The following is a 56366-nucleotide window of genomic DNA, read 5'->3' as shown; positions in this document are numbered from 1 at the left end:
TTGACTTTCTCCTTCATTTACAGGTAAACTGATGAAAAATCAACGAACAAGGATCAACGTAGATCTGGAATAGTAGCTTGAATCGATCTTTAACAGAGAGGGAACGGTGCTGAGAAGTTCCTACTGACATCTTCAAGTGAACCTGCCGATTTAGTTCTGTTTCATACAGCGGTTCATACCGTTATCATGAATTGAGTGTAAAGCTGTGCTTTAAATTAGGGTGGTACCACCAGGAATGGTCCCTAACTTAAAGTACAGCTTTTTTGTTTTTTAAAAAGGAGGAACCTGCAATGTCAAAGAAACAATTTGTTGAGAAAATTACAAGCATGGAAGACGACTTTGCCCAATGGTATACAGATGTTGTCACAAAGGCGCGGCTCGTCGATTATTCAAGCGTGAGAGGCAGTATGATCATTCAGCGTACGGCTTTAAAATCTGGGAGAATATTCGCGACGAACTTGACCGCCAGATTAAAGAAACGGGTCATGAGAATGTCTATATGCCGCTCTTTATCCCAGAGAGCCTGCTGCAGCAGGAAAAAGATCATATCGAAGGCTTTGCTCCTGAAGTGGCGTGGGTCACACATGGCGGTGAATCCGAATTACAAGAAAGGCTCTGCGTCAGACCAACCTCTGAAGTGCTGTTCGCTGAGCATTATAAAAACATTATTCATTCCTACCGCGATTTACCCAAGCTATATAACCAATGGGCCAATGTCGTCCGCTGGGAAAAGACAACACGTCCCTTCCTTAGAACCCTTGAATTCCTATGGCAGGAAGGACACACGTGCCATGAGACTGAGCAAGAAGCGATTGAAGAAACAGAAAGAATGCTTCACACTTACGCTTCTCTTTGCGAAGATCTCCTTGCCATTCCTGTCATTAAAGGGAGAAAAACAGAGAAGGAAAAATTCGCCGGCGCTCGCTTCACCTATACAGTCGAAAGCTTGATGCATGATGGAAAAGCGCTCCAAACTGCCACTTCTCATTTCTTCGGGAACGGATTTGCAAAGGCGTTTGGCATTGAATTTTTAAACCGTGAAGGAAAACTAGAGCATGTCCAGCAGACTTCATGGGGCTTCACAACAAGAATTATCGGCGCTATGATCATGGTGCATGGCGACGACAGAGGGCTTGTCCTCCCGCCAAATATTGCGCCAACCCAAGTGCGTATCGTGCCAATCGCTTCTCATAAAGAAGGTGTCCTCGATCATGCCTATGAATTAAAGGATCGACTCGCCCGCATCTCACGCGCTGACATCGATGTAAGTGATAAACAGCCAGGTTGGAAATTCAACGAGTGTGAAATGCAGGGTATTCCGCTTCGTGTAGAAGTAGGACCAAAGGACATCGAAAAAGGACAGGTGATGCTCGCAAGACGAGACACTGGTGAAAAGCAAGCTGTCACATTAGATGCCCTTGAACAAACCATCGCAGCAATGCTTGAAGACATTCAGCGGACCATGTACGAAAAGGCGAAGGAACGATTACATGAAAAAACATCACAAGCCCTCACAATCGAAGACATCGAGCAAATTCTTGCAGAAGAAAACCGATTGATTAAAGCCATGTGGTGCGGTGACGAAGCCTGTGAAAACGATATTAAAGAAAGAACAGGTGCGACCTCACGCTGTATCCCATTTGAACAGGAAACCATTTCTGACACATGTGTCTGCTGCGGAAAGCCTGCATCTGATATGGTGTTCTGGGCGAAAGCCTATTAAGAATATGAACGATAAAGAAGCATCTCAGGATGCTTCTTTTTTTGTTAAAAGACCCAAACACCCATTGACCTCACCTGCATGATCCCCTATAATTCATATTAATATAATCGGTTTTTAAGACTTTAACTGGAGTGGTGATATATGAAACGCTGGCCCTCATTCTTTGCCGAACGCTGTCCTAAATGTAGAACAGCATTAGAAGTCTCAAAGTCCAATGCCCTGCAAGGCAAAGTCGTGAAAACATGTCCCAACCTTCATTATCAAAAAGAGTACCACCCCGCACTAGAAACGTATATCGAGCACGATGACGTCAAATAAAAAAGACCAACACGTTTGCTCTGTTGGTCTTTCTTTTATAAAATATCCAGCCAAATTTTGACCGCTGTCGCTGTAATCATTACAGCAAGTGCCCATTGCAAATAGACGGCATTGATTTTCTGACCGACCTTAGCACCAAGCGGAGCGGCTGCCAAACTTGCGGCCATCAGCACAATCGCAGGAAGAAGCATGACTTGACCCGTCAATACCTTTCCAGTCGATGCGCCTATAGCAGAAAGAAACGTAATCGCAAGTGATGACGCAATTGTCATTCGAACAGGAATTTTTAAAATAGACAGCATGACAGGTACTAAAATAAATGCACCGCCTGCGCCTAATACCCCGGAAACACTGCCAATTACAAAGGCAATACCTGATGCCAGTCCTTTATGAAAAGTGACTTCACCCTCTGCGTCTGCACGCTGTCCTTTTTTCGGAATCAGCATGAGAATAACCGCCACAATGGCAAGTAATCCATAGACGAGGTTCATCCCTTTCTCTGGCATAAAATGTGATACATAACTGCCTAATAAGCTGCCCGCCAATATACTGCTTCCCATATATAAAATCAGCGAGCGATGTAAATATCCGCTTTTCCGATACGCCAGTACACCACCCAGCGTCGAAAAAAGCACTTGAATGGCGCCAATCCCTGAAACCTCGTGTGCTGATAATGCCATCACACCGAGAAGAGGAGGGATATAAAGCAGCATGGGATAGTTGATCACAGATCCGCCGATCCCCACCATTCCTGATAAGAAGGAACCAATACATCCGATGATAAAAAGTGTAATCAAAAATGCAAAATCCACGCTGGTCTCCTCCTTTGCAAAAGGAAAAGGGGATCTTCAGCAGATACCCCTACATCCTTTAGGACCCTTTTCTCATCCAGAACTTCAGCACGTGACCTTCTTCTGTCTGCGTGATCAATTCATGTCCGCTTGACTTCGCCCATGCAGCTAAGTCAGCTTTAGCCCCTTTATCTGTTGCATGTATTTCTAAAACTTGACCTTCCGCCAAGTCGTTCATTTTTTTCTTCGTTCGAATAATCGGCATTGGGCATGCAAGCCCTGTTACGTCTAATAGTTGATCAGATGTCATTTGATCGTTCCTCTTTTCTTATTTTATTGGACATTACCGAATCGCACAACGGTTTGGACCAATTTCCATTACCCGCTGTTCTTCATCGTCTGGAGTCAATTTCCCCATATTGGTATACCGGATGTCTTGATAGGCATTTGGCTGTGCAGGAAGATTCTTCGTGACCATTTGTCTAAATGCATCTTCGTCTTCAATGTTCAGTCCATGATTTTCTTCAAATAAAACGCCAAGTTCCTTCCAAACGCTTCCGTCTTCATTCACTTCTTCCATGATCATGAAATGCGCAGGTAAAACAATTAATTCTTTCGAAAGCGCCATATATCGGTCATAAAGTGTTTCTCTCAAATCACCTACCCAGTCCTCCGCCAGTCCAGCGAGATCAGGTCTTCCGATAGAATCAACGAACAGAATATCACCCGAAATAAGAAATTGATTGTCTACGATAAAAGATGTTGAGCCGATCGTATGTCCCGGGGAATAAAGAGGGTGAATGTCAATGGAAGACGTCCCAATTGTTATCCGCTGTCCTTCTTCAAGATGTTTGTACTCAAAGGTTACCTCTTCTGCATCTTTTGGTGGCAGCCAGTAAGCAGCTCCTGTCTGATCAGCTAGTTTTTTCCCACCAGAAATATGATCCGCATGAAGGTGAGTATCCAGCACATGCGCCACCGAAACATCATGCTTTTTCGCAAAATCGATATAGACCTCCGTCATTCGAGCAGCATCCACAACCGCAGCTTCTCCATTGGACATGATCATATAGGACAGACACCCTTTGCCCATCCGTACAAATTGATACAGCTCTCCACCGCCGCTTAAATCACCAATCTTCACTGGCTCGACATGCTCACTCCATGCCTTCATACCACCTTGTAAATAACTGACCGTTCTGCCCGCCTCTGACAGCATCTCCGCCACCATAATAGAGGAGCCCTCTTTGGCACACACAACTAGCACTTCTCGGTCTGTTGGTACTTTCTCGACCATATCCTCTACGCCATCGAGAAGCTCAAAGTAAGGTACATTGACATAATCAACGGCTTTTCCTTCAATCTTCCAGTCCTGTACATCTGATTCGTTTCGTACATCTAACAAAAAGATGGGCTCTTTGTTGATAATCTTTTTTGTTAACTGTTCTGCTGTCATTTCTTTTACAGACATCGTTTTATTCAGCTCCTATTTTTCAATCTCTCCTGCCCAGCTGTTCATGCCTGGCACTATATTCACTAATTGTTGAAATCCTTTTTCTTTTAACTTTTGCGCGGCTAATTCACTTCTTCTGCCTGAATGACAGATGAGGTAAATAAGCGTATCCTGGCTCAATTCTTCTGCACGGTGTTCGACTTCTCCAAGAGGGATGTGAACAGCTCCTGGAATATGCCCCGCCTCGTATTCATCCAGTTCTCGTACATCTAAAATAAACAAAGATTGATCTTCTTTTACCTTCTGTTGGAACGTATTCAAAGGCATTTCCGAAATCATTGACTCCCCTTCTTTCTCTTGCACTCCACCTTTACGTATCAAATGATGAAGCACCTGTCCTTCTACTTTTGTTCCTAAAAATTCGTGGCCGGCACTCTTTGACCATGCCGCTAGATCCGCTGCTGATCCTTTATCGGTAGCTTGCACCTCAAGCACGTCTCCTGGTAATAGCTCATTCATTTGTTTTTTTGTTTTCACAATCGGCATCGGACATGCCAATCCTTTTGCATCTAAAATGACAGTTGGTTGCTGCACGTGATGTCCTCCTTCATATAGGGGTGGGGGTATATTTTATACATACTTAATGCCAAGCATTCATGCCACCCTTGATATTCATAATTTGTGTAAATCCTTGCTTCTTCAATATTTTAGCTGCCTGCATACTTCTCATCCCGCTTTGGCATATCACATAGACCTCTTTGTCTTTCGCAAGCTGATTTGCTCGTTCTTTTAGCTGAGGTAATGGGATGTTGCGAAATCCTTTAATATGGTCTGTTTGAAATTCTACAGGAGACCGAACGTCAATCAGTTGTTGATGCTGTCTACGCAATTGAGGTTTCATATCGGCTGCATCAATTTGTTTTACACCCTTTACAGGAAGAAAACGGCTCACCAGCAAACCAATGACGATGATGATCAAAAGTGTTTGAATCATGTGTTAACACCTCACTAGATAAATAAATTCACATTCCCAATTTCAGCCTCAGCTAAATACGCCGCCACACCAGCATATTGAATATCATCTAATAATTCTTTCTCCTGCAATCCTAAAAGGTCCATCGTCATTGTACATGCCACGAGGTTAATCTCCTGTTCCTTCGCCATATCAATAAGCTGCGGCAAAGTCATGGCATTGTGCTTTTTGATCACGTGCTTAATCATCTTTGGGCCCATTCCAGCAAAATTCATCTTTGAAATGCCCATTCGATCAGCCCCGCGCGGCATCATCTTGCCAAACATTTTTTCTAAAAAACCTTTTTTCATTGGCACCATCTCATCCTTGCGCAAGGCATTCAGCCCCCAAAACGTATGAAAAATCGTCACCTCATGATCATAGGCCGCTGCACCATTGGCGATAATATAAGCCGCCATCGCTTTATCATAGTCTCCACTAAATAGCACAATCGTCGTGCGTTTTTTCTGTTCTTCCATTCTGCTCCTCCTTTTTCAATTACCCTTGGGGGTATATATAAAATAAAAAATATATACATATACCGGTAAGGGTATATTATAACAAGTAAAAAAATCCGTCAACCTCCAAAGGCTGATGAATTTCTTACCGGCTTTTCACCAATAGCTCAACCGCTTCTTTCACAAGACCCTCCGTATCCTTGCCTTGTTCAAGACTTTCACGGACACATTGTTCAAGATTTGTACTCACAATCACACCCATTGCACGATCAATGGCATTGCGTGATGCAGACAGCTGCGTCACCACCTCGCGGCAATCCTTTCCCTGCTCCATCATCGCAAGAACCCCTTTAATCTGCCCCTCAATCCGGCGAAGACGATTCTTCATCTGCTGATTATATTCCATTCGCAAGTACCCCTTTCTATTGAATTCCTATGAACAGATAGTATACCCTAAGAGGTATTTAGTCAAACGACTTGTCCTTCTCTTTTGTAGAGAACGTATGTGAAAATAATTGCACATTCCACCATTTATTGATAAAAAGAAAATAATCAACGAACGAGAAATCATTGAAAGAAAAGAGGGAAACTTATGACTTTACAGCATTATATTGGATCAAACAAAGAACTGCCGCTTGGGACCATTGGTCAAAATCCTACCTATAAACCACTCTCTGAACTCAATATCAAATTGTTTGATCAAAAACAAAAAAAGCACAAAACCTATCAAAAAGAAGATCCTTTGATAGAAGTATTCGAAACAGAAGAGGATTTCGAAGGCATTCACATTGATAATTTAGATCCTTTCTATGAAACGGTAAGAAACAAATTCACGCATCCTTTTGTTTATGAATTAGACATCATTCATTCTCTTCGTGCACTTTTTAAATTCATTGAAAAAGAGCTTTCAAAAGGAGAAACCATCGAAATCTATTCTTGTCTAAATGAACTCGAAACGAAAGAAAAGGATGATCAATTGGATGTAGAAATTGACCTAAGCAAAAAACGGTTTGGAAAACATATCTATTTTAAAGACATCAATGAACTGATTGATATGTTTGAGTTAGAAAACTTACAATATGTGTTGGTGAAGAAATAGACCTCCTGCGGTAAAAGTATAGAGAAAAGGAGACACTATCATGAACTTGACATGTGAATCTAAAAATTTTGATGATTATTTATGTGAACTAGCTGAAGTTGATTATTCTCATCCTCTTATTCGAGCAAAATCAAATGAACTTTTCAACCCTTTGCAGACAGAAATAGAAAAAGCAAAAGCAGCCTCTGAGTTTGTTCGAGATGAAATTCCCCATACATGGGATATCCAATCCAAACGAGTGACTTGTCATGCATCTGAGGTATTAACTTATAAAGAGGGAATTTGCTATGCAAAGTCCAACCTATTAGCTGCTCTATTGCGCTCACAAGGAATACCCACAGGTTTCTGTTACCAGCGGTTAATGTTGTTCGATACGCCAGATAAAGGATATTGTATTCACGCATTAAATGCTGTATTTTTTCATTCACTTAATAAATGGATTCGATTAGACTCTCGCGGCAACAAAACAGGAATTGATGCTCAATTCTCACTTGATCATGAAAGATTAGCTTTTCATACTCAACAAGAATTAGATGAAGTCGACTATCCTTTGATATATGTTAAACCACATCCAAAAACAATGAGCGTTTTAAAAGAACATACAGATGCTATTGAGATGTATAAACACCATTTACCAGAAACGTTATAGGCTTGGGGGGCAAATAGACTTCGACAAAGCCAAACGTGAAAATAAACCAGTGCTTATCAGCATCGGTTATGCCCACTTGTCGCTGACGGCATAGGATCTATTTTATATTTAATGGCCATAATAACTTCATCCAAATGAAACCTAGCCTTCAATTAAACGTTTCAACTTAAGCTCCGTATCAGTATCCTCAACTGGAGTATAGACACTGCATCTTAAATCAGTATCCCCATACACTTGTAATGAAGTGAGGTTAAACAACATTTTACCTGCCTTAGCATGACGAAATTCAATTAATACTTCAGGCGCATAGCTGATCTCATTTTCATTCCAAATTTTACGAAACTCAGGATATGCCTGCTCCATTTCTTCTATAAATTGCTCATACCAGTCATCAGCTACATACTGTCCATAATACGTTCTAAATATGGCAATATATCCTCTAACAAAATGCTCCCAATTCACGGCTAGACTTTTAAATTCCTTTCTTGCGAATAGTAAGCGTATGATATTCCTTTCTGACGGGATGATTTGTTCAAAGTCCAAAAATACATTAGCTGCTGCTTGATTCCACCCAACAATTTGACTTCTTCTATCAGATATAATCGTTGGGCAATAACGAAGCTCCTGCAACATTTTCACTAAAGCCGGACTGATTTCCTTCTCATTCTCAATGATAAAGGATTGTTTCACTCCTTCCTCTAACGCTAAAGCGTACAAATATCTCCTTTCATCGTTATTTAATTGTAATGCTCGAGAAATCGCATCTAATACCGAAGTAGATACTTTTATATCTCTGCCTTGCTCTAACCATGTATACCAAGTAAGACTCACACCGGCTAGTTGAGCCACTTCTTCTCTTCTTAGTCCTGGTGTTCTTCTGCGGGTTCCTACAGGTAAACCAACCATTTGAGGAGTGATTTTCGAACGTTGATTCTTTAGAAATTCTGATAAAGCTTGAAGTCTAGTTTCAGGTTTCATGAAGATCTCCCTTTAAAATATTATTAATTATACTAGGATAAACAACAACTTGTAATAGGATAACACAATGGCTAAAGTTAATAAAAACAAGGAGGGAATGATCATGAAAAGAGTTGTCATTACTGGAATGGGAATTATTTCTCCACTTGGAAATGATGTAAATAGCTTTTGGAATCAACTAATCAAAGGACAATCGGGAATATCTCTCATTGATTCTTTTGATACAACTGATTATAAAACAAAAATAGCCGGAATCGTTCGTGATTTCGATGCAGATGAAATATTGGGAAGAAAAGAAGCAAAACGTTTAGATCGCTTTAGTCAGTTTGCCTTAGCAGCAGCCGAACAAGCATTAGAAAATTCACAATTACAGTTAGATCAAGTTGATCTTGAACGTTTAGGCGTATATGTTGGTTCAGGAATCGGGGGTATCCAATCGCTTGTTGATCAAGTGAATGTATTAGATAAACGAGGTCCCTCAAGAGTAAGCCCCAGCCTTGTCCCCATGATGATTTCAAATGCGGCTGCGGCCCAAATCAGCATAAGATTAGGGGCACAAGGGCCATCATTGTCACCAGTCACAGCTTGTTCTATTGGGAACACCTCTATTGGTGAAGCTTTCAATGCGATCCGAAATGATGATGCAGATATTATATTTGCCGGTGGAGCAGAAGCTGCCATCTCACAAATATCTTTGGCCAGTTTTGGAAATGCACATGCACTATCTACTAGAAACCAAGAGCCAAGCCTAGCCAGCCGTCCATTTGATACAGATAGAGATGGTTTTGTGATGAGTGAAGGCGCAGGTATCTTAGTATTAGAATCATTAGAAAACGCAATTCTTAGGGATGCACCGATATTATGTGAAGTAGTGGGATACGGAGCTAGTTCAGATGCTCATCATATGGTAGCATCACACCCAGAAGGTAAAGGTGCCTACTTAGCCATGAAAAAAGCATTGAGAAGTGCAAACATATCAACAGATGAAATTGATGTTATTAGTGCTCATGCAACAAGTACACAAGTAGGTGATCGTTCAGAAGTTCTAGCAATTAAGAAATTATTTGGTGATCGTTCAGGTGAAATTCCAACAACGGCAAACAAGTCAATGACTGGGCACATGTTTGGTGCTGCCGGCGGAGTAGAAGCCATTGCTTTAGTGGAAAGTTTGAGACGAGGAATGATTCCGCCAACTATTAATGTAGAGAATCAAGATCCAGACTGCAATTTAGATGTTGTATTAGAAGCGAGGGAGCTTCCATTGAAATATGGGCTATCCAATTCTTTTGGTTTTGGAGGACATAATTCAGCCATCTTGTTCAAACATTACGATTGATCAAGGGTGTATAGCCCTTGATTTTTTTCATTTTGGGAATACCTCACAGACAAATGATGACGGGCAACAGCAATCTGATATATTAAATAGAGAAAAGAGAATACTAAAAAACATATAGAAAGGAAGGTGATCCCCTGCCAAACAACCAAACACCCAACCCGCTCATCCATGAAAAATCACCGTATCTCCTTCAGCACGCTCACAACCCAGTACACTGGTACCCGTGGGGGCAAGAAGCATTCGATAAAGCCAAACGTGAAAATAAACCAGTGCTTGTCAGTATTGGTTACGCTACTTGTCACTGGTGCCTTAACAGACACACCACTAGATTTAATTTAAAACGCATCTAACACATCTTTTTCCTCGTCAAACTTTCAAAATCTTGATTCTCCATTTACATACCAAATATTAAAATAAGTATTTGAACAGAATGATACATAATTGGTTAATTTTACAGATAGTGCAAAAGACCCTATAATAGAAGTGTCAAAGAGAAAAGGGGGAGAGTAATGAATACACAACATCCAGATGATATTATTGAGAAAGCAAAAGATTTTTTTAGAAACGAAATAGCAAAAAGTCATCTTGCGAACACTTTAAAGTTGAAAGAATTGAAACATTTATCACTGAATCCATTTTTAGATAAGTACAGAGCTAACTTTTTAGCAGGGAATGATGATCCGAAAAACATTGCAAGAGCATTAGTTTATCCAAGAGTATTAGGCACATCTTTAAACACAACATTTGGAAACAAGTTGCAGAAATTCTGTAGTGAAGTCTTGGATGGTTTCGCCTCAACTACATCTGGAATTGATATTGAATTCATTGATAAGTTAGACGGCAATAGAAAGTACTGTCAAATAAAGGCTGGCCCCAACACAATTAATGCTGACGATGTTCCAACTATTAAAAATCACTTTTTAGGGATTAAAAATCTTGCTCGAACAAATAATTTAAGTATTGGATTTAATGACCTTGTTGTAGGTGTTTTTTATGGTTCCGATGATAAATTAAGTGGTCACTACAAAAAAATCAAAGAAGAATATCCAGTAATTGTAGGTGCCGAATTTTGGTATAGACTTACAGGTGAAGAAAACTTCTATAAGCGATTAACTGATGCAATAGGAGAAATTGCATCAGAGTTTGATGGATCAAAACATATAGAAGAAGTAATTGATAGTCTAGCCAAACAAATAGAAGAGGAATTAAAAGAACAAGAGTCTTTGGAAGAATAGTAATGAAAACAGGGATGTAAAGTTTTCATCCCTGTTAATTTCCACAGAAAAAGCAGAATGATCATGTTAGCTGATTTAGTGTGCTAATTATAGATAAACCAATAGCTTGAGCCATATTTACTGGAACGGCATTCCCAATTTGCTTATAAGCATTGTTTGTTGAACAATCAAAATTCCATGAGTCAGGGAAACTTTGTATTCTAGCATATTCTCTTACTGTAAATGGTCTGGTTTCATCTGGATGACATCTTTCTGTTTGTTTTTGTGCGGGAGAGCAAGTTAATGTTAGAGAAGGCTCATCCCAAGATAATCTTCTAGCCATCCCCGTTCTTCCACCACCTGAGTAATAACTTTTTCCCATGTATTCTTTCGCTATTTCGTCAGGGAGATCTCTCCAGTAGCCACCAGGAGGGACGAGATCTAAAACTCTTTTTTTCGATTCTGGATATTTTGCTCCCTCAGATTCTGGAACATTTTTTAGAACATCCTTTAATGTAAGCTCATATCCATAAGGTTGAGGGAAGAAATAATTCGCCTCGTATTTCTCTACTAAATCATTTCTAATACCAACTAATACTATTCTTTCCCTCTTCTGTGCTACATCATAATCTAATGCTCTTAAAACTTTCCATTTTACTGTGTAACCAATATCAGAGAATACTTTTAACATAAGAGCTAAAGTTCGACCATTATCATGATTAACTAACCCTCTTACATTTTCAGCTAAGAACATTTTCGGAAGTAACTGTTTTAAAACTTGGGCATAGTAATAAAACATTGTACCTCTCGCATCGGATAACCCCATTTTCTTTCCTGCATAACTAAATGCTTGACAAGGATAACCTCCTGATAGTAAGTCTAATTCTCCAATTGGAACATTTACAAAGTTTTTCATCCCTTCTTCAGCAACATCAATGATATCCTTCTCAATAACATTCCAATGAGGTCTATTTTTTCTCAAAGTTTGACAAGCATATTTATCAAACTCAACAAGACCTCTAGATTTAAATCCAGCTTGTTCTAGTCCTAATGCTAACCCACCAGCTCCAGCAAAAAGTTCTACTACTGAATAATCTTTATTAGCTTTAATATCTCTTATATCTAAAAACTCATTTCCTTCAAAACTTGAAACATTTACTTCCTCATCTATATTAGAATCTATTAAATTATCCGTTCCATCTAGTGATAACTCCATTTGTTCAGAATCAATAATTTCTTCAAAATTCACATCTAATATTTCACATAATTTTAAAGCATTTGACTTTATAGGATTGAAATTAGGTGACAACAGCATAGAAAGCTGATTTTTACTAATTCCTAGCTGCTCTGCTAATTGTTTTTGAGTTGAAATTCCATGTTTTTTCATATGTAATCTAACTTTATTTTTACTTATAGTATACAATTGAATAACCCTCCAATAGAGTTAAAAAAATATTTAACTTTTATAGGGTTATTATGATCGATTTTTAACTTTAAGTCAATAAAACAAATTTAAAACTATTACGGTTTTTATTTGGTGTATAGCATCTTGTTGTATGGGAAAAAAACCTGAATATCATATACATCACTGTGTTACTTTAGAATATGATAAATTTAACAAAGTATTGAAAGAAGGTGATCCCATGCCCACTAACAATAAACCCAATAGATTAATCGCTGAGAAGTCTCCTTATTTACTTCAGCACGCTCACAACCCAGTACACTGGTACCCGTGGGGGCAAGAAGCCTTTGACAAAGCCAAGCGTGAAAATAAACCTGTGCTTGTCAGCATCGGTTACGCCACTTGCCACTGGTGCCACGTCATGGCACACGAAAGCTTTGAAGATCAACAAGTCGCTGACATCTTAAATGAGCATTTTATTTCAATCAAAGTCGATCGTGAAGAGCGTCCAGATATCGACTCTATGTATATGTCTGTTTGTCAGATGATGACGGGGCAAGGCGGCTGGCCGTTGAATGTGTTTGTCACGCCGGATCAAAAGCCTTTTTATGCGGGAACGTACTTTCCAAAGAGAAGTGCATACGGGCGGCCTGGCTTCATCGAGGCACTGACACAATTGCTGGATGCGTACCATAACGACCGAGATCATATTGAATCATTGGCAGAGAAGGCAACAAATAACCTGCGGATCAAAGCAGCCGGGCAGACAGAAAATACGCTGTCTCAAGAGGCAATTCACAAAGCCTATTATCAGCTCATGAGCAGCTTTGATACGCTGTATGGCGGCTTCGGCTCCGCGCCGAAATTTCCTGCACCTCATATGCTGTCATTTCTGATGCGCTATTACGAATGGACGGGGCAGGAGAATGCGCTGTATGCAGTCACGAAAACGTTAGATGGGATGGCAAATGGCGGTATATATGACCATATTGGTTCCGGTTTTTCTCGTTATTCGACGGATGAAAAATGGCTTGTGCCGCATTTTGAAAAAATGCTGTATGATAACGCGCTGCTGATGGAAGCTTACACAGAAGCGTATCAGCTCACTTCAAAACCTGAGTATGAAAAGCTTGTCCAACGTCTGATTCAATTTATTAAACAAGATATGATGAATCCAGGCGGCTCATTTTATTCAGCGATAGATGCAGATTCTGAAGGGAAAGAAGGACAATATTACGTCTGGTCAAAGGATGAAATTATCACTCATTTAGGGGAGGAGCTTGGCGCTTTATTTTGCGAAGTCTATCACATCACAGAAGAGGGGAACTTTGAAGGGGAAAACATCCCTCATACCATTTCCACCTCTTTTGAGGACATCAAGGCCTCTTTTTCGATCGACGATAAAACCCTTCAGTCAAAGCTGCAAGAAGCCCGGCATATTTTACAATCAGTCAGACAGCAGCGACCTGCACCGCTTGTCGATGACAAGGTGCTCACATCTTGGAATGCGCTGATGATCGCAGCTCTCGCCAAAGCAGGAAAGGTCTTTGATGCAGAGGAAGCGATCCATATGGCGAAGCAGGCGATGTCTTTTCTAGAAACACATCTTATTCAACATGAGCGGCTCATGGTCCGCTACAGAGAAGGTGACGTGAAGCATCTTGGCTTTATCGAGGATTATGCACATATGCTAAAAGCCTATATGTCTTTATACGAAACGACCTTTGAATCAGATTGGCTGGAAAAAGCCACAGCCATTGCCGAGAACATGTTTGAGCTGTTTTGGGACAAGGAAAAAGGGGGCTTTTTCTTCTCAGGATCAGATGCGGAAGCGCTCCTCGTTCGAGAAAAAGAAGTGTACGACGGTGCCATGCCTTCTGGTAATAGCACCGCACTCCACCAGCTTCTGAAACTAAGCAGAATGACTGGACGTCAAGACTGGCTGAAAACATTAGAACAGATGTTCAAAGCCTTTTATGTGGATGTCTCTTCCTACCCAAGCGGACATACAGCGTTTCTGCAAGGGCTCTTGAGTCAATATGCGGCAAAAAGAGAAATCATCATTCTTGGGAAATACGGAGATCCGGAAAAAGAACGGCTTTTACAGACGCTTCGGAAACGATTTATGCCATTTGATATCATTTTGACCGCCGAAACAGGAAATGACTTAGCCAAGCTCGCACTATTTGCAAAAGATTACAAAACAATCGACGGCAGCACCACCGTGTATATTTGTGAAAACTACAGCTGCCGCCAGCCAATCACCAATATCGACGAATTGATGGAACAGTTATTCCACGATTAAGTTTGTCATATGATGACTATGAGAAGACAAAATGAGGACAAACAGATAAAAAACATGTCAATCCGCTAACAAATCGTCTGTACGGTTTTATTTTTCCTAAAAAACGGTTAGAATGCGCACTAGACGTTCTCATACCGAAGGGAGAGAAAATGATGAAAAAGGTATCATACACACTCATCGCTTGTTTGTTATCTGTTGGACTTGCAGCCTGCTCGTCAAACGATGCCAAACAAGATAAGCAAAACGATGCAGCCAAAAACAAGGAAACAACACAGGCTGATCAAAAAGAACAGCAAAAGCAAATGGAAGAAATGCAAAAGAAATTAGACGCACAAAAAATCGATGATCAAAAGGTCGTTGCGACCGTCAACAAAGACAAAATCACAGGCAGTGAATACAATAGCGCCTTATCTACTATCCAAGGCCAGCTTCAGCAGTCCGGGCAAGACCCAACTTCTAAAGAAGGCGAGAAAGCAGTCAAGAAACAAACCATTGATGCGCTCGTAGGCCAAGAGCTCATCCTGCAAGATGCTGAGAAGAAGGGCTTCAAAGCCTCTGACAAAGAAGTAGATAAGCAGCTAAAGGAAGAAAAGAAACAGTTTAAAGACAACGCTCAATTCGAAGAAGCACTGAAAAAGAGCGGACTTACATTGGATCAGCTGAAAAGCGACATTGCCGACAGCATCAAGTACAGCCAATATGTCGACAAAGAAATCAAATCAGCCTCCGTCTCTGAGAAAGACGTCAAAGCGTACTATGACCAATACGCAGACCAAATGAAAAAACAAAAGCAAAAAGCACCAGAATACAAAGAGGTTAAATCACAAATTAAAAAACAGCTAGAATCTCAAGAAAAGCAGAAAGAAGTACAAAAAGAAATTGAAAAGCTAAAGAAATCTGCGAAAATTAATGTGTCTCTGTAACATCTAAGAAAAAATCCGCCATTGTGCGGATTTTTTTGTTACTTCACGAACCATTTTTCCAAATTTATGACAAAAGCCTCATCATAAACGTCTCTTTCATCCGATATGATGGGAGTACAAAAGAAAGCGCTAACAATTCTTTTGTCTCTGAAAAGGTACAGGATCAAAAGCCATTCTCGTACTTTTGCTTCAGTCAATCGGACATCTACAAAAGGAGGATCTTTATGTTCAAATGGTTTAAACCTGCTCCGCATATCGACAGGCTTGATGATGCCAAAACAGACGAGACGTATAAGCGGCTGCGGCTGCAAGTCTTTCTAGGCATCTTTATCGGGTATGCGGGCTACTATTTGCTGCGCAAAAATTTCGCTTTTGCCATTCCATATCTACAGGAAGAGGGGTTCACGAAAAGTGAATTAGGCTTTGTACTCGCAGCCGTATCCATTGCTTATGGCTTTAGTAAATTCATCATGGGGATGATCTCAGACCGCTGTAACCCCAGATACTTTTTAGCTGCCGGACTCTTTTTATCAGCTCTTATCAATATCCTATTTGTCTCATTTCCGTGGGTCACATCCAGTGTATGGATCATGTTTTTGTTCATGTTCTTAAATGGCTGGTTTCAAGGCATGGGGTGGCCGCCATGCGGACGTACGATGGCGCACTGGTTTTCGGTTAGTGAACGTGGTACGAAAATGTCCATTTGGAACGTCGCTCACAATATCGGCGGGGGGATTCTTGCACCGCTTATCACATTAGGAATTGTACTGTTTGCGACGTGGAAAAGTATCTTTTTCTTCCCTGCCATCATTGCCATTATCGTCTCCTTCGTGATCATTCTTCTCGTACGGGATACCCCGCAATCCACTGGTCTTCCGCCAATCGAGGAATATCGAAATGACTATCCGGCACAAAAATATGAGGATCAAGAAAAAGAATTAACAGTGAAAGAGATTTTATTTAAATATGTACTCAACAATAAATTCCTATGGTATATCGCCATTGCCAACGTGTTTGTGTACTTTGTCCGTTACGGTGTTGTTGACTGGGCGCCGACCTACTTAACAGAAGCGAAGGGCTTTTCACCAGAGCATTCACGCTGGTCTTATTTTCTTTATGAATATGCAGGCATTCCCGGTACATTATTGTGCGGATGGATCAGTGACCGCTTCTTTAGAAGCCGCCGCGCACCAGCTGGCGTCATCTTTATGGTCGGGGTGTTAATTGCTGTTCTCGTTTACTGGCTAAATCCTGCTGGCAATCCAATGGTCGATAACATTGCCCTTATCAGCATCGGCTTTTTGATTTACGGACCGGTCATGCTCATTGGACTTCAAGCCATTGATCTCGCTCCGAAAAAAGCAGCTGGCACTGCTGCCGGACTGACAGGCTTCTTCGGCTACATTGGCGGCTCTGCCTTTGCCAATGCCTTGATGGGTGTCGTCGTCGATCACTATGACTGGACAGGAGGCTTCATTTTACTGGTTGGTTCTTGTGTGCTTGCGATTGTTTTCCTCGCGATGACATGGAATACAGGAAAACGCGTAGAGCAAGCTTAATGAAAATCACATAAAAGATTCATATCCGCCCAACATGCTCTTTACATCTATTTCTTATGATGAAGGCAGTTACCGTAAAAGGAGGATAAAATATGAAGAAAAGTAGATTACTTGCTTTCGTGTTGCTCTCTTTTGCTTTACTGTCTTTTGCGTGGGTGCCGGCCACCATATCGGCTCATGAACACCTTTTATCTCCAGATCGCATCTTAACCGTTGCACACCGCGGAGCATCAGGGTATGCACCAGAGCATACCCTGGCTTCCTATAAACTCGCCACAAAGATGAATGCAGATTACCTCGAACTCGATCTTCAAATGACAAAGGATGGACATCTCATCGTGATGCACGACGAAACCGTTGACCGGACCACAAACGGAACAGGGTGGGTCAAAGACCTCACACTTGCCGAAATCAAACAGCTTGATGCGGGCACATGGTTTAACGAAGCCAATCCCGACAGACAAAATGCCAACTATATCGGACAGAGAGTCCTTACATTAGATGAGGTGCTGCGCTATTTCGGAAAACGAGAGAATTATTATATTGAAACAAAAAAACCAGACCTTTATCCGCAAATGGAAGAAAAACTATTGGCCGCCTTAAAGAAACATCATCTTCTTGGGAAACACACAAGAAAAGGGCAGGTTATCATACAATCTTTTAGTCAAGACAGCCTGCTAAAGCTGCAGAAATTAGCTCCAAGCCTGCCAAAAGTACAGCTATTAGACAGAGCCCAAATGACATCCATCACAGACGATCAGCTCGACTTTATTAAAACGTACGCCATGGGAGTCGGACCGAATTTTAGAGCTTTAACACCTGAAAACGTCCAGCAGGTCAGAAGCCACGGACTGCTCCTTCATCCATATACGGTCAACAGCGAAGCAGACATGACACGTCTTCTGCAATACGGCGTCACCGGTCTTTTCACCAACTATCCAGATGTCTTTCAGCGTGTCAAATCTTCTCTGTAAACGACAAAAGCCTCGCGGTCCACTCCGCAAGGCTTTTGATTATTTCACCGTTTGATCAGAAGAAGCTGTTTCAATCGGTTTCCGTTTCCCAATTCCAAATACAAAAAAGCTAAGCGCCACTAAAATCAAGAACCCAATTGCTACAATAAGAGAAATACGCGTATCCTGATTAATGAGCATAAACACAAGTACCATTACTAAGAATCCGATTGTAAGATAGTTAGAAAACGGTGCTAACGGCATCTTGAACGGATGCTTTTCAAGCGCTGCCCCTTTCGCCTTTCTGAAGCCAATATGACTAATCAAAATGACAAACCAAGGCACCATCCCAGGAAGAACACTCGCACTATACACATAGACGAAAATGTTTGGCGGAGAAACATAATTCAGAACAACTCCTATCGCTAAACCAATCAGCACAGCGAATGTCCCAAAATACGGTACACCATTTTTCGAAATTTTTGTAAAGAAAGCAGGCGCCTGACCATTTACACCTAATGTATAAAGCATACGGCCCGCACTGAAAATACCACTATTACAGCCTGACATCGCTGCTGTGATCACAACAAAGTTAATAATACCAGCCGCTGCTGTAATTCCGATCTTCGCAAACGTCGCCACAAATGGACTGCCAAGCGTATTCAACTGATCCCACGGATACACAGTCACAATGACAAAGATCGCACCGATATAGAAAATCAAAATACGCCAGATGATACTTTTGATGGCATTTGTCAGCGTCTTTTGGGGATTTTGCGCCTCACCCGCTGTAATCCCAATCAGCTCGACACCTTGATAAGCAGCAATGACTAGAGACAACGCAAACAGGAATCCGCTAAATCCACCTGTAAAGAACCCGCCGTGCGCCCACAGATTAGACAAGCCAATAGGCGTCCCGCCATTTCCAAATCCGAAGAAAATAATGCCTAGACCTGCAACAATCATCAAGATAATCGTCACAATTTTGATCATCGCAAACCAAAATTCAAATTCACCGAACGACTTAACCGAAATCAAGTTGGCCGCTCCTAAAATGATCATCGCAATTAACCCTGGAATCCACGCAGGCAGCTCTGGGAACCAATATTTCATATAAGCCCCAACAGCAATAATTTCAGACATTCCGACAATGACCCACTGGAACCAGTTACTCCAAGCCGTCATATACCCTGCAAGCGGATGAATATATTGATGCCCGAATGTAGCAAACGACCCTGTACTCGGCTCAAGATATAACATTTCTCCCATCGCTCGCATAATAAAAAAAGATAAAAATACCACACACTGCGTACGCTAGAAGAACCGATGGACCTGTCCATTGAATGGCCTTCGCTGACCCCATAAATAAGCCAACACCGATTGTGCCGCCAAGAGCAATCATTTGAATATGGCGGGCACTTAACCCTCTCTTTAATTCCTTTTGAGCCACTTTTCTTCCCCCTCATCAACAAACAACATAAAAAATAAAAATCAGAATTTTCATTCTGATTGAGAAACATCAATCTTTCGATGTATATTATCATAATAAATCTACCCTTAAAAAACAATTGTTTTTTTGAGGAAAACACTATTAACAAAATATTCTGACATAAAAAGAGTTTCAAATTGTTTTATATTGATATAATCAATAACCAGAAAAATCTTCAAAAAAAGACCGCTCACACGGTCTTCTAAGCTCAAATTGTAAATTTATAGGAAAATCGGCAATTGCTTTCCTAAAACACTTTCCTCTGATAAATCGCAGTAGAAAGCCCCCAAGACAGCAGGTAGAAAAGCATAATCAGCACAGCTGACCCCGTATATAAAATAGGGATCGATAAATTCATAATAAAATCAGTGATCCCACTGAATTGCTCTGCTAAATAGAGAACAACAGGTGGTCCCATAGCAGATAATACGATAAAGCCAATGATCACTGCCGTTGTGATATAACCAGGCTTTAAGATATAAAACAATGGAAACGTACACGCCGCGAACAATAAAAACAACCCGCTGCCAATCGCAATATCTGACAGCGAAAACAGCTTCCCAAACACAAATAATGCAGCACTTGTCAGCACGATCGCAATACTCATATAGAAAATGGCGCCAAGATAACGTGATGCGATAATTTCTTTACGTGTATAAGGCAAGGAGTTTAATAGAATATTCGTTTCTGCCTTTTCATCATACGCATATGTGTTAAATGGAATGAAGACACTAGCAACTAGAAACGTCAATACTGGATGGACATCCATGAAAATAAAAAATAAGATAAACGGAATAAAAATAAGTAACTGCTTCTTTTGCAAAATCACATCACGCTTAATTAAATGAAACATGCGCAACCCCGCCTTTCAAATAAAACATGATATCCTCAAGCGACGCCGGTTCAATCACAACAGCATCCCCAAAAATGAGTTTCACTTCATCAATCCGATCGGTTAATGCTTCAAATCCGGCTGCTGTACGCTGGATATGGACAAAGGCCTTTTCTGTGTCTCGATCCAATAACTCTAGGCTTCCTTTCACAAGCGCATAACTTTCTGCCACTTCATGAATCGACTGTTGAAACACCAATCTTCCATTTTGTATAAACGCAATATAATCCGCAATCCGGTCTAAATCAGTCGTCACATGCGTCGAGAAAAAGATCGTCCGATTTCCATCAATCATCAATTCTTGTAACGTGCTGAGCAGCTCTCTTCTAAAAACCGGATCTAAACCAGCAGTTGGCTCATCCATGATAATCAGCTCTGCATGATGTGACAGCGCAATCGCAAGCGACGCCTTCATCTGCATCCCTTTTGAAAATGTTTTGATCGCTTTATTCAGCGGCAGACCAAACTGCTCAATATATTGATCAAAAAGCCGGTCATCCCAGCGTTTATAGGCAGGTGCTACAATTCGTTTGATATCCTTTAAATTCAATCCTGGGAAAAAAACGTTAGCATCGTAAACAAAGCCGATTCGTTCCTTAATCTCTTTTTCATGAGTATGATAATCCAATCCAAAAACCTTGATGTCACCTGAATCGGGTTTTAACAAATTCATGATCATTTTAATGGTGGTCGACTTACCCGCTCCATTCTCTCCAATAAACCCTGTAACAAATCCTTTCTTAACCTGTAAATCGAGATTCTGAACTGAAAAATCCTTGAATCGTTTCGAAACTCCTTTGAATTCAATCACATGCTCCACTCATCTCACTCCTCATATAAGAACTTTAATAACTGCTGCAATTCATCAAAAGATAATCCTAGTTCTTTCCCGTTTGTGACAACCGCTCCAAGCTGTTCCTCGATCACCTTCAATTTCTTCTCTTTCATCACTTCTACGTTTTGTTCCGCAACAAATGATCCCTTGCCTACAATTGAATAAATAAATCCTGCCTTCTCTAACTCTTCATACGCTCGCTTTGTTGTAATCACGCTAATTTGTAGATCCTTCGCCAGCTTGCGAATAGATGGCAGTGCTGCGCCTTCTGCAAGCTCACCCGTTAAAATCATCGATTTGATTTGATTCGTAATTTGCTCATAGATGGGCTCCTTAGAATGGTTTGAAATCGTAATTTGCATATAAAAACCTCTTTTTTCAGATAGTTGGAACGAAATAATGTATATATACTATATATACATTATATACACACTAGAAGAATATTCAACCATTTTAAAATAAAATACACGAAAAAACCGCACAGCCTGAAGCCATGCGGTTCTTTAACAAAATGCTTTATTTCCAATATACCCATTTTCCCATAAGCCACTCCACAGGACCTCTTCTCCATTTTTTCAAATAGAGATAGCTGATGAACAGCTGTGCTGTGTACAGTCCGACAGCAAGAAGCAGCCCAAACATTGACCCCAATTGTCCAAATAGACCAAGTCCATAAGAATAGAAAATCGTTGTACAAATAATCGACTGTGCTAAATAGTTTGATAGAGACAAACGGCCAAGCCCTGCAAGCAGACGTTTCAACCCTTGTGCAGCCTTTGAATAGTAAAAAACAATAAAGGCTTGAATATAACCGATCGTCAGGACATAGGCTCCTAACGTCAACACCATTTCACTCCAAGGAGCATCAATAAACGTCGCACATTTTAAAGCAAGACCGATGATAATCATCCAAACCCAGCCTTTACGATAAGACATGCCTCGATCTTCTTTTGTCAAATGACCCTTTTTCCCGATCGCCATGCCAAGCAGTGCAAATGGACCGATCATGATAGGAGCATAGAGAAGACTTAAAATTGGTGTCATAGTAAGTGTTACAATTGCCATAATGATGGAGACGATTACCATATCATCTTCAATTGTAATCCGGCTCAATACAATATCGCCATATGTACCAGTCCCATATACATTCGTTAATAAATCAGGATTTCCGTAAATAAAATTCATTAGAGATGGATAAATCACTAAAGATAAGGCACCTAAAATACCCGACCATATAAACACTGTTTTGATTCGGCTGTTTATAAACATCATTAGGAAAAACGTACAAGCTCCATAATAGAGAAGAATGTCGCCACTCCAAATGAAGATTAAATGCAGCATTCCAAGCACAATCAGACCAAAACCACGGCGAACGACAATGGCATTCGTATTTAGCCCCTTGGCCTTCGTCGATTCAATCAGCTTGATAAAAGAATACCCAAACAAAAAGGAAAAGATCGGATAAAAAGACCCCTGGAACAAAATTTCCGTCACATATACACCGAATTCCTGCCCCCAAAAACTCGAATCAAACATTTTCTCAAAATCATAATCATATTGAAAATTAAGCATATTCACGATCAAAATACCTAATAAACTAAAACCACGTAAACTATCAATAAACTCAACCCTAGATCCCTTCAACTCGACAGCTCCTTCGGACAATATAAAGATAAAGCATATTTATCCTACCACAGTTTCAATAAATTGGTTCATATACCCATGTGAAAAAGTGTGTTTTAAGGTAAATTTAATAAAAAACCTAGAATATACATTCTAGGTTTCATACTGAATAATTATGACTTATGACTTTCTTCTTTCCGCAGCATTCGCTTCAAATAAAACAACATTCCCAAACCGAATAAAATCAACGCCATTTCCCAGTCTGCAGAAATCGGCAACCATTTCAGCATCATTAAAATCAGCAAAACCGCTCCAACACCTGCGAAAAAAATGACGTTTCTTTTTAATTCTTTGTTTGATTGAAACAACACTCTCTCCTCCTTGATACTTACTAACCAAATGAATGTTTTTCTAACCAGCCGGTATCTCCCTTTTTCCAAGCTATTCATTGACTCTAAAAACTCCTTTGATCTTAAGGGCACATCCAAGGAAAATGCTCAGGCCAGTTGAGTTTCTGCGCTCCCACTATTCATCCCCCTTATCTTTTAGCTGAAAGGCGATGATTTTTCCTAATGCTTCCTCTGCAGCAAAAGGAGTAACGCTGCCTGTTGGATTTTCTTGTTCTTGTTTTAAGCACTCGTACATGTTTTTTTCAATTTTTGATGGATCAATCCAAGAGATACACCATGATGCCCAGAAACAAGTAGGTCCCTCATAACGTTTAGCCAGTTGCAGAAGGAAGGGCAAACTGGGCTGACCAATCCTCATGAGTGACATTGCAGCGGCCATTCTTGTATCTTCTTCGTCACTTTCTAATAGCCGAGCTAGCGGTTCTGCTGCGTCCCCCGCATCTGCTCCAAATTCACCAAGTACAGCTGCTGCAATGTTCCGCAGAGAGCCTTTTTCTTTTAAAGCATCAACAAGGACGGGCACTGCATTTTTTCCATATTTTCTTAAATCTCCTATTGCTTGAACGATCGTTACTTCATTTGTATTGGCCAATTGTTGAACGGATTGAGACAGCTTATTTTCTGGTTTCATTTACAATCAACTCCTCTTTTTAATGAACCGCACGGTATCGATAACAAAGCACATAAAATCCAGCTCCAGCCACTAGGGATACAATTGTAGTCAACAAGCCATCAGTGATGAGATGAATGCTAATTATGACCATCGCACTGATCACAGACGCAAATACCAATGATCGATAATAGACGGCCAAAGCAAAACTCCTTTCTCGTCTAAAAGGCTGCATAAAGGCAAAGAACCGTATGGCTAAAAACCATATATAAACTCCTCCACCAAATAAGGTCCAATACAAAACATCCTGAATCTCAACCAAATAAAGAGAAATCAAGTAGAAAGCATACAGCCAAAAGGTTTGAAACACTTCTAACAGAATGATTTTTTGATATAAAGCCCCAGGAAAAAGATAGAGCACTCCTGTTTGTGCGTGTCTTACAATCCCTGCATAATATGAACTAAAAAGAACGGATGCCGCGATGACGATCAAGAATAGATTCAGCCAATCTGAAAAATAAGTAAAGACAACATAGTAAGTACCAATTAACAGCATAGTAGATAGTACATGGAAAATCATATACTTTTTAATCAGCAATAATTCAATCCAAAGAAAAGCCCAAACGCCCGTTAATGCTGGAAGTCCCCACCATGTCCTGCTCTTTTTTTGAACGATTGGACTTGATTGAATATGTTTCCCCTCAAATTCCTCCCAAAATACTGCCTCCTTGACTAAAGACTCCTTCATCTCTAAACGATGACTAGCACTGTACATCATCATGAAAGATAGAAACATCACTCCAATAAAAATCAAGACAGAAAGAATGGAGAACTCTTCGATCATACGTCCAACTTGAAACATTAAAGAATCAGCAATGTTCATCAATGAAGGCTGTTTCATCACCAATTGATTCAAAACAAGTAGTGCAAAGCTGAAAAACATCAAGACAAAACCGAGTAAGAGCAAACGCTTGTATACTCGAATGGTTCTAGCACAAGAAACCGCAATCATCCAAGTTTCGACCAAACATAACAGCCCTGTCAGAATGAATGATTTTCCAAGCAGAAACGGGTACTGCTGCGTCATAAAAAACAGGAGTAGATCGGCAGCTACAGCAGAGAAAATGAGAAGAGCCCCTCTCCAGAAAATGTGATACATCCACACACTGATAACAACCGTCCATAAAGAAACGCCATTTCCATATAACCAAATGATATCGTTCATTTGGCTAGGCAGCCGGTTCGTAAACAAACCAACCCCCGTATAAAGAACAAACAAACAGATAATGATCCATCCAGCTGTACCCGTATTCCAATCACCCATACTTGAAACTGCACTTAGCTGAAAACCAATTGCCGCTATGAAAAGAAGTAAGATCAGAAAAGGCATTTTCTTTTCTTGATTTTTACTGATCAAGCGCCTTTGAGATTTCATCCATAAAAGGGAGAGTGTGTTATTCACTTGACCACTCCCCCAAAAGTTGAATAACTTCTGCCCTCCACTCAACCTGTTCTTCCTTTAATTGAGGAACATCCATACTCTTCATGATGGCACCATCTCGAATCAATACAACCCTGCTAGCCGTATCAAGGACAAACTCCAGACTATGAGTCGACACGAAGATCGACCCACCTTGACTACTTTTTTGTCTCAGCCAATCCGACAGCCACTGTTTTGATGGAATATCTAACCCGACAGTCGGTTCATCTAATATAAAAAGGGAGGCATCTTGAACAATGGCTCCTGCTAAGACGACACGCTGCTTTTGGCCTCTTGAAAGCCTTCCACACAGTTCATTCATCTTCTTTTCCATATGTACTTCTTTCAACGCTTCATATACCTTTTCCCTGATCTGTTTTAAGCCTTTATGATATCCACGAGCACGGAATTGAACATGTTCAGCAGCCGTTAAATCTGGATACAAATACGGCTGATCAGGAATAAGAGCTACTTGTTTTTGGACATGGGCATGACCAGGCGGGAAACCCTCTATGAGAATTTCCCCTCCATCTGGTTTATATAGACCCGTTAAACATCGAATCGTTGTCGTCTTCCCGGCACCATTAGGCCCAAGCAGTGCCACAACCTCACCTGCTTCGATGGAAAATGAAAGATCCTCTATCCCATCACCATTTCTATATCGTTTGCTTATATTCTGAACCTCCATGAATGGCATCAAATCTCTCCCTTTTATTAGAGTGATGTATGCTTATCTATGGTGTGTTAAAAATCAAAAACGAATGTCATTAGACCCACTATTCATTAACCCTAATATTACCATATGGAGAATAACAAGGTAATAGGAATGAGGTAATCTATTCTATATACAACGGAAAAAGATAATAGATTATGTACAAAATAAAAAAAGATTGGGTTGCAGCATCCCAATCTTTTATCTATTAACCCTATACCATCTCCTGACACGCCCAAGCATCCACCTCCACCTTTAAAGCAGGGGAAGCCAATGCCACCACATAAATCATCGTCATACAAGGCAGATGATCGCCTAAAAACTGCCCCATAATTTGTTTCCTGCTCTCAGCATCGAACTCTCCAACGAGATAAAATACTAGTTTCGTTATATCTTCCACAGCCATATCTGCCGCTTCTACATTTCGTTTCACATTCTCTAACGCTAGTTCAAGCTGCTCCAACGGGCTCTCGGGAATTGTTCCATCCGCCTCCATCCCCACTTGACCTGATAAGGTTAACCATCGCTGTGGTCCTGTTGTTTCTATTTGATGGGTATATGGGGCAACTGGCGGGTGAATGATCTCAGGATTACGTGATGTTCTCATTGATAAAAACCCCTTTTCTGAAAATACAGTCAATTTTTATCATCATATCAAACTTTCAACCGTATTCAGATTTTTATGCTCAGAGTAAACTTAAGCAACAATCGCAAGAGCCTGCTATAATTCTTGTCTTCTAAAAAGAAACCATCCGATGAGAAAAAAGAAAACAATCAATACCGATACACCTAGAAGACTTGTAAGTGCCTGATCCGAATAAGTCCCCTTATGAATCATCTCTTCGGCTGCACTTGTCACGCCTTTAGGCGCAAACTTCCCTAATGTCTCTTCATAAAATGAAGGAACGGTAAACAGAATAAGGTTGATCAAAAGCGACACACCGCCAGCTGTGACAGAACGTTGAAAGAACGCCGAAGCACAAATGGTCGATACCACAATCAGCAATAAATTTGGATAATAAAGAAGTGTTCCTTTTAACACATTCATCCAATCCACATGCCCAAATTGAATGTCCACATAATAAACAGAGGCAAGCACTGCCACCACCAAACTAAACAAAGTCAAACAGGCATAGGCGCATATTTTCGAGACATAGTAACTCGTTCGACTGATCGGTTTCACCATAATCATCGCGGTCACTCCAGAGGCACGCTCTCCAGCGATCGTCCCCATCACGATCATAATCAGGATAAACACACCTAGCGAATCAAATTTACTCAATGCACTCGCCAAAGCCTCTCCAGCACTAGGCTCTGGTATATAAAATGTAGACCCTTCAGGTAAATTAGCTGATTTCGATAGAAGATCTGGCAGCATTTTAAGCGTAATAGGCTGTGTGATCATTAAAATCATAAAAATGATAGGAACAAATAAAATTTTATAGCTAGTGAATAACTCCCTAAATTCCTTTTTCAACATCATCTATTTCAGTTCCTAAGTGTATAAGGTGAAGTAGTTCTTCTGATCCTCCATTTACTTGAATAAAATCATAAGATGAGGGCTGAAAATAGCCTTCATTTTTCACTTCCTCATCAAATGTGATCACATTCTCTTCTAAATCAATGACTTTTTATCTAGCGCTTGGTGATTATTTGGAATCACTTATTTTATTCTCTCATTCCAATCTGTTTATTTTTGAAATTTAATGTTATTACACTTTTCCTTCTTAAAATATTTATTTAAACCAACAACAAAACACCCTAAGGGGTGTTTAAATTCCTAAATTTTAAAAATTTCTAACTTTTAATTAATGAGGAGGTGTTAGCAATATTGAATTATAATGATTATATTATCTAACCCATTTTGTACTATCATATATAGTTGCTTCATTTGAACTAACTAAATCTGTTAATGTTTCCAAATAACCTTCATTCTCTATTTCTTTTATTAGACTAGGGGAAATATCTCTTAAGTATCTCTCAATGTATTGATCAATTTTTTCTTCATCTAATTGCTTTGTAATTGTTAAAGATAAAATTCGAAACAATACACTCATTTTAAAATCAGATATCTTATTTGAATCTCTATCAGATAATAAATTTATACAATATTCATTAAGCTTGGTGCCATATAAAAGGTAGATTGTGTCTCCTTGAATAACACCAATTTCCTTATCTAGCCCTTCTACCTCTATTTGGCTTGTGGCTATAGAAAACTTTTTAGCTGAGTGTCCTCCCATAAAATATTCTCTCCGAAAGAAGTTATCCATTTTCTTGAAAGGTGGCTCTATCCATATTTTTTTACTTATTGTTTTTTCCCAATGCAATTCGACACTTCTAAAAGGCCTATTAACTACTATTTTTTTAACATCCATTTTATCAAGAACAGACTCAAATAATTTATTTTGTTTCACATATAGTATTGTATTTTGGGGTAACTCATAGTCTTGAATTTTAATGTTATTAATTATATCTGAAACTGATACATTTCCTTGAAGTTCCTTTACTAAGGATTCTAAGTTTGAGTATAGTTTACTTTGGATAGTACAAAATTCTTTGAACTCTTTAATATTTTTAGGCGAAATAGCTTCACGCTCTCCATTTGTTTCAACAATCAACGTGGGTATCTTATTAATCTCATCCATTAAAATCTCTTCATTAATAGATGTGTTTATATATCTACCTGATAAAAGTGGATTTAATAGATAAGCAGACTCATTAACAACCCACGTTAAAGAATAGTTCCTATTCTTTAATTGTTCCATTTCCGACTCAATATGGCTACAATATATCTGATAAATAGCTTGTAAGACTTTATTATACTCCTCAGTTTGTTCAATACCCTCTCTAGCTACATTCGTTTTAGGTCCGTTTAAACCTTTAACATCTGCTATCGCTACTATTCTATTTTTAGAGAAACCCGGTGTTGTAAATTCAACTCTAATTCCTTCAATACATAGTCCAAGATGAACTTCATAATCGTTGTTAATATCTCCATTAAATTCTTCATCATCAGATAATGTTAAGAATGACCATTCTTTAAAGTAGTCTGACCATTTTACGGCAAAAGCGAGTTTAACACCATTAATTTCTTTTTCTATAACCTTAATCTTATTTGGTCTTACTAATGATTCAGAATATTCATTTACTGATAAGAAATCCTCCACAGCTTCTAATGGACTCGAATAACCAACCCTATATTCCTCACTATCAATTTGCACTATTAATTCTGAACGGGGGAACATAATCCATTTTTTAACTGTTTCTAGAACATGATCCATATTAACACTAGGTCTTACTTTTAACTTAACGATAGTACCATGACTCTCAATCTCTTTTAATTTTCTAGCGTTCTTATCTAAAAGCTCAATTAAATATTTCCCATGTACTGTTCTTAAAGAAATATGCCGCGCCTTTTCTTCTTCTAAACTATTAGTTATAATTTCAACATTATCAGCTATCATAAATGTGGATAGGATACCTATGCCAAATCGACTGATAGGTGAAAAATCTGGAAATTTCTCTTTGAATTTTGGATCTTGATATTTTGATACTCCTGCCCTTAAGAAATAATTAACTATTACCTCCTGTGTCATTCCAGTACCGTTATCAATAACTTCTAAAATTCTCTCTTCACTATTCCATCTAACAATAACTTTACCTTGTCCGTTTTGGCTATCAATAACTTCTTGCAATCTAATCGCGTCCAAAGAATTTTGAATTAATTCTCTAATTACAACACTTGAATCATTATATAAAGTATGACCAGTTAATAGATCCAATATTTTTATAGGATCTAAAATAAAATTAAAAGACTCTTTTAAAAACCCGTTAGTTTCTATATAGTTTTGATCAATTTTTCTCCAAGGAAATTCATATTCTGATCCCATTTTTTCTCTAGTTAGTTTTACTATTTTATAACTTTTTTCTAATTGATCTTCAGCGTAATCTAAATATGAAGTTAAGCCAAAAAAACCATCTTTTTTACTAAATGTTGCATGTACTTCAATAGTATCACTTTGAATATTACCTTTAATATTACCTTGTTTATCTTTCCCCAGTGCTGCTCTTACTGATCGTACAGCTCTTTGTTTTGCCCATTCATCTTGGCTAATAGGATCAGATGGACTTATAATATTATAAGATACTGTTGGCGTTCGATCACTTGTTATATGTAACAAATCAGCAGTTCTTAACAAAATTGCTGAATATTGCAGATTAGCGGTTTCAGCAACACTGTTTCCATATGGCTTGGAAATTTTGTATTTATTAAGATCATGTAAATCATCCAAATGATGACTTTCACATATTAATGCAAGATCTTCTCTAAAAACTTCCCCTAGTGGTTCTAATAACTTTTTTAATTCCTCTTGTATATCTTGTGAAACTCCATAGTTTGTATCTTCTTTTCCTTCTATCCAATTTCTTATTCTAATTGCATGATGAACTCTTACAAATTCTTGATACAAAAACTTCTCTTTTTTTTCATCTTCCATGTTAGCTAACTTTTCCTTCAAATCTTCCCCTGAATTACCACTTAAAAGGTTTGATTTAAAATCGATAAATCCCGAATTGTTTCTTGATTCAAATTCTTTAGCAGTTACCAACATACCCATATCATGAAAATAAATTCCTAATACAATTAGTAACCAGTCCGTAGCGGTCATTTTGATCTTTGTATCGTCTGGAATTATCCACTCTAAGCTTCTTAACATAAAATCAATATGAGAAATATCGTGATAAGTATATTCTTCAAAAATGCTCCCTCTCCCAATTAACCCCAATATTTTTTCGGTTTGCCTTTTAATATATTGTAAATTTAAACCATTAAAAGCATTTAATTTTTCTGCTTCCGCAGCCTTTATTTCCGCATGATTATCAAATGTTAAGACTTCCATTATTAAACCTCCTAATTAACTGATTGTATTTAAAACTTTATATGTAATTATTTACAACTTCATTTAAGTATATCTTAAATAAACACAAAAAACACAATTATTTCAATATAGTTCATCTATTTATATACAATTTTAATTGGAATTGAATTATTCTCTCGGGTCTAGCATTTTTTTAAGATAATTTTTGCTCAAACTTATAATAAGAACTATTTCATTTATTCCTCTTACTGGATACATTTAATTAGAACTTTCCTCTTTAAATGTATTGAAGTTCTAATCTAATTATAAAAAAAAGCTTGTAGATAGATTCTACAAGCTTTTAAAACCTATATATATCCCTACTCCACCGTCACACTCTTCGCAAGGTTACGTGGTTTATCCACATCACACCCGCGGTGAAGGGCTGCGTAGTAAGCGATTAGCTGTAATGGAACAACAGATGCAAGTGGTGCAAGTGCTGGGTGTACAGCTGGAAGGACGAAACGGTCGCCTTCGTCTTCTAGGCCTTTTAGTGAGATGACACATGGGTTTGCTCCGCGTGCAACGACTTCTTTGACGTTACCGCGAATGCTGAGGTTCACGTGCTCTTGTGTTGCAAGGGCAATGACCGGTGTGCCTTCTTCAATTAAAGCAATTGTGCCGTGTTTGAGTTCTCCGCCAGCAAAGCCTTCTGCTTGGATGTAAGAGATCTCTTTTAGCTTCAGTGAACCTTCAAGGCACACATAGTAGTCAAGTCCTCTTCCGATAAAGAATGCGTTACGTGTCACTGTGAAGAAGTCACGAGCGATTTGTTCCATTTCATCCTTTTGATCGACAAGGGCTTCCATTGCGTTTGCTACAATACCAAGCTCTTTCACAAGATCAAAGTCAAGAGATTGACCGTTTAATTCAGCTGCAACGGATGCAAGAATTGCAAGTACAGCGATTTGTGCTGTGTAGGCTTTTGTTGAAGCCACTGCAATTTCTGGTCCTGCATGAAGAAGCAATGTGAAGTCCGCTTCACGAGAAAGCGTAGATCCTGGTACGTTTGTGATCGTTAATGCTTTATGGCCAAGCTCTTTGACTTGAACAAGTACAGCACGGCTGTCCGCAGTCTCCCCAGATTGAGAAAGGAAGATGAACAATGGCTTTTTCGATAGAAGCGGCATGTTGTAAGAGAATTCACTTGCTACATGGACTTCTACAGGTACTTTCGCCCAGTCTTCAATGTATTGTTTACCAACAAGTCCAGCATGGTAGCTTGTTCCGCAAGCCACAATGTAGATGCGGTCTGCTTCTGCTACTGCGCTTGCGATATCGCCAGCGACTGACAGCTTGCCGTTTTCGTCTTGATATTCTTGGATGATTTTACGCATAACAAGCGGCTGTTCATCCGTTTCTTTTAACATGTAGTGAGGATATGTGCCTTTCTCAATGTCGCTTGCATCAAGCTCAGCGATATAAGAAGGACGTGTCATGATATCACCGTCAAGGTTTTTAATAATAACCTCGTCTTTTGTGACAATGACCATTTCTTTATCCATTAATTCCGCATATTCGTTTGTTACTTGAAGCATCGCCATTGCGTCAGAAGCCACAACGTTGAAATCTTCGCCGAAACCAACCAATAATGGGCTTTTGTTTTTCGCCACATAGATTGTTTCTTTGTTTTCGTTATCGAAAAGGGCAATTGCGTAAGAGCCTTTTAGTTGAAGAAGCGTTTGACGGAAAGCTTCCTCTGTATCAAGACCTCTATTCACAAATTGTTCGATGACTTGAACAACAACCTCTGTATCTGTGTCGCTTTTTAGTGTGACGTCTTGTAAATATTCGCGTGTCAATTGTACATAGTTCTCGATGACACCGTTATGAACAAGCGTAAAACGGCCAGAAGCACTTTGATGCGGATGCGCATTTAGATGGCTTGGTACACCGTGAGTTGCCCAGCGTGTATGTCCAATTCCTGCTGAAGATGCCACGTTTGCATCAACAACTTCACGAAGCTCAGCGATACGTCCTTTTTCTTTGAACACATGTACGCCTTCTTCGTTTGCCACAGCGATACCTGCTGAGTCATACCCGCGGTACTCAAGCTTCTCTAAACCCTTTAATAAGATTTCCTTCGCATCATTCTGACCAATATAACCTACGATTCCACACATAAATATTCTTCCTCCCGATCATGTGAAAGGGGCAAAGAAAGCCTACTAAAATAGAAGGGACATTTCTTCGTCCCTCTCTACATGTTTATTTTGGGAGATCATGTGTATTCCCTTTGTACAAAGAGTCACCTCTTTGGTTTAAAGAAACACTTACGGCTGTGATCTCTTTTTTTGATCAGCCGGGAGGCATCCGCCGAAAATTCGATAACCTCCATCCTCGTCAACTAAGCATCTTTCGTCCGATCGCTTAGTTCGGGCGCTATAATTATAAGAGAGTTTCTGAACATCTACCCTGCCTTTCCTGATAGAATAAAAATCCAGTAACACAAGGATGATTGTACTATAAGGTCTGACCTCCGTCAATCACAATTTAGCAGGTGATTGCCTTCATTTGAGAAAGTGAGACCTCCCTACACTATATGCGATGAGGCTTGTCACGTTCTACCTTTGATGTGCTCTCCTATGTATGAAGGCAGCTTCAAGTTGCCCTCACTTATATGATTCGTACAGATCCATCCAATTATGTCGTTTATTCGAAAAAAAAAGCAAACCGCTGCTAGCGATTTGCTTTCATCTATTACTCAATACCCATTTCTTCTTTCACAACAGCCGTAATTCGAGCAACATATTCATCACACAGCTCTTTTGTTTTTGCCTCTGCCATAACACGTACAAGCGGTTCTGTTCCAGATGGACGAACAAGGATACGGCCGTCACCATTCATCTCTTTTTCGACCTCTTGGATCACCGCTTTTACTTTTTCATTTTCTTCTACTTTATATTTATCAGACACTTTCACATTCACTAAAAGCTGCGGGAACTTTTCCATTTCCGCTGCAAGCTCTGATAATGTTTTCCCTGTCGCTTTGAGCGTATTCACAAGCATGATCGCAGAAAGCATGCCATCACCTGTCGTATTATAATCAAGGAAAATCAAATGGCCTGACTGCTCACCGCCGACATTATAGCCATCATTTTTCATCGCTTCGACGACATAGCGGTCACCAACAGCAGTTTGAATGCTCTTAATGCCTTGCTTCTCAAGCGCTTTATAAAAACCAAGGTTGCTCATGACCGTTGACACGACGGTATCATCCTTTAATCGGCCTTCATCCTTCAAATAACGTGCACATATGTACATAATTTGATCGCCGTCTACGATATCACCTTTTTCATCGACTGCAATTAAACGGTCACCGTCACCATCAAACGCAAGACCAATATCTGCACCCTTCTCCTTCACAAATGCAGAAAGTGCCTCTGGATGAGTTGAGCCTACACCATCATTGATATTCAGTCCATTTGGTGATGTTCCCATTGTAGACACATCAGCATCTAAATCTGCAAATAAATGTGTCGCTAGAGAAGAGGTTGCACCGTGTGCACAGTCAAGCGCCACGTGAATACCTGTGAAATCCTCGTCTGCTGTCTGCTTCAAGAATTGTAAGTATTTCTGACCGCCTTCAAAATAGTCATTGACCGTTCCAAGATCCGCTCCAACCGGGCGTGGCAATTGATCGACTGGCTGATCCATCAGCTGCTCAATTTCATTCTCCTGTTCATCTGACAGCTTAAAGCCGTCACCGCCGAAGAATTTAATGCCGTTGTCTTGAACTGGATTGTGTGAAGCAGAAATCATGACACCCGCTTCAGCATCCATTGCCTTCGTTAAATAAGACACACCAGGTGTTGAGATCACACCTAGACGCATCACTTCAGCTCCAATTGAAAGTAAGCCTGCAACGAGCGCTCCTTCCAGCATATGACCGGATACACGTGTGTCTCGTCCAACGAGTACCTTTGGACGTTCTTTATCCTTTGTGAGCACATAGCCGCCAAATCTCCCAACTTTAAATGCGAGCTCTGGTGTTAATTCGCTATTTGCTACACCCCTTACACCATCAGTTCCAAAGTACTTGCCCATGTTTCAATCGCTCCTTTTTCCATTCAAGAGGACGCTTCGTCCTCTTTTTTATCTTCTTTGACCGGCTGTCTTTGACTTGATTCTTTCTTTGCTTTATCTTGTGTGGATTCTTCTTTACTCTTCTCACTCTGATCATCATCATCAGTTGATTGATCTTTTTGATCTTTTTGATCTTTTTGATCCTTTCGATCATTCGTAGAAGCCGGCTGATCCTCTGTATCAGTAGAAGTGAGTTTCACTTTGACCTTTGATCTCGATAATGTCCAAGTCACATTTTGAGGACCGTTCACTTGAACTTTGACCTCATGGGTCCCTTCGTTCAAGTCCCCTACATTGATATAGGCTTCAACATCTGAAGCCTTTAGTTTATCAATCGCACTCTTTGATCCCTTTGCTGTTAACGTGATCCGTCCAGAAGATGGGCTCACAAAATCAGATGTGAGATCCTTGCTCAAACCCACGACAGAAATCGGTACATTATCGATCTTTTTTTCTTCAGCTGTTGCAACCTTCACTTTGATCTTTACAGTTTCGGGCGATACCTTTTTCACACCATCTGGCAGCGGAATATCGGCATCAATCTCCGTATCATCTTTGATCTTACTTAGGTCCAGCTTGACGCCATCAATAAAATCAAGTGCATCCAGTGCCTTTTGAGAGCCGTACACTGTGACCTCACTCGGGCTTGTCTCAATGCTTGAGATGCTGATCCCTTCTGGCAAGCTGCCCGTCCGCTCAAGTTTAAACGGAACCTTTTTGCTCGGACTCGAGATTGGAACCGTAATATCCACCACGGACGGACTTACTTCGACTGGCAGCTCATTCCCGCTGCTATCATACACAGTAGCTCGCTTCTTTTTCAATTTGCTGATCGACATCCTCTAAATTCACAAAAGCTTTAATGACAGAAATTTTGTCGATGACGTCCTTTGATCCAGTAACTGTGACCTTTTTCGGATTCACAATAGGCTGTTCAGGTGAATAGCCGTCTTTGATTTTATTTTGATTATAAAATTCTGTTTCAACAGGAAATTCAGCTGTCGTTTTTTCTTGTATCGTCACAGTCGTCACAGATGGATTAATCGATAGTGTGAGCCCCTTCGATACATCTCTTGCCTTCAGCTCCACTTTATGTGTACCTGTCGATAAGTTCTGCATGTCTGCGTAAATTTCAAAATTCTTTGTTTGCCTTGCTGTTTTCACAGCACTTGTTGATCCTTTAATCGTGACATTGACTGTCTGCGGCACACCAGTGACAACGTATTTCTCGTCATCATAATACGCTTTAACAGGAATGTCAGTTAAAGTTGCTTCATCTGTCGTCGATGTTGGGAAAAAGGATTCACCGATTTTTTTCGGCGTGGGCGCTTGCGCTGAATTGACTGCACCATACAGCAATAAAGCGAAGACCAATGCAAGAAGCTTAACGGCCCAGCGATTATTCAAAATCTTATCCATTTTTCTTGCCCCTCCAATACCATTTGGTCGAGGAAGCATCTTTGCTGTTCTTACTAAATTCAGCAATCAGCATTTCTTCAAGCGCTTCTTCTGTCAATTCTCGGTGAAGATCACCATTCCTTGCGACAGAAATGCCGCCAGTTTCCTCAGAAACGATGACAGTTAAGCTGTCTGTCACTTCACTAATTCCGACTGCCGCCCTATGACGCGTCCCAAGCTCCTTAGAGATAAAAGGGCTTTCTGACAGCGGTAAATAGCAAGCTGCAGCTGCAATCTCATCCCGCTTCATAATGACAGCACCGTCATGAAGCGGTGTATTCGGAATGAAAATATTAATGAGCAGCTCTGAACTCACCTTTGCATTCAAAGGAATCCCTGTCTCTATGTAATCATTCATTCCGGTATCGCGCTCAATTGTCAGCAGCGCGCCGATTCTGCGTTTCGCCATATAGTTAATTGCTTTTGTAATTGCCTCGATCGTTTTCTGCTGCTGTTCCTCTACAGGTGTCCCGCTTCTTGAGAAGAAACGGCCGCGCCCAAGCTGCTCAAGCGCTCTCCTTAGCTCTGGCTGAAAAATAATAATGATCGCAAGGAATCCCCACGTAATCGCTTGATCCATCAGCCATTGAAGTGTGTTAAGACCGAGATACGCACTTCCCATCCTGACGAGAACAATGACCACAATTCCCTTTAAAAGCTGAACCGCTTTTGTTCCGCGGATGACCATCATTAATTTATATATCACATACCAAACAACGAGAATATCAACAGCATTACCGAGGTACTGCAAAAAAGGAATATCCCCTAAAGCCATTTCCTCGTCCTCCAGAATTTTCAGTTATTCTTCGTTTGATGCATTTTTTAATATAAAAAGAGCCTATGTATCAATACATAGCGTGGCTATTATACCACATTTTGTTTCAGCAAGGAAAATAGTTGCCATATCTGGCTGACTTACTAGTATGCGTGAATCTCACCAATGTATAGAAAAAGAGCAGCCCCCTTAGAGACTGCTCTTTAAGCCGATTGAGTTACTTTTGCTCCTCTGGCCCAATGACCCGCATTACGTTTTGTGCTGTTGATTTCATTTTGTACCAGATCCAATCAAACACTTCATTAATTTCATTAATTTGACCAGTGACTTGTCCGGCAGAAGCAGTCAACTGTTCCCCATTGACGACGGTGACATTTCCATCAACCTTGCCTTCTACAATCAGCTTGCCATTTTTGACAGTGACATCTCCCTTTACGGTTTCCCCTTTAGGTACGGTCACTGTATCATTTTCAACGACGAGATTCGGCTGCTTTGACACACTGAAATTATGATCGGTATTCCAGCTCGTAAACAAACTGCCTCCCATTAAAATGAGAAAGAGGGCAGCGGCTACCATCAGCGGGTGAGCTTTGATCCATCTTTGAACCGACACACGCTTTTTCTCCTTTGGAAGACCTGCCATCACCTTTGCAGTGAAATCAGATGGTGCTTCTATATGAGATGTACTCTGCACTAGCGCGATGGATTTCTCAATTTGTTGAAAATGAGTACGGCACTCCTCACACGATTGCAGATGGCTTTTTAATTCTTTTTCGTCTTGGGGCTCAATGTCCCCGTCTAAATACTGATGCATAAGCTGGACGATTCTATCCTGACAGCTCATCAAAATCACCTCACTCAAAGGTCTCTCAACTGTTTCCGGAGAGCCTCTCTACCCCTGTGTATTCTCGTTTTCACCGTACCAACTGGTATATTCAGAATCTCACTAATCTCTTTTAACGAGAGTTCATCAATATACTTTAATACGATGACCGAACGATATTTGTCGGGTAATCTTAGAATTTTTTGCTGAATGGTGCTCGATAATTCAAGAGACACCACCTCATCCTCTGGCAAAATGCCATCAGCAGCAATTTGAGAATACATATTTAATCCTTCTGTTCCTGCCACCTCTGCATCTAAATAGTAATCCGGCTTTTTTTTGCGAATACGGTCGATGGTCAGGTTGGTTGCAATGCGGTACAGCCACGTGGAAAACTTACGATTCACATCAAAGCTTTCGATATTCACATAAGCACGAATAAACGCCTCCTGCGCAATATCCTCCGCTTCATGTGCATTCCCAAGCATACGGTAGCACAGCTGATAAATTTTGTCTTTATACAGGTCTACGATGTCTGCAAATGCGTTCTGGTCGCCTTTTTTCACTTGCTTAATTCTCTTTTTAATCATTGTGTCCATAGTATATTCAACCTCTGCCTTCACCGGTCTTTATGTATACGAACCTCTTTCCAAAAGGTTTCATTCTCCTCTAAAAAATAGTGTAACAAATTTTTGACAGTGTGTTACGCTTATCAACCGGTAAAAACCTTAACATATCCTTAAATTTTCCCAAAACAAAAAAGAACGGGAACAAGTCCCGCTCTACAATAGCTTTTCACCCATTAACGAACCAATTAACGCAACAGCAGCTTCTGCTGTTTTGTTTTTCTCATCTAAAACCGGATTTACTTCAACAAATTCAGCAGACGTTAAAATACCCGCCTCCTCTAAAAGCTCCATTGCAAGATGACTCTCCCGGTAACTAATGCCGCCTGCTACCGGAGTGCCTACACCAGGGCATTCCGCTGGGTCTAGCCCGTCTAAATCAAGCGAGAGATGGACACCATCTGTTCTTTCCTTTAGATAAGCAATAGCTTCCTCCATCACCCTTGTCATCCCTAAACGATCAATTTCATGCATCGTATAGACTTTAATGCCTTTCTCTCGAATCAATGCCCGCTCTCCTTCATCTAAGGATCGAGCACCAATTATAACGACATTTTGAGGTTTCAATTTAGGCGAATAACCGCCAATGTTTGTTAAATCAGCATGCCCAAAACCAAGACTGACAGCAAGCGGCATGCCATGAATATTTCCAGAAGGAGAGGTTTCCTCCGTATTCAAATCCCCGTGTGCATCATACCAAATGACTCCTAAGTTTTCATAATGCTTGGCTACCCCAGCAAGTGTGCCAATCGCAATGCTGTGATCACCACCTAAAATGAGCGGAAACGAACCTGATTGCACAATACTGTCAACCTTCTCAGCAAGCAGCTGATTCGCCCCAGCATTCTCGGTCAAATTTTTTAGCTTTTCACTTGTATATAAACCTTTCTCATCATCTCTTTGTTCAACTGGAATATCTCCTAGATCCTCCACATCAAATGAGAGCGTTTCCAATTTTTCTTTTACGCCTGCACAACGAATCGCACTCGGCCCCATATCGACGCCCCTTCTCGTTTGCCCCAAGTCCATCGGAACTCCAACAATCGTGACCTTCTTTTGCTCTCCCATATGTACATCCCCTTTCCGTTCATGCTTATATTTTACTTTCTTGATGCCTTCTGACTCAACTCGACAACATTTTGAATAGTTATACAGTCCCTCCGCCAACATAAAAAAAGACACCTTTTTGAAAAAGGTGTCTTAACTGGGCTAGCTGGATTCGAACCAACGCATGACGGAGTCAAAGTCCGTTGCCTTACCGCTTGGCTATAGCCCAAAATGGTGGAGGGGGACGGATTCGAACCGCCGAACCCGGAGGGAGCGGATTTACAGTCCGCCGCGTTTAGCCACTTCGCTACCCCTCCACATATGGAATTGATAAAGATAAAACAGTGCCGGCAAGAGGACTTGAACCCCCAACCTACTGATTACAAGTCAGTTGCTCTACCAGTTGAGCTACACCGGCATATGGTGGAGGATGACGGGCTCGAACCGCCGACCCTCTGCTTGTAAGGCAGATGCTCTCCCAGCTGAGCTAATCCTCCACATCATGGTGACCCGTACGGGATTCGAACCCGTGTTACCGCCGTGAAAGGGCGGTGTCTTAACCGCTTGACCAACGGGCCAGTTTGTCAAGTTTGTTGTTTCCGTGAAGCTGACAAAAGTTATTATATACAGGTTGTCCCCCTTTTGTAAAGGGGATTTTTATTTTTTTTATTTTCTAACTATTTGCTCCCTATTTATTCAACATTTCTACTGAAATATAATTTCAATATTAAAATATAATATTGAAATTTCGTACCATACTCAATATACTGAAAATGAAGAAATAAGGAGGTATGTCACATGCAGCCATCTCAACTGCGTTCTTTGACAACAGAATCAAGAAACCCCAACACAATGGGAATTTCTCAAGCAGATCCGCTTGAAATACTCCAGATGATTAATGAAGAAGATATGAAGGTCGCTCAAGCAGTCAACCTTGTACTTCCCCATGTCAAAACAGCAAGTGACTTTGCCTATGAATCCATCTCAAATGGAGGCAGACTCGTTTATTTAGGCGCCGGAACAAGCGGCAGAATTGGCGTAATGGATGCTGTCGAATGTCCCCCAACCTATAGCGTCTCACCTGATGTCATTGTAGGCATCATGGCAGGCGGAGACTCAGCTTTTTCTCAAGCTGCCGAAGATGTGGAAGATAGTGAAGAAGCCGGCAAACAGGATTTAGTACACATCCACCTGACATCAAAAGATACAGTCGTCGGAATTGCCGCAAGCGGCAGGACACCTTATATCATCGGCGCTTTAAACTATGCAAAGTCAATTGGAGCTAAAACAGTAGCACTCAGCTGCAATAAACAAGCAGAAATTAGCGAGCTTGCAGATTGCGCCATTGAGGTCATTGTAGGACCAGAAGCCATCACTGGGTCAACAAGAATGAAAGCAGCATCCGCTCATAAAATGATTTTAAATATGCTTTCCACCTCAGTCATGGTCAGACAAGGCAAAGTATATGAAAACCTGATGGTTGATGTAAAAGTCAGCAATCATAAATTAAAAGAACGCGCCATCACCATCATTCAACATGTGACAAATGCTTCCTACGAACAAGCCGTAATGACTCTCGAAGCAGCAGACTTAGAAGTCAAAACTGCCATCGTCATGCTCCAAACAAACACAGACAAGAAAACAGCCAAAGATTTACTGAGCAAAACGAATGGCCACATCGACAAAGCGATCTCACGTTATCAATCCTAAAGGAGGCAGAGCTCATGTCAGCAGGTGGACTTACCCTACTACACACAATCAAATCAAAGCTCCCCCAATCTGAAAAAATCATTGCAGACTATATCCTTGCCCATCCTGACAAAGTCATTAAAAGTACAGTACACGAAATCAGTCAGGCAGCCGGCGCAAGCAGCTCTGCAGTCATCCGACTTTGTAAATCTCTCGGGCTGGATGGCTATCAAGATTTAAAAATGCGGATCGCTGGAGACTTGATGCATGACGATAAACAAGGCTACAGAGATATCGAACAAGATGAACCGCTTCAATCCATTATTCAAAAAACAGCAGGAAACTCGATTCAATCGATTAAGGACACCGCTTCTATTTTAAATGCAGATGCTTTAGAAAAGGCTGTTCAATTACTGCTGAATGCAAACCAAATTCATTTTATCGGTGTTGGTGCATCTGGTATCGTCGCAGCTGATGCCCAGCAGAAATTTCTCAGAATTAACTATGCAGCGACAGCCTTCACTGACATGCACATTGCATCTACGGTCATCGCAAATGCGGGAGAGAATGACATTGTGTTTGGTATCTCCTTTTCAGGAGAAACGTTAGACATCATTCAAGCCCTTCAGCTCGCAAAAGACAACCAAGTGAAAACCATTGCTTTAACACATCCAAGTCATACAAGTGTTTCTGCTTTATGTGATGTTCACCTATCGACGTCCGGTTCCAATGAAGCACCTTTTCGCAGTGCTGCCACTTCCTCTAGAATGGCACAGCTCTACTTAATTGATGTCTTGTTCCTCAGTTTAGCTTCGCGTCAATATGAAGAGACAGCCCAATATATTGACAAAACAAGGCATGCCATCCGCTCCATGAAACGAAAAACAAAGGGGGATTCAACATGAGTCATCAAAAGAAATATCAGCAGTTGGCGAAAGACATTTTTTCACTCTGTGGTGGTTCTGAAAATATCTCTTCCCATACACATTGTATGACACGTCTTCGAATTACACCGATCGATAATGAAAAAGTTCACATCACAGCAATCAAAGAACTCGATGGCGTCATTGGCGTCGTCGAAGCAGAAACGCTTCAAATCATTTTAGGTACCGGCGTTGTCAACCAAGTATCAAGTGCGTTTGAACAGCTGCTAAATGCATCTGGCTCTTATGATTTAAACAACGAAGCACAAAAAAACAAGCAAGCCATTTCACAAAAAAACCGCACACCGTTCAAGCTGTTCTTACGGCGGATTGCCAGCATTTTCATTCCAATCATTCCGGCACTTGTTGCTTCAGGGCTTATTACTGGGATTACAAAAGCGATCGTGCAAGCAGGCTGGCTTGACGAAAAATCTCAAGCCGCAGTTATTTTAACAGTTATAGGTTCTGGCCTTTTCGCCTACCTAGGGATATTAGTCGGAACAAACGCCGCAAAGGAATTTGGAGGCTCTCCTGCATTAGGCGCATTAGCTGGTATTCTCATTATTAACCCAGCCTCCGCAGACATTATGTTATTTGGCACAAATATTCTACCAGGCAGAGGCGGACTCATCGGTGTTCTTCTAGCCGCCATCTTTATGGCACTTGTGGAAACCCGAATTAGACGCTTCGTCCCGCAATCTCTTGATATCATCGTCACACCTACCATCACACTACTCATTACAGGCATTTTTACGTATGTTGCCTTCATGCCAGTCGGCGGATTTATATCTGATGCCATCACCTCAGGACTGACTTACTTATTAAATATGGGCGGAATCTTCGCAGGATTTGTTCTTGGTGCGACCTTCCTTCCACTTGTTGTAACAGGACTTCATCAAGGGCTGACACCGATTCATATGGAACTCATCAATTCAATTGGAGATGACCCGCTTCTGCCAATTCTCGCTATGGGCGGTGCAGGACAGGTAGGCGCTGCATTCGCCATTTATATGAAAACAAAAAAGAAAAAGCTCAAAAGAGCCATTGCTGGCGGGCTTCCTTCAGGGATGCTAGGCATTGGTGAACCACTCATTTTTGGTGTCACACTCCCGCTAGGACGACCATTTCTCACCGCTTGTCTTGGTGCAGGAATCGGCGGCGCATTTCAAGCCTACTTCCAAATCGCGACAAAAGCCATCGGTGTATCCGGTCTTCCATTAACCTTTATTGTTCACACACATCAAATGCTTCTTTACTTAATTGGACTATTTATCGCATATGTTGCTGGATTTTTCTTCACATACTTATTTGGGTTTCATGATGATATGGCTGTTGAATTCGAGGATCACAATCAATAAGGAGGTCTAGACCTTGAAGAAATGTTTTCTTTTGATCACATGTCTGCTCATGCTCCTTGGGTTACCAGTACAAACATTTGCAACTAGCTCCCATCCTGTATCGTCTTTGTCTAAAACAGCACCTGAAGAATATCCCGTCTTAAAAAAAGCAAAACGACCGGAACAAGTAGGTTTTTCTTCCAGGCAGCTGAGGAAGGTTGATCAAATGATTCAAAATGACATCAAAGCAGGATTTCCAGGAGCCGCTCTCATCATTATCAAGGACGGAAAGATCGTCCATCAAAAAGCCTATGGCTACCGGCAAAAATACGATGGCACAACAGAGCTCAAATCATATAAAAAGATGAAAAAGGATACACTATTCGATTTGGCATCCAATACAAAAATGTATGCGACCAACTATGCCCTGCAAAAACTTGTCTACGAGAAAAAACTTGATGTCAACGAAAAAATACAGACCATCCTTCCAGATTTTCAGGATGAACCTGATGCAAAGGTAACCGGTAAAGACCAGCTCCGGGTAAAGGACCTTCTCACCCATTCTGCAGGTCTCCCTTCCAGTGTCTTATTTTATAGCAAAGAATCAGCTGGCTCTTTTTATTCTCAAGATAGAAAAACAACGATGAAATGGCTGCCAAAAGTACCGCTGCAATACAAGCCAGGTACCCAGCACATTTATAGTGATATTGATTACATGCTGCTAGGTATGATCATCGAGAAGAAAACAGGCATGCCTCTTGATCAATATGTCGAGTCAACCATTTATCGGCCGTTAGGTCTCAAACACACAATGTTCAATCCGCTGCAAAAAGGGTTCAAGCCGAAGCATTTTGCAGCAACAGAACGTTTAGGCAATTCACGAGACGGTGTAATCGATTTTGAAAACATCCGACGGTACACCCTGCTAGGTGAAGTACACGACGAGAAAGCATATTACTCAATGGCAGGTATCTCCGGCCACGCTGGACTTTTCTCGAATACCTCAGATATGGCCGTGCTGCTTCAGCTGATGCTTAACAAAGGTGGCTATGGAAAAACAACCATCTTTGATCAAGCTTCTATCGATCTCTTTACAGCCTCTTCTGATACAAATCCAACCTACGGGCTAGGCTGGCGAAAAAACGGTCATACTGACATGGAATGGATGTTTGGAAAATATGCAAGTAACGAAGCCTATGGACATACTGGCTGGACCGGCACAATGACGTTGATTGATCCTAAACACAATTTAGGTGTCGTCTTGCTGACGAATAAGAAACATTCACCCGTTGTTTCACCAGAAACCAATCCTAATCAATTTGAAGGTGACCTGTTCCCAACTGGTACTTATGGAAGCATCATGACCGCAATCTACGAATCTTTTAAGTAAAAGGAGGAATTCGATGTTGAAAGCTCTCTTTCCCGCTGCACTAGTTTTAGCCCTGCTAACCTCTTCCATTCCAACGGAAAAGGTTAGCTCTGCCTCTCTGCCAACCGCTAAACAAATGGTTCAAGACATGTCACTGGATGAAAAGATAGGTCAAATGCTCATGCCGGACTTTCGCAATTGGCAAACAAAAGATGAATCCGCACCTACAGGCTTCACAAAGATGAATAACGAAGTATCTCACCTTGTAGAAAAATATCATCTAGGTGGTGTCATCTTATTTGCGGAGAATGTCGTTGATACGGAACAAACCGTGAAACTCACCCACGAATTTCAAAAAGCATCACCAAACATTCCTTTACTCATTTCTATTGATCAAGAAGGCGGAATCGTCACAAGGTTACAAAAGGGAACACATTTCCCAGGAAATATGTCGATTGGTGCCTCTAGAAGCAAAAAAAATGCATATGACACAGGAAAAATCATCGGAAAAGAATTAAACGCCTTGGGGATTAATACAAACTTCTCTCCTGTGCTTGATGTGAATAACAACCCAAACAACCCCGTCATTGGTGTCCGTTCCTTTAGCTCTGATCCTGCTCTTGTCTCTAGACTTGGCCTTCAAACCATGAAAGGACTTCAAAAGGAAAAGACCATTTCCACACTAAAACATTTCCCGGGACATGGTGATACAGCGGTCGACAGTCACTATGGCTTGCCGCTCGTAGAGCATGACCTAGATCGTTTAAAAAAGGTTGAGCTGTATCCGTTCCAACAAGCGATCAATGCTGGTGCAGATATGGTCATGACCGCTCATGTGCAATTTCCTGCCATTGATGACACAACGTATCGAAGCAAGAAAGATGGCGAGGACATCATGGTTCCAGCAACCTTATCAAAAAAAGTCATCACACACTTATTAAAAGAAGAGATGGGCTTTCAAGGTGTTGTTGTGACAGACGCCCTAAACATGAAAGCGATTGCAGATAATTTTGGACAGGAAGAAGCCATAGTGATGGCCATTAAAGCAGGCGTCGACATCGCTCTCATGCCAGCACCAGTTACCTCATTAAAAACAGAGAAAAACCTGGAGAATGTATTTAATGCGGTCAAACAAGCGATTTTAAAGAAAGAAATTCCGATGTCGCAGATTAACGAATCCGTCGAAAAAATTCTTCAATTGAAAATCAAACGCGGCATTATTTCCTCCAAAAAACCAATCAGTCTTGAGAAAAAAATCAAAAAAGCCACTCAAGTCGTCGGGAAAAAATCGCACCGTCAAGCAGAACAAAAAATGGCACGTGAAGGAATCACCCTGCTTAAAAACAACAAAAAGACCTTACCTTTCAAGCCTAAAAAGAATGACAAAATCGTGGTCATGGCACCTTACGAAGATCAGACAAAAGCAATGTCTGTCACAGTCGAATCTCTCATAAAACAAAAAAAGATCAAGCCTGTACGCATCCAGTCATATGCTTTTGCGGATAAAACGTTCACCAAAGACTCTGCCAAACTAATTCAAGAAGCTGACTATGTCATCACTGGCTCTTACGTTGTCCAAAATGACCCAGCTGTAAATGATGGCGTAATTGATGACAATGTCCAGGACCCAAAAAAATGGGCAACTGCCTTCCCTCGTGCTGTCATGAAAGAAGCAGGAGCACAAAATAAAAAAATGGTCATCATGAGTCTTAGAAACCCTTATGATGCGGCAAATTTTGAAGAAGCTGATGCCTTACTAGCTGTGTACGGTTTTAAAGGCTACTCAAACGGACAATTCAATCAGCCAAATATTCCCGCTGGACTAGAAGTGATATTTGGAGCTGCATCACCTAAAGGGAAACTGCCAGTTGATATCCCATCTGTCACTCATCCAAATCAAACCCTTTACCCATTCGGCTATGGACTCAATTTGAAAGGGAAACAGATCAAATAGGAGGGATTCTCTTGAAGAAAACAGCAAGTTTCATACTCGCAAGCATTCTCATGATGAGTACATTGACCGCCGCCTCTCCCGCAGATCAAGAACGAACAGACACAAAAGGAAAAAAAGCAGCAGTCAAAACAGGGATCGAAACACTACTCTCAAGCAATCTTTCATGGCTAAAAGGGAAAAGGGTCGGTCTCATTACCAACCCGACTGGCATTGATGCAAATATGAAAAGCAGTGTCGACCTCCTATTTGAACATCCAGATATCAAGCTCACTGCTTTATATGGGCCTGAACACGGCGTGCGCGGCGATGCACAAGCAGGAGAAGGCGTCGAATCCTATACCGATGAAAAAACAGGTCTTCCTGTTTACTCTCTTTATGGCAAAACAAGAAAACCAACTCCTGAAATGCTAAAAAATGTAGATGTCCTGCTGTTTGATATTCAAGACGTTGGTACTCGTTATTACACCTATATTTATACAATGGCCTATGCGATGGAAGCCGCTAAAGAAAACAACATTCCCTTTGTTGTCCTAGACCGCCCAAATCCCATTGGCGGACTAAAAGTAGAAGGACCTGTTTTAGAGCCTGAACACGCCTCATTTGTAGGGCTCTATCCAATCCCGCTAAGACATGGAATGACTACTGGTGAGCTTGCAAAACTGTTTAACAAAGAGTTTCATATCAATGCTGATGTAACAGTCATCAAAATGAAAAATTGGAAACGGTCCATGACATTTGATGACACGAAGCTGCCGTTCGTCCTTCCTTCCCCTAACATGCCAACAGTGGATAGTACCTTTGTATATCCTGCCACAGGATTAATTGAAGGCACAAATGTCTCTGAAGGCAGAGGAACGACAAAACCATTCGAGCTCATTGGTGCACCATATATCAATAGCAGCGAGCTGGCAGATCATTTAAATCAGCTAAAACTAAAAGGCGTTCAATTTAGACCTGTGTCATTCACCCCCACATTTTCTAAACATGCCGGTACACTATCTCACGGTGTGCAGTTATACGTCACAGACCGCTCATCCTTCGAAGCGGTGAAAACGGGGTTATCCATCATCACAGCAATACATGATTTATATCCTAACGACTTTCAGTTCCTTCAAACAGGCAGTTTTGACAAACTCATCGGGAATGGCTGGATGAAAGAAGAAATCAAAAAAGGAACTTCCGTCAAACACATCATGAAACGTTATCATCATGACCTCAAAACATTCGAAAAGAAGCGAAAAAAATATCTCATCTATTAAATCACCAAAAAACCTCCATCTATCAAAGGATGGAGGTTTTTTTCATGAGAAAGACTTGGTCACAGCAGGTGCTTTCAGCTCAAAACGATTGAGTAAGAAGCCAAATAAGGCAGCAAGCACTTGCTGAAACAGCATGCCAATCACCACAGGAACAGCGACAGCAGGCGGGAAAAAGCTAATGGCAAGCACAGCCCCCGCACTAATGTTTCTCATACCGCCCGTATACACGATGGCCACAATCTCTTCTTGAGTACATTTCATCGCCTTCCCAATCAACCATGCAAACGCATATCCGCTCATCGCAATGAGAAACACCGTTGCTGCTTTGCTAAAAAATGCGGCATCCAGTTCACGTAAGTAAGGCGCAACAACAGAACTGTTAATCGACACCACTACAAACAAGCCTATTTTTGAAAAAGGTGACAGTGTCTGACTGATCTTTTTCGTCACATCAGGCTTTGCATAGTGACGAACAAGCATACCTAAAATAGATGGAAGCACCACCATCCCAAACAGCCCTTTCATGATCGCCACCATGTCCATATGAACTTGTGTACCGGCCAAAAGTGACAAACTGGCTGGCACAATTAATGGCGAAAGCATTGTATCAATTAAAATAATGGATAACGTTAATCCAACATTCCCTTTATACATTGCCGCCCATATTAAACTAGAGACTCCTGTGGGAATCACCATTGCAAGTGTCAAACCAGTGATCGTCATGGCATCTCCCGCAAATATGAGATGTCCCGCTGACCAAGCATAAAGAGGCATCAACACATGCAAAATCATAAACGATAAAATCAAAGGCAATGGGTGCATCACCGTATGCTTTAAAGCCGAAAAAGTAGAAGACAAACTCCCTGCAAAGGTCATCACAGCAAATACCCATGGCACTAAAAACGTATAATCCTTTAAGTAAGCCGCCAATAAAACACCGAGTAACACACTAAAAGGTGTAATGAGCGGCATCATCCGGCCGAGCACTTGATTCAAACGCAAAAGCATGCCGGCCACCTCCATCCTTCACTTTCTTACCTTTTCTATTGTAACAGACAGAAAGGCCTTTTTAAGAACCATTCACTTGTTTCACAAGCTTTTGACTTGATGTATCCATTCCAACTACGTCCACCTGGACGCCATTTGCTTGATACCTTTCCTTTATACGTTCTATCGCTGCTACGCCTGATTCATCCCATATACGTGCTTCAGACAAATCAATTACAACAGATTGGATTTCTTTCCCCTGATGGAAAGCTTGGATCAAGTCAGTGACAGAAGCAAAGAAAATTTGCCCTTTAACTCGATATACCCAAGTACCTGCCTGGCTTTCTTTAGACGTAATATGGAGCTTCGATATCTTTGCGACAAAGAATATCGCACTAAGCAGTACACCTGCAAAAACACCTTTTGATAAATCATGAGTCAACACCACCGTCATGACCGTGACAACCATCACAATAGAATCTGTTTTCGGATTCTTTTTTAGCTGCTGAAAGGAACTCCAATCAAATGTGCCAATGGAAACCATGAACATCACAGCCACTAGAGCAGCCATCGGAATTTGAACCACGACATCACCTAGTACAAAAATCAACACCATTAAAAAAGCACCCGCTACAAAGGTAGAAAGCCGGCCTCGTCCTCCTGCCTTCGTATTAATCACAGATTGGCCAATCATCGCACAGCCAGCCATACCACCAAAGAATCCCGCAACCACATTGGCAATCCCTTGACCTCTCGCTTCCTTGTTCTTATTACTAGACGTCTCTGTCATATCATCGACAATCTGTGCGGTTAAAAGAGACTCAAGTAAACCAACCATCGCAAGTGCTAAAGAATAAGGAAAAATGATAGCAAGTGTTTCCCAGTTAAACGGAACTTGAGGTATCAGAAAAACAGGCAAAGAACTAGGAAGCTCTCCCATATCTCCAACGGTTCTAACATCAATATGTCCAAATACAGCAATTATCGTCATTACAATAATGGCTATGAGTGGGGAAGGTATCACCTTTATCACCATAGGCAATAAATAAATGATCAGCAAGGCACCACCTGTCATCATATACATGGCCATTGATTCCCCAACGAAATGTGGAAGCTGAGCCATGAGAATCATAATAGCCAACGCATTGACAAAACCAACCATGACGGACCTCGGAATAAATTTCAGCAAACGAGACACTCGGCACAATCCAAACACAATTTGAATCAAACCCGTCAAAATCGTAGCTGCAAACAAATATTGCAACCCATAATCAGCGACCAAGTTAACCATGACGAGAGCCATAGCCCCTGTTGCAGCCGAAATCATGCCTGGGCGTCCACCAACAAACGAAATCACAATCGCGATACAAAATGATGCATACAAGCCGACCTTCGGATCAACGCCCGCAATAATCGAAAACGCAATTGCCTCAGGAATTAAAGCCAGTGCGACTAATATACCCGCAAGCACGTCCTGACGTACATGTCCAAACCATTCTTGCTTTACAAATAAATCTTTCAAACCATCTACTCCTTTTTATATACATACCGTACATGGAAAAAGAAGATCAACTATACCTGGAGATAAAGAAAGGGAAAACAAACGATACTTCACTTTCGGGGGAAAAGAGGAACGTACAGAGTCTTTTGATATAGAGGATATCACTTTAGTAAGAATAAAAGAAAGAGAATGAAGAATCAAGAACAAAAAGAAGGAAAAAGCGATGCAACAATACTGTGCAAGCCGTTTTATTCGCTTTCCTAATGTCATCAGTCTACTGATCATTGAGCAATTCAGTATATATGTAAACAAACAAAAAAAGCCTTCTCATCATCGAGAAACCTTGTCATATCAACATATAGAGGAAAGCTTCCAAGCGGGCTCGAACCGCTGACCTCTTCCTTACCATGGAAGTGCTCTACCTACTGAGCTATGGAAGCATGGCTCCGCAGGTAGGACTCGAACCTACGACCGATCGGTTAACAGCCGATAGCTCTACCACTGAGCTACTGCGGAATGATAAAGTAACTTCTTCCATTGGAAGGATATAAACAAAAAGCTTGGCGGCGTCCTACTCTCACAGGGGGAAACCCCCAACTACCATCGGCGCTGAAGAGCTTAACTTCCGTGTTCGGTATGGGAACGGGTGTGACCTCTTCGCTATCGCCACCAAACCTGATGGAGAGAATGTTCTCTCAAAACTAGATAACAATGTTCATGCTTCACAAATGAATATAGGTTAAGTCCTCGATCTATTAGTATCTGTCAGCTCCACGTGTCACCACGCTTCCACCTCAGACCTATCAACCTGATCATCTTTCAGGGATCTTACTTCCTTGCGGAATGGGAAATCTCATCTTGAGGGGGGCTTCATGCTAGATGCTTTCAGCACTTATCCCGTCCGCACATAGCTACCCAGCGATGCCCTTGGCAGAACAACTGGTACACCAGCGGTGCGTCCATCCCGGTCCTCTCGTACTAAGGACAGCTCCTCTCAAATTTCCTGCGCCCGCGACGGATAGGGACCGAACTGTCTCACGACGTTCTGAACCCAGCTCGCGTACCGCTTTAATGGGCGAACAGCCCAACCCTTGGGACCGACTACAGCCCCAGGATGCGATGAGCCGACATCGAGGTGCCAAACCTCCCCGTCGATGTGGACTCTTGGGGGAGATAAGCCTGTTATCCCCGGGGTAGCTTTTATCCGTTGAGCGATGGCCCTTCCATGCGGAACCACCGGATCACTAAGCCCGACTTTCGTCCCTGCTCGACTTGTAGGTCTCGCAGTCAAGCTCCCTTGTGCCTTTACACTCTGCGAATGATTTCCAACCATTCTGAGGGAACCTTTGGGCGCCTCCGTTACATTTTAGGAGGCGACCGCCCCAGTCAAACTGCCCACCTGACACTGTCTCCCTGCCCGATAAGGGCAGCGGGTTAGAAGGTCAATACAGCCAGGGTAGTATCCCACCGATGCCTCCACCGAAGCTAGCGCTCCGGTTTCCAAGGCTCCTACCTATCCTGTACAAGCTGTACCAACATTCAATATCAGGCTGCAGTAAAGCTCCACGGGGTCTTTCCGTCCTGTCGCGGGTAACCTGCATCTTCACAGGTACTATAATTTCACCGAGTCTCTCGTTGAGACAGTGCCCAGATCGTTGCGCCTTTCGTGCGGGTCGGAACTTACCCGACAAGGAATTTCGCTACCTTAGGACCGTTATAGTTACGGCCGCCGTTTACTGGGGCTTCAATTCGCACCTTCGCTTACGCTAAGCGCTCCTCTTAACCTTCCAGCACCGGGCAGGCGTCAGCCCTATACTTCGCCTTACGGCTTCGCAGAGACCTGTGTTTTTGCTAAACAGTCGCCTGGGCCTATTCACTGCGGCTTCTCGGGGCTTTAACACCCTAAGAAGCACCCCTTCTCCCGAAGTTACGGGGTCATTTTGCCGAGTTCCTTAACGAGAGTTCTCTCGATCACCTTAGGATTCTCTCCTCGCCTACCTGTGTCGGTTTGCGGTACGGGCACCTCTCACCTCGCTAGAGGCTTTTCTTGGCAGTGTGGAATCAGGAACTTCGCTACTAAATTTCGCTCGCCATCACAGCTCAGCCTTTACGGGAAACGGATTTGCCTATTTCCCAGCCTAACTGCTTGGACGCGGATATCCAATACCGCGCTTACCCTATCCTCCTGCGTCCCCCCATTGCTCAAATGGTGAGGAGGTGGTACAGGAATATCAACCTGTTGTCCATCGCCTACGCCTTTCGGCCTCGGCTTAGGTCCCGACTAACCCTGAGCGGACGAGCCTTCCTCAGGAAACCTTAGGCATTCGGTGGACGGGATTCTCACCCGTCTTTCGCTACTCATACCGGCATTCTCACTTCTAAGCGCTCCACCAGTCCTTCCGGTCTGGCTTCACAGCCCTTAGAACGCTCTCCTACCACTGTTCGTAAGAACAGTCCGCAGCTTCGGTGATACGTTTAGCCCCGGTACATTTTCGGCGCAGAGTCACTCGACCAGTGAGCTATTACGCACTCTTTAAATGGTGGCTGCTTCTAAGCCAACATCCTGGTTGTCTAAGCAACTCCACATCCTTTTCCACTTAACGTATACTTTGGGACCTTAGCTGGCGGTCTGGGCTGTTTCCCTTTCGACTACGGATCTTATCACTCGCAGTCTGACTCCCAAGGATAAGTCATCGGCATTCGGAGTTTGACTGAATTCGGTAACCCGGTAGGGGCCCCTAGTCCAATCAGTGCTCTACCTCCGAGACTCTTACCTTGAGGCTAGCCCTAAAGCTATTTCGGAGAGAACCAGCTATCTCCAGGTTCGATTGGCATTTCACCCCTACCCACACCTCATCCCCGCACTTTTCAACGTGCGTGGGTTCGGGCCTCCATTCAGTGTTACCTGAACTTCACCCTGGACATGGGTAGATCACCTGGTTTCGGGTCTACGACCACGTACTCATGCGCCCTATTCAGACTCGCTTTCGCTGCGGCTCCGCATCTTCTGCTTAACCTTGCACGGGATCGTAACTCGCCGGTTCATTCTACAAAAGGCACGCCATCACCGTTAACGGGCTCTGACTACTTGTAGGCACACGGTTTCAGGATCTATTTCACTCCCCTTCCGGGGTGCTTTTCACCTTTCCCTCACGGTACTGGTTCACTATCGGTCACTAGGGAGTATTTAGCCTTGGGAGATGGTCCTCCCGGATTCCGACGGAATTTCACGTGTTCCGCCGTACTCAGGATCCACTCTGGAGAGAACAACATTTCAGTTACAGGGCTGTTACCTTCTTTGGCGGGCCTTTCCAGACCTCTTCGCTTATATCGTTCCTTTGTAACTCCGTATAGAGTGTCCTACAACCCCAAGAGGCAAGCCTCTTGGTTTGGGCTGTTCCCGTTTCGCTCGCCGCTACTCAGGGAATCGCATTTGCTTTCTCTTCCTCCGGGTACTTAGATGTTTCAGTTCCCCGGGTATGCCTTCTCATACTCTATGTATTCAAGTATGGATACTACTCCATTACGAGCAGTGGGTTTCCCCATTCGGAAATCTCCGGATCAAAGCTTGCTTACAGCTCCCCGAAGCATATCGGTGTTCGTCCCGTCCTTCATCGGCTCCTAGTGCCAAGGCATCCACCGTGCGCCCTTTCTAACTTAACCATTTCTTACTTTAGAAAGAATCACTATGTGTGATGAACTTTGCATTGCATTCAATGTGAATGTATTACTTATTGTTATCTAGTTTTCAAAGAACAATCCTGTCTCGCTAGAGACATGTTTTGAAGGAATGATCCTTCAAAACTAAACAAGACGAAAACGCACGCTGCTCCATATATCCTTAGAAAGGAGGTGATCCAGCCGCACCTTCCGATACGGCTACCTTGTTACGACTTCACCCCAATCATCTGCCCCACCTTCGGCGGCTGGCTCCATAAAGGTTACCTCACCGACTTCGGGTGTTGCAAACTCTCGTGGTGTGACGGGCGGTGTGTACAAGGCCCGGGAACGTATTCACCGCGGCATGCTGATCCGCGATTACTAGCGATTCCAGCTTCACGCAGTCGAGTTGCAGACTGCGATCCGAACTGAGAACAGATTTATGGGATTGGCTAAACCTTGCGGTCTTGCAGCCCTTTGTTCTGTCCATTGTAGCACGTGTGTAGCCCAGGTCATAAGGGGCATGATGATTTGACGTCATCCCCACCTTCCTCCGGTTTGTCACCGGCAGTCACCTTAGAGTGCCCAACTAAATGCTGGCAACTAAGATCAAGGGTTGCGCTCGTTGCGGGACTTAACCCAACATCTCACGACACGAGCTGACGACAACCATGCACCACCTGTCACTCTGTCCCCGAAGGGAAAGCCCTATCTCTAGGGTTGTCAGAGGATGTCAAGACCTGGTAAGGTTCTTCGCGTTGCTTCGAATTAAACCACATGCTCCACCGCTTGTGCGGGCCCCCGTCAATTCCTTTGAGTTTCAGTCTTGCGACCGTACTCCCCAGGCGGAGTGCTTAATGCGTTAGCTGCAGCACTAAGGGGCGGAAACCCCCTAACACTTAGCACTCATCGTTTACGGCGTGGACTACCAGGGTATCTAATCCTGTTCGCTCCCCACGCTTTCGCTCCTCAGCGTCAGTTACAGACCAGAGAGTCGCCTTCGCCACTGGTGTTCCTCCACATCTCTACGCATTTCACCGCTACACGTGGAATTCCACTCTCCTCTTCTGCACTCAAGTTTCCCAGTTTCCAATGACCCTCCCCGGTTGAGCCGGGGGCTTTCACATCAGACTTAAGAAACCGCCTGCGAGCCCTTTACGCCCAATAATTCCGGACAACGCTTGCCACCTACGTATTACCGCGGCTGCTGGCACGTAGTTAGCCGTGGCTTTCTGGTTAGGTACCGTCAAGGTGCGAGCAGTTACTCTCGCACTTGTTCTTCCCTAACAACAGAGCTTTACGATCCGAAAACCTTCATCACTCACGCGGCGTTGCTCCGTCAGACTTTCGTCCATTGCGGAAGATTCCCTACTGCTGCCTCCCGTAGGAGTCTGGGCCGTGTCTCAGTCCCAGTGTGGCCGATCACCCTCTCAGGTCGGCTACGCATCGTCGCCTTGGTGAGCCATTACCCCACCAACTAGCTAATGCGCCGCGGGTCCATCTGTAAGTGACAGCCGAAACCGTCTTTCATCCTTGAACCATGCGGTTCAAGGAACTATCCGGTATTAGCTCCGGTTTCCCGGAGTTATCCCAGTCTTACAGGCAGGTTACCCACGTGTTACTCACCCGTCCGCCGCTAACATCCGGGAGCAAGCTCCCTTCTGTCCGCTCGACTTGCATGTATTAGGCACGCCGCCAGCGTTCGTCCTGAGCCAGGATCAAACTCTCCGAA

General features: G+C 41.8%; 45 protein-coding genes, 7 tRNA genes, 3 rRNA genes, 3 pseudogenes and 1 other annotated feature. Of the genes and pseudogenes, 18 read left to right on the top strand and 40 right to left on the bottom strand.

The window, feature by feature from the left end; genetic code table 11:
* The first annotated feature begins 50 nt into the window (after positions 1-50).
* Positions 51-247 (top strand) — a binding site (T-box leader).
* 99 nt (positions 248-346) lie between these two features.
* Together proS and AOQ70_RS19620 are read left to right on the top strand one after the other, a co-directional pair.
* Complete coding sequence (proS, locus tag AOQ70_RS00840) at positions 347-1723, top strand: proline--tRNA ligase (protein ID WP_442854372.1); 1377 nt, start codon at positions 347-349, stop codon at positions 1721-1723.
* Positions 1724-1864: 141 nt separating this feature from the next.
* Complete coding sequence (locus AOQ70_RS19620) at positions 1865-2041, top strand: hypothetical protein (protein ID WP_164512187.1); 177 nt, start codon at positions 1865-1867, stop codon at positions 2039-2041.
* 35 nt (positions 2042-2076) lie between these two features.
* Here the strand turns inward: AOQ70_RS19620 and AOQ70_RS00835 are convergent, their stop codons facing one another.
* The 7 genes from AOQ70_RS00835 to AOQ70_RS00805 form a co-directional block, all read right to left on the bottom strand.
* On the bottom strand, positions 2077-2853 hold the full coding sequence (locus tag AOQ70_RS00835; RefSeq protein ID WP_059374510.1) for a sulfite exporter TauE/SafE family protein: 777 nt from the start codon (positions 2851-2853) through the stop codon (positions 2077-2079).
* A 58-nt stretch (positions 2854-2911) separates the two neighbouring features.
* Positions 2912-3142 (bottom strand): sulfurtransferase TusA family protein, encoded by a 231-nt coding sequence (locus tag AOQ70_RS00830; RefSeq protein WP_024427452.1) that lies wholly within the window; start codon positions 3140-3142, stop codon positions 2912-2914.
* A 33-nt stretch (positions 3143-3175) separates the two neighbouring features.
* A complete protein-coding gene (locus AOQ70_RS00825; protein WP_059374508.1) occupies positions 3176-4303 on the bottom strand; it encodes an MBL fold metallo-hydrolase in 1128 nt (375 codons plus the stop codon).
* Between the two features lie 15 nt (positions 4304-4318).
* On the bottom strand, positions 4319-4879 hold the full coding sequence (locus AOQ70_RS00820; protein ID WP_059374506.1) for a sulfurtransferase TusA family protein: 561 nt from the start codon (positions 4877-4879) through the stop codon (positions 4319-4321).
* A gap of 46 nt (positions 4880-4925) precedes the next feature.
* Complete coding sequence (locus tag AOQ70_RS00815) at positions 4926-5279, bottom strand: rhodanese-like domain-containing protein (RefSeq protein WP_059374504.1); 354 nt, start codon at positions 5277-5279, stop codon at positions 4926-4928.
* Between the two features lie 14 nt (positions 5280-5293).
* Positions 5294-5776 (bottom strand): DsrE/DsrF/DrsH-like family protein, encoded by a 483-nt coding sequence (locus AOQ70_RS00810; RefSeq protein WP_041088802.1) that lies wholly within the window; start codon positions 5774-5776, stop codon positions 5294-5296.
* A gap of 124 nt (positions 5777-5900) precedes the next feature.
* Positions 5901-6161, bottom strand: coding sequence for a metal-sensitive transcriptional regulator (locus AOQ70_RS00805; RefSeq protein ID WP_003217059.1), 261 nt, complete (start codon positions 6159-6161; stop codon positions 5901-5903).
* A 186-nt stretch (positions 6162-6347) separates the two neighbouring features.
* Between AOQ70_RS00805 and AOQ70_RS00800 the strand changes: the two genes are divergently transcribed.
* Both AOQ70_RS00800 and AOQ70_RS00795 read left to right on the top strand, forming a co-directional pair.
* Positions 6348-6854 (top strand): hypothetical protein, encoded by a 507-nt coding sequence (locus AOQ70_RS00800; protein WP_059374502.1) that lies wholly within the window; start codon positions 6348-6350, stop codon positions 6852-6854.
* Positions 6855-6894: 40 nt separating this feature from the next.
* Positions 6895-7503 carry a transglutaminase-like domain-containing protein gene (locus tag AOQ70_RS00795; protein WP_059374500.1) on the top strand — a complete coding sequence of 203 codons (609 nt, stop codon included), beginning with the start codon at positions 6895-6897 and terminating at the stop codon, positions 7501-7503.
* 141 nt (positions 7504-7644) lie between these two features.
* Here the strand turns inward: AOQ70_RS00795 and AOQ70_RS00790 are convergent, their stop codons facing one another.
* Complete coding sequence (locus AOQ70_RS00790) at positions 7645-8481, bottom strand: helix-turn-helix transcriptional regulator (protein ID WP_059374499.1); 837 nt, start codon at positions 8479-8481, stop codon at positions 7645-7647.
* 103 nt (positions 8482-8584) lie between these two features.
* On the opposite strand from AOQ70_RS00790, the gene fabF reads away from it, so the two are divergent.
* The 3 genes from fabF to AOQ70_RS00780 all read left to right on the top strand — a co-directional run bounded on the left by fabF (position 8585) and on the right by AOQ70_RS00780 (position 11052).
* Entirely contained in the window at positions 8585-9817 is a 1233-nt protein-coding gene (gene fabF / locus AOQ70_RS00785) for a beta-ketoacyl-ACP synthase II (RefSeq protein ID WP_059374496.1), read from the top strand.
* A gap of 134 nt (positions 9818-9951) precedes the next feature.
* A complete protein-coding gene (locus AOQ70_RS19010; RefSeq protein WP_082700792.1) occupies positions 9952-10167 on the top strand; it encodes a DUF255 domain-containing protein in 216 nt (71 codons plus the stop codon).
* 159 nt (positions 10168-10326) lie between these two features.
* Complete coding sequence (locus tag AOQ70_RS00780) at positions 10327-11052, top strand: PmeII family type II restriction endonuclease (protein ID WP_059374494.1); 726 nt, start codon at positions 10327-10329, stop codon at positions 11050-11052.
* 61 nt (positions 11053-11113) lie between these two features.
* Here AOQ70_RS00780 and dcm read toward each other — a convergent pair whose 3' ends face one another.
* Positions 11114-12418 (bottom strand): DNA (cytosine-5-)-methyltransferase, encoded by a 1305-nt coding sequence (dcm, locus tag AOQ70_RS00775; protein ID WP_059374514.1) that lies wholly within the window; start codon positions 12416-12418, stop codon positions 11114-11116.
* 256 nt (positions 12419-12674) lie between these two features.
* Between dcm and AOQ70_RS19840 the strand changes: the two are divergent.
* The 5 genes and pseudogenes from AOQ70_RS19840 to AOQ70_RS00755 all read left to right on the top strand — a co-directional run.
* Positions 12675-13166: pseudogene (locus AOQ70_RS19840) on the top strand (thioredoxin domain-containing protein); the annotation flags it as partial.
* Between the two features lie 84 nt (positions 13167-13250).
* On the top strand, positions 13251-14738 hold the full coding sequence (locus AOQ70_RS20120; RefSeq protein WP_331457663.1) for a thioredoxin domain-containing protein: 1488 nt from the start codon (positions 13251-13253) through the stop codon (positions 14736-14738).
* 152 nt (positions 14739-14890) lie between these two features.
* On the top strand, positions 14891-15661 hold the full coding sequence (locus AOQ70_RS00765; protein ID WP_039176104.1) for a SurA N-terminal domain-containing protein: 771 nt from the start codon (positions 14891-14893) through the stop codon (positions 15659-15661).
* A 224-nt stretch (positions 15662-15885) separates the two neighbouring features.
* Positions 15886-17220, top strand: a complete 1335-nt coding sequence (glpT, locus tag AOQ70_RS00760; protein WP_039176103.1) for a glycerol-3-phosphate transporter — start codon at positions 15886-15888, stop codon at positions 17218-17220.
* Between the two features lie 92 nt (positions 17221-17312).
* Positions 17313-18194 (top strand): glycerophosphodiester phosphodiesterase, encoded by an 882-nt coding sequence (locus tag AOQ70_RS00755; protein WP_059374490.1) that lies wholly within the window; start codon positions 17313-17315, stop codon positions 18192-18194.
* A gap of 39 nt (positions 18195-18233) precedes the next feature.
* On the opposite strand, the pseudogene AOQ70_RS00750 reads toward AOQ70_RS00755, so the two are convergent.
* The 24 genes and pseudogenes from AOQ70_RS00750 to AOQ70_RS00635 all read right to left on the bottom strand — a co-directional run bounded on the left by AOQ70_RS00750 (position 18234) and on the right by AOQ70_RS00635 (position 40533).
* Positions 18234-19623: pseudogene (locus tag AOQ70_RS00750) on the bottom strand (amino acid permease).
* 286 nt (positions 19624-19909) lie between these two features.
* Positions 19910-20515, bottom strand: a complete 606-nt coding sequence (locus tag AOQ70_RS00745) for an ABC-2 transporter permease (RefSeq protein ID WP_058837211.1) — start codon at positions 20513-20515, stop codon at positions 19910-19912.
* Positions 20499-21374: an ABC transporter ATP-binding protein gene (locus AOQ70_RS00740; RefSeq protein WP_059374488.1), complete on the bottom strand. Its 876-nt coding sequence runs from the start codon at positions 21372-21374 to the stop codon at positions 20499-20501. Before AOQ70_RS00740 ends, AOQ70_RS00745 begins: the two co-directional genes overlap by 17 nt.
* A gap of 5 nt (positions 21375-21379) precedes the next feature.
* On the bottom strand, positions 21380-21751 hold the full coding sequence (locus AOQ70_RS00735; RefSeq protein WP_059374486.1) for a GntR family transcriptional regulator: 372 nt from the start codon (positions 21749-21751) through the stop codon (positions 21380-21382).
* Between the two features lie 154 nt (positions 21752-21905).
* Entirely contained in the window at positions 21906-23033 is a 1128-nt protein-coding gene (locus AOQ70_RS00730; protein WP_059374485.1) for a DUF418 domain-containing protein, read from the bottom strand.
* Between the two features lie 152 nt (positions 23034-23185).
* Positions 23186-23383 (bottom strand): hypothetical protein, encoded by a 198-nt coding sequence (locus AOQ70_RS00725; protein ID WP_231730795.1) that lies wholly within the window; start codon positions 23381-23383, stop codon positions 23186-23188.
* Positions 23384-23537: 154 nt separating this feature from the next.
* On the bottom strand, positions 23538-24053 hold the full coding sequence (locus AOQ70_RS00720; protein ID WP_059374482.1) for a HEAT repeat domain-containing protein: 516 nt from the start codon (positions 24051-24053) through the stop codon (positions 23538-23540).
* A 19-nt stretch (positions 24054-24072) separates the two neighbouring features.
* Positions 24073-25494 (bottom strand): sporulation killing factor system integral membrane protein, encoded by a 1422-nt coding sequence (gene skfF / locus AOQ70_RS00715; RefSeq protein WP_059374479.1) that lies wholly within the window; start codon positions 25492-25494, stop codon positions 24073-24075.
* Complete coding sequence (locus AOQ70_RS00710; protein ID WP_059374477.1) at positions 25487-26209, bottom strand: ABC transporter ATP-binding protein; 723 nt, start codon at positions 26207-26209, stop codon at positions 25487-25489. The genes skfF and AOQ70_RS00710 overlap by 8 nt, the downstream gene beginning before the upstream one ends.
* A gap of 229 nt (positions 26210-26438) precedes the next feature.
* The gene (locus AOQ70_RS00705; protein ID WP_059374474.1) at positions 26439-26831 is read right to left on the bottom strand and encodes a RidA family protein; all 393 of its coding nucleotides are present in this window, start codon (positions 26829-26831) and stop codon (positions 26439-26441) included.
* A gap of 114 nt (positions 26832-26945) precedes the next feature.
* The gene (locus tag AOQ70_RS00700; protein WP_059374472.1) at positions 26946-27707 is read right to left on the bottom strand and encodes an ABC transporter permease; all 762 of its coding nucleotides are present in this window, start codon (positions 27705-27707) and stop codon (positions 26946-26948) included.
* A gap of 367 nt (positions 27708-28074) precedes the next feature.
* Positions 28075-31122 (bottom strand): HD domain-containing protein, encoded by a 3048-nt coding sequence (locus AOQ70_RS00695; protein WP_059374470.1) that lies wholly within the window; start codon positions 31120-31122, stop codon positions 28075-28077.
* A 338-nt stretch (positions 31123-31460) separates the two neighbouring features.
* Positions 31461-33263: a glutamine--fructose-6-phosphate transaminase (isomerizing) gene (glmS, locus tag AOQ70_RS00690; protein WP_008360582.1), complete on the bottom strand. Its 1803-nt coding sequence runs from the start codon at positions 33261-33263 to the stop codon at positions 31461-31463.
* 577 nt (positions 33264-33840) lie between these two features.
* Entirely contained in the window at positions 33841-35187 is a 1347-nt protein-coding gene (gene glmM / locus AOQ70_RS00685) for a phosphoglucosamine mutase (protein WP_058837200.1), read from the bottom strand.
* 23 nt (positions 35188-35210) lie between these two features.
* A pseudogene (locus AOQ70_RS00680) lies at positions 35211-36645 on the bottom strand (CdaR family protein).
* Positions 36638-37459 carry a diadenylate cyclase CdaA gene (cdaA, locus tag AOQ70_RS00675; RefSeq protein WP_008344027.1) on the bottom strand — a complete coding sequence of 274 codons (822 nt, stop codon included), beginning with the start codon at positions 37457-37459 and terminating at the stop codon, positions 36638-36640. The pseudogene AOQ70_RS00680 and the gene cdaA overlap by 8 nt, the downstream one beginning before the upstream one ends.
* 217 nt (positions 37460-37676) lie before the next feature.
* Positions 37677-38303 (bottom strand): anti-sigma-W factor RsiW, encoded by a 627-nt coding sequence (rsiW, locus tag AOQ70_RS00670; protein WP_024424448.1) that lies wholly within the window; start codon positions 38301-38303, stop codon positions 37677-37679.
* A gap of 14 nt (positions 38304-38317) precedes the next feature.
* Positions 38318-38881, bottom strand: a complete 564-nt coding sequence (sigW, locus tag AOQ70_RS00665) for an RNA polymerase sigma factor SigW (protein ID WP_024424449.1) — start codon at positions 38879-38881, stop codon at positions 38318-38320.
* A 183-nt stretch (positions 38882-39064) separates the two neighbouring features.
* Positions 39065-39976 (bottom strand): arginase, encoded by a 912-nt coding sequence (gene rocF / locus AOQ70_RS00660; protein ID WP_059374512.1) that lies wholly within the window; start codon positions 39974-39976, stop codon positions 39065-39067.
* A gap of 136 nt (positions 39977-40112) precedes the next feature.
* Positions 40113-40184 (bottom strand) — tRNA-Gln (locus tag AOQ70_RS00655).
* 3 nt (positions 40185-40187) lie between these two features.
* Positions 40188-40272, bottom strand: a tRNA-Tyr gene (locus AOQ70_RS00650).
* A 28-nt stretch (positions 40273-40300) separates the two neighbouring features.
* Positions 40301-40373 (bottom strand) — tRNA-Thr (locus AOQ70_RS00645).
* 3 nt (positions 40374-40376) lie between these two features.
* A tRNA-Val gene (locus AOQ70_RS00640) sits at positions 40377-40452 on the bottom strand.
* Positions 40453-40458: 6 nt separating this feature from the next.
* Positions 40459-40533, bottom strand: a tRNA-Glu gene (locus AOQ70_RS00635).
* A 220-nt stretch (positions 40534-40753) separates the two neighbouring features.
* On the opposite strand from AOQ70_RS00635, the gene murQ reads away from it, so the two are divergent.
* From murQ to AOQ70_RS00605, 6 genes are read left to right on the top strand one after another with little or no spacing between them, the layout of a single operon-like run.
* Entirely contained in the window at positions 40754-41665 is a 912-nt protein-coding gene (gene murQ, locus AOQ70_RS00630; RefSeq protein ID WP_059374468.1) for an N-acetylmuramic acid 6-phosphate etherase, read from the top strand.
* Between the two features lie 14 nt (positions 41666-41679).
* Entirely contained in the window at positions 41680-42549 is an 870-nt protein-coding gene (locus AOQ70_RS00625; RefSeq protein ID WP_059374466.1) for a MurR/RpiR family transcriptional regulator, read from the top strand.
* Positions 42546-43925 (top strand): PTS transporter subunit EIIC, encoded by a 1380-nt coding sequence (locus AOQ70_RS00620; RefSeq protein WP_059374464.1) that lies wholly within the window; start codon positions 42546-42548, stop codon positions 43923-43925. Before AOQ70_RS00625 ends, AOQ70_RS00620 begins: the two co-directional genes overlap by 4 nt.
* 13 nt (positions 43926-43938) lie before the next feature.
* Positions 43939-45294 carry a penicillin binding protein PBP4B gene (pbp4b, locus tag AOQ70_RS00615; protein ID WP_059374462.1) on the top strand — a complete coding sequence of 452 codons (1356 nt, stop codon included), beginning with the start codon at positions 43939-43941 and terminating at the stop codon, positions 45292-45294.
* Between the two features lie 13 nt (positions 45295-45307).
* Entirely contained in the window at positions 45308-47227 is a 1920-nt protein-coding gene (locus AOQ70_RS00610; RefSeq protein ID WP_059374461.1) for a glycoside hydrolase family 3 protein, read from the top strand.
* A gap of 50 nt (positions 47228-47277) precedes the next feature.
* The gene (locus AOQ70_RS00605) at positions 47278-48486 is read left to right on the top strand and encodes an exo-beta-N-acetylmuramidase NamZ family protein (protein WP_371412175.1); all 1209 of its coding nucleotides are present in this window, start codon (positions 47278-47280) and stop codon (positions 48484-48486) included.
* Between the two features lie 42 nt (positions 48487-48528).
* Here AOQ70_RS00605 and AOQ70_RS00600 read toward each other — a convergent pair whose 3' ends face one another.
* The 7 genes from AOQ70_RS00600 to AOQ70_RS00570 all read right to left on the bottom strand — a co-directional run bounded on the left by AOQ70_RS00600 (position 48529) and on the right by AOQ70_RS00570 (position 56366).
* Positions 48529-49494 (bottom strand): bile acid:sodium symporter family protein, encoded by a 966-nt coding sequence (locus AOQ70_RS00600; protein WP_059374457.1) that lies wholly within the window; start codon positions 49492-49494, stop codon positions 48529-48531.
* A 61-nt stretch (positions 49495-49555) separates the two neighbouring features.
* On the bottom strand, positions 49556-50995 hold the full coding sequence (locus AOQ70_RS00595) for a SulP family inorganic anion transporter (RefSeq protein ID WP_059374454.1): 1440 nt from the start codon (positions 50993-50995) through the stop codon (positions 49556-49558).
* 346 nt (positions 50996-51341) lie between these two features.
* Positions 51342-51414 (bottom strand) — tRNA-Thr (locus AOQ70_RS00590).
* 1 nt (position 51415) lies between these two features.
* A tRNA-Asn gene (locus AOQ70_RS00585) sits at positions 51416-51490 on the bottom strand.
* A 42-nt stretch (positions 51491-51532) separates the two neighbouring features.
* Positions 51533-51648: ribosomal RNA gene (gene rrf / locus AOQ70_RS00580) — 5S ribosomal RNA — on the bottom strand.
* Positions 51649-51709: 61 nt separating this feature from the next.
* Positions 51710-54637 (bottom strand): 23S ribosomal RNA (locus AOQ70_RS00575).
* 182 nt (positions 54638-54819) lie between these two features.
* A 16S ribosomal RNA gene (locus AOQ70_RS00570) occupies positions 54820-56366 on the bottom strand.
* The 16S, 23S and 5S rRNA genes sit together here with 2 tRNA genes alongside, the layout of an rRNA operon.

It is taken from the genome of Bacillus sp. AM 13(2015) (genome assembly GCF_001518755.1).
Lineage (GTDB): Bacteria > Bacillota > Bacilli > Bacillales > Bacillaceae > Bacillus > Bacillus safensis.
The sequence above is the reverse complement of the archived record's forward strand: the minus strand, read 5'-3'. Positions and strand labels throughout refer to the sequence as shown.

Coding starts and splice junctions, on each gene's coding strand:
- AOQ70_RS00805 (WP_003217059.1), bottom strand. CDS start 6,161: ATGGAATATAATCAGCAGATGAAGAATCGTCTTCGCCGGATTGAGGGG.
- AOQ70_RS00710 (WP_059374477.1), bottom strand. CDS start 26,209: ATGCCATTCATGGAGGTTCAGAATATAAGCAAACGATATAGAAATGGT.
- AOQ70_RS00720 (WP_059374482.1), bottom strand. CDS start 24,053: ATGAAACCAGAAAATAAGCTGTCTCAATCCGTTCAACAATTGGCCAAT.
- AOQ70_RS00735 (WP_059374486.1), bottom strand. CDS start 21,751: ATGCAAATTACGATTTCAAACCATTCTAAGGAGCCCATCTATGAGCAA.
- AOQ70_RS00800 (WP_059374502.1), top strand. CDS start 6,348: ATGACTTTACAGCATTATATTGGATCAAACAAAGAACTGCCGCTTGGG.
- AOQ70_RS00780 (WP_059374494.1), top strand. CDS start 10,327: ATGAATACACAACATCCAGATGATATTATTGAGAAAGCAAAAGATTTT.
- AOQ70_RS00825 (WP_059374508.1), bottom strand. CDS start 4,303: ATGTCTGTAAAAGAAATGACAGCAGAACAGTTAACAAAAAAGATTATC.
- AOQ70_RS00790 (WP_059374499.1), bottom strand. CDS start 8,481: ATGAAACCTGAAACTAGACTTCAAGCTTTATCAGAATTTCTAAAGAAT.
- AOQ70_RS00695 (WP_059374470.1), bottom strand. CDS start 31,122: ATGGAAGTCTTAACATTTGATAATCATGCGGAAATAAAGGCTGCGGAA.
- AOQ70_RS00755 (WP_059374490.1), top strand. CDS start 17,313: ATGAAGAAAAGTAGATTACTTGCTTTCGTGTTGCTCTCTTTTGCTTTA.
- AOQ70_RS00605 (WP_371412175.1), top strand. CDS start 47,278: ATGATGAGTACATTGACCGCCGCCTCTCCCGCAGATCAAGAACGAACA.
- proS (WP_442854372.1), top strand. CDS start 347: ATGGTATACAGATGTTGTCACAAAGGCGCGGCTCGTCGATTATTCAAG.
- glpT (WP_039176103.1), top strand. CDS start 15,886: ATGTTCAAATGGTTTAAACCTGCTCCGCATATCGACAGGCTTGATGAT.
- AOQ70_RS20120 (WP_331457663.1), top strand. CDS start 13,251: ATGAGCAGCTTTGATACGCTGTATGGCGGCTTCGGCTCCGCGCCGAAA.
- cdaA (WP_008344027.1), bottom strand. CDS start 37,459: ATGGCTTTAGGGGATATTCCTTTTTTGCAGTACCTCGGTAATGCTGTT.
- AOQ70_RS00745 (WP_058837211.1), bottom strand. CDS start 20,515: ATGTTTCATTTAATTAAGCGTGATGTGATTTTGCAAAAGAAGCAGTTA.
- AOQ70_RS19620 (WP_164512187.1), top strand. CDS start 1,865: ATGAAACGCTGGCCCTCATTCTTTGCCGAACGCTGTCCTAAATGTAGA.
- AOQ70_RS00830 (WP_024427452.1), bottom strand. CDS start 3,142: ATGACATCTGATCAACTATTAGACGTAACAGGGCTTGCATGCCCAATG.
- rsiW (WP_024424448.1), bottom strand. CDS start 38,303: ATGAGCTGTCAGGATAGAATCGTCCAGCTTATGCATCAGTATTTAGAC.
- AOQ70_RS00610 (WP_059374461.1), top strand. CDS start 45,308: ATGTTGAAAGCTCTCTTTCCCGCTGCACTAGTTTTAGCCCTGCTAACC.
- dcm (WP_059374514.1), bottom strand. CDS start 12,418: ATGAAAAAACATGGAATTTCAACTCAAAAACAATTAGCAGAGCAGCTA.
- murQ (WP_059374468.1), top strand. CDS start 40,754: ATGCAGCCATCTCAACTGCGTTCTTTGACAACAGAATCAAGAAACCCC.
- glmS (WP_008360582.1), bottom strand. CDS start 33,263: ATGTGTGGAATCGTAGGTTATATTGGTCAGAATGATGCGAAGGAAATC.
- AOQ70_RS00700 (WP_059374472.1), bottom strand. CDS start 27,707: ATGATGTTGAAAAAGGAATTTAGGGAGTTATTCACTAGCTATAAAATT.
- AOQ70_RS00815 (WP_059374504.1), bottom strand. CDS start 5,279: ATGATTCAAACACTTTTGATCATCATCGTCATTGGTTTGCTGGTGAGC.
- sigW (WP_024424449.1), bottom strand. CDS start 38,881: ATGGACACAATGATTAAAAAGAGAATTAAGCAAGTGAAAAAAGGCGAC.
- AOQ70_RS00705 (WP_059374474.1), bottom strand. CDS start 26,831: ATGAGAACATCACGTAATCCTGAGATCATTCACCCGCCAGTTGCCCCA.
- AOQ70_RS00795 (WP_059374500.1), top strand. CDS start 6,895: ATGAACTTGACATGTGAATCTAAAAATTTTGATGATTATTTATGTGAA.
- AOQ70_RS00625 (WP_059374466.1), top strand. CDS start 41,680: ATGTCAGCAGGTGGACTTACCCTACTACACACAATCAAATCAAAGCTC.
- fabF (WP_059374496.1), top strand. CDS start 8,585: ATGAAAAGAGTTGTCATTACTGGAATGGGAATTATTTCTCCACTTGGA.
- glmM (WP_058837200.1), bottom strand. CDS start 35,187: ATGGGCAAGTACTTTGGAACTGATGGTGTAAGGGGTGTAGCAAATAGC.
- AOQ70_RS00810 (WP_041088802.1), bottom strand. CDS start 5,776: ATGGAAGAACAGAAAAAACGCACGACGATTGTGCTATTTAGTGGAGAC.
- AOQ70_RS00765 (WP_039176104.1), top strand. CDS start 14,891: ATGAAAAAGGTATCATACACACTCATCGCTTGTTTGTTATCTGTTGGA.
- rocF (WP_059374512.1), bottom strand. CDS start 39,976: ATGGGAGAGCAAAAGAAGGTCACGATTGTTGGAGTTCCGATGGACTTG.
- AOQ70_RS00620 (WP_059374464.1), top strand. CDS start 42,546: ATGAGTCATCAAAAGAAATATCAGCAGTTGGCGAAAGACATTTTTTCA.
- AOQ70_RS00600 (WP_059374457.1), bottom strand. CDS start 49,494: ATGCTTTTGCGTTTGAATCAAGTGCTCGGCCGGATGATGCCGCTCATT.